We start from the raw sequence: 57,671 nt of genomic DNA on the forward strand, positions 1-57,671 counted from the left end.
TTTTGCGTTCCGTTGTCGCTGGAAGTGGGGCGCATTATAAGGGGATCTGAAACCCCGTCAACCTTTAATTTCAAGAAACAGGAATATAGGAGAGTGAGCGTGTAAGAACGGCAAGATATCCAGCCCGCGTTCAGGCGGTCCTCTTGCGTCCTCCCGCAAACCTGGGCACTCGCTTCGCCACCGCTGGAATTCGCAGCACCATCAGCAATACCCCTACCCCTGCATAAATGGCCCACTCCTTCAGATCTGAGCGCACGATCCACAGGAAATGCAGCAACCCCAACCCAAGAATCACATACACCAGCTTGTGCAGCTTCTTCCAACGCGCCCCTAGCCGTCGCTGACTGTAGCGATTGGAAGTGACCGCCAACGCCAGCAATCCAAGGAAACCCAACGCACCGACGATGATGTACGGCCGCTTGCGCAACTCAACCCCCAGCTGCCCCCAATCCAGGCCCAGGATGAAAACCATATAAGAAGTCATGTGCAGCACTATATAAGCAAAGCACCACAACCCCAGCTGCCGGCGCACCACGATCCAGCCCGACCACCCTGTCAATTTCTGCAGCGGCGTCATGCTCAAGGTAATCAATAGAAAGACCAACGCCCCCAGCCCGAGCCGGTCCACCAGGATCTTGCCCGGATCTGGATCAAGCTGCCCCGTCACCGCCTGATACAGCCACCAGACAGGAAACAGACAGCCGAGCACAAAAATCGCCAATCGCAACCAGGGATAACGCATCAATAGTTCTTCCGCAGATCGAGCCCGGCGTACAACGACGCCACCTCATCAGCATAACCATTGAACATCTGCGTCTCCCGCACATTGGGGCTGAACAGCCCGCTGGGCAAACGCCGCTCGCGGGCCTGGGTCCAGCGTGGGTGATCGACCGTCGGGTTGACGTTGGCATAGAAACCATATTCATCCGGCGCCAGCCCTTGCCAGGTGGTCTGCGGTTGCTCCGCCACCAGGCTGATGCGCACGATCGACTTGATGCTCTTGAAGCCATACTTCCAGGGCACCACCAGACGCAGTGGCGCACCGTTCTGGTTAGCCAACTCCCGGCCATACATGCCCACCGCCAGGATCGCCAACGGGTTCATCGCTTCATCCAGGCGCAGCCCTTCTACATAAGGCCAGTGGATCAGGGCAAAACCGGAGCGCTGCCCAGGCATGCTCTTGGGGTCCTGCAGCGTTTCGAAACGGACATAGCGCGCCCTGGAAGTAGGCTCGACCTGCTTGAGCACTTGCGCAAGCGGAAAGCCCAACCACGGAATGACCATCGACCAGGCCTCTACGCAACGCAGCCGATAAATGCGTTCCTCGAGCTGATAGGGCTTCACGAAGTCTTCCAGCGCATAGCGCCCAGGCTTTGCCACCTCACCATCGACCACCAGGCTCCAGGGCTCAGTCTTCAGGCTGCCCGCATTGGCCGCAGGGTCGCCCTTGTCAGGCCCGAACTCATAGAAGTTGTTGTAGTGAGTGGCGTCCTTGAACGGTGTGATGGCCTCATCCTTCACGGTGACGGCCTGCCAGCGCGTGGCACCCAGCTTTTCGGTGAACCACGCAGGCGCCGCTCCGGCTGCGGCATCGGCATAACGCGATGGCTCTGCGGCCACCCCCAGACGCGGCAAAGCGCCCAGGGCCATGCCTGCCAAGGCGCCACCCAGCATGCTGCGACGGGAAAGGTAGATGTGTTCAGGGGTGATCTGTGCCGACGTGCAGTCGGATGATCGGGGGAGTTTGATGAGCATGACGGCTCCACAGTACGGGCAACTGATGTACCCGTAAGACTATGGAGCCGGCAGGTTATTCCACGATTAAATCTTCATGAGGTTTTACGACGACCGCGCAGCAGGTACTGCAGCGGGCCGGAAACCGCATAGGCGAGGAAGATCAGCAGCAGGATGCGGGGCGGGTCGCTGAACACCACAGCGAACACCAACACCACAGCCAGGATCGCAACAAAGGGCACACGACCCTTGAGATCCAGCTCCTTGAAGCTGTTGTACTTGATGTTGCTGACCATCAGCATGCCGGCAGCAGCCACCAGCAATGCCACCAGGAACGACAGCTTGGAACCCTGGATACCGAAATCGCTGAACGCCCACACAGTGCCGGCCACAACGCCAGCCGCGGCCGGGCTGGCCAAGCCGATGAAGTAGCGCTTGTCGGCGGTACCAACCTGGGTGTTGAAGCGTGCCAGGCGCAGTGCAGCACCGGCCACATAGATGAAGGCGACCATCCAGCCGACCTTGCCCATGTCACCCAGTGCCCAGCCGAAGGCCAACAAGGCCGGCGCCACACCAAAGGCGACCATGTCCGACAGCGAGTCGTACTCGGCACCGAAGGCGCTCTGGGTATTGGTCATACGCGCCACACGGCCATCGAGGCCGTCGAGCACCATGGCGACGAAGATCGCGATGGCGGCGAAGGCGAAATACTTGCTCGCTTCGCGCGGATCACCAGCACTCAGGGCGCTCTGCGCGCTCATCGAACTGATGATGGAATAGAAACCGGCAAACAGGTTGGCGGTGGTGAACAGGTTGGGCAGCAGGTAGATGCCGCGGTGACGGACCTTGCGGCCTTCGGCGTCATGCCCTTCTTCGACATGCTCATCGATCGGTAGCAGGCTTTCGGCGTCGGAGGGCTTGTTCGGCTCTTCGGGACGTTCGCTCATGAAAAGTACCTTGCAACTGGGGTGGAATATGTTCGACACGGGCTCGCGAAATGGGTTCTGACGGCGAGCCACTGGTCGCTTTATACCAGAAGCCGGCCGCGCAAACGAAAAAACGCGGCCGAAGCCGCGTTTTTCATTTAGCCAAGCAAGACTTAGTTCTTGCTCTTGTCGACGATCTTGTTGGCCGAGATCCACGGCATCATCGAACGCAGTTGCTCGCCGATGATTTCGATGCCGTGGGCGGCGTTGTTACGGCGCTTGGCGGTCATCGATGGGTAGTTGGTGGCACCTTCGCTGATGAACATCTTCGCGTATTCGCCGTCCTGGATGCGCTTCAGAGCGTTGCGCATGGCCTTGCGGGATTCTTCGTTGATGACTTCAGGGCCGGTGACGTACTCACCGTACTCGGCGTTGTTGGAGATCGAGTAGTTCATGTTGGCGATGCCGCCTTCGTACATGAGGTCAACGATCAGCTTCAGCTCGTGCAAGCACTCGAAGTAGGCCATTTCCGGGGCGTAGCCCGCTTCGACCAGGGTTTCGAAACCGGCTTTGACCAGCTCGACGGTACCGCCGCACAGAACAGCCTGCTCGCCGAACAGGTCGGTTTCAGTCTCGTCCTTGAAGGTGGTTTCGATGATGCCGGTACGGCCGCCACCGACGCCAGCGGCGTAGGACAGGGCGACGTTCTTGGCATTGCCCGAAGCGTCCTGGTAGATAGCGATCAGGTCAGGGATGCCGCCGCCTTTGACGAACTCGGAGCGCACGGTGTGGCCCGGGGCCTTCGGCGCGATCATGATCACGTCGAGGTCGGCACGCGGAACGACCTGGTTGTAGTGGATCGAGAAGCCGTGGGAGAAGGCCAGGGTGGCGCCTTTCTTGATGTTCGGCTCGATCTCGTTCTTGTACAGCTGGCCCTGGAACTCGTCCGGGGTGAGGATCATGACCAGGTCGGCTGCAGCGACGGCGGTGGCCACGTCGGCTACTTTCAGGCCGTGGGCTTCTGCCTTGGCAACGGTGGCCGAGCCTTTACGCAGACCGACGGTGACGTCTACACCGGAGTCCTTCAGGTTGCACGCCTGAGCGTGGCCCTGGGAGCCGTAACCGATGATGGCGACTTTCTTGCCCTGGATGATGGAAAGGTCGCAGTCTTTATCGTAGAAAACTTTCATGAAATACCCCTGGTTATATCTCGGCCCCTGCGGAGCCATCGCTAATTTTTGAAGTTAGATGCTGAGCACTTTGTCGCCACGGGCAATGCCGGTGACGCCACTGCGCACGGTTTCGAGAATCGATGCGGTGCCGATGGCCTGGATGAAGCTGTCCAGTTTGTCGCTGGTGCCGCTCAGCTGCACGGTGTACACGCTGGCGGTCACATCGACGATCTGGCCACGGAAGATATCCGTGGTGCGCTTGATCTCGGCACGCTGGGCACCGGTGGCCTTGACCTTGACCAACATCAGTTCGCGCTCGATGTGAGCGCTTTCCGACAGGTCGACCAGCTTGACCACTTCGACCAGCTTGTTCAGGTTCTTGGTGATCTGTTCGATCACTTCATCATGACCGACGGTGGTCAACGTCAGACGCGACAGGGTCGGGTCTTCGGTCGGCGCCACGGTCAGGCTTTCGATGTTGTAGTTGCGCTGGGAGAACAGGCCGACCACGCGAGACAAGGCACCGGGTTCGTTTTCCAGCAGCAGGGAAATGATGTGCCGCATATCAGGTACGCTCCGTCTTGCTCAGCCACATGTCACGCATCGAGCCATCCTTGATCTGCATCGGATAGACGTGCTCGGTACGGTCGATCGCGATGTCGATGAAGACCAGGCGGTCTTTCATGGCAAACGCTTCTTCCAGCTTCGGCTTGAGGTCCTTCAGGCTGGTGATGCGGATACCCACATGACCATAGGCCTCGGCCAGCTTGACGAAATCAGGCAGCGACTCGACATAGGAGTGCGAGTGGCGGCCGTTGTAGGCCATGTCCTGCCACTGGCGGACCATGCCCAACACACCGTTGTTCATGTTGACGATCTTCACCGGCAGGCCGTACTGCATGCAGGTGGACAGCTCCTGGATGTTCATCTGGATGCTGCCTTCACCAGTGACGCAGGCCACGTCATGGTCCGGGAAGTTGAGCTTGATGCCCATGGCCGCCGGGAAACCGAAGCCCATGGTGCCCAGGCCACCGGAGTTGATCCAGCGGTTGGGTTTGTTGAAGCGGTAGTACTGCGCCGCGAACATCTGGTGCTGGCCCACGTCGGAGGTGACGAAGGCATCGCCCTTGGTCACTTCGCACAGCGTCTCGATGACCTGTTGCGGCTTGATGACGTTGCCGTCGCCCTTGTCGTAAGGGAACAGGCCACCGTCGCCACGCCATTCGTCGATCTGCTTCCACCAGGCATCCAGCGCCGCCTTGTCAGGCTGCTCGCCGATTTCCTTGAGGATGCCGAGCATTTCGTTGAGCACGCTTTCGACCGGACCGACGATCGGCACGTCGGCCTTGATCATCTTCGAGATCGACGCCGGGTCGATGTCGATGTGGATGATCTTGGCGTTCGGGCAGAACTTGGCCGGGCCGTTGACCACACGGTCGTCGAAACGCACGCCGACAGCGAAGATCACATCGGCATTGTGCATCGCCAGGTTGGCGGTGTAGCTGCCGTGCATGCCGAGCATGCCGACGAACTGGCGGTCGGTACCCGGGAAGCCACCGAGGCCCATGAGGGTGTTGGTGACCGGCAGGTTCAGCGACTTGGCGATTTCGGTGAGGGCTTCGGAGCCGCCGCCGAGGATGACGCCGCCGCCGGAGTAGACGATCGGGCGCTTGGCCGCCAGGAGCATTTCGGCTGCCTTGCGGATCTGGCCGGAGTGACCACGTACAGCCGGGCTATACGAACGCAGCTTGACCTTTTTCGGGTAGATGTACTCGAACTTCTCAGCCGGGTTGGTCATATCTTTTGGAATGTCGACCACGACCGGGCCGGGACGGCCGGATTGCGCAAGATAGAAAGCTTTTTTCAGGACTTCCGGGATTTCCGAAGCATGCTTGACCATGAAGCTGTGCTTCACGATCGGCCGGGAAATACCGATCATGTCGGTTTCCTGGAAGGCATCGGTGCCGACCATGGTGCTGGGCACCTGGCCAGACAGGATGACCATCGGAATGGAATCCATGTAGGCGGTGGCAATGCCGGTGATGGCATTGGTCGCGCCTGGGCCGGAAGTCACCAGTACCACGCCGGCCTTGCCGGTGGCACGGGCGTAACCGTCCGCCATATGGGTGGCAGCCTGTTCGTGACGGACCAGGATGTGCTGGACTTCCGGTTCCTTGAACAGAGCATCGTAAACATGAAGGAGAGCACCGCCAGGGTACCCGTAGATGTGCTTAACGCCCTCGTCACGCAAGAAGCGGACGACCATCTCAGCGCCAGATAAAAGCTCCACGTTGTTCACCTCTAAAACGCCAGAATACCGTCCTCACTGGACGGGTCTTAATAGGTTTACTGCCAAGCAGAGCATGAGCGAACGTCAGCACTGACTGAGCAAGTATTGGGAATGCCCTGGTGTGTTGCGGGCTTTCCCACCCAGCGCGAGGTAACGCGTTGCGGGGTGTTACAAGTCGGCGCGGGTGTGCGCCTCATGATCTGCTTAGCGGGTCTGCTTCTGGCAGTCCCTCTACAGCGGAATCTGGATTCTTGTGATTTGGCGCCAACAAGTCAAGAAAAATTATTGCCAATTTTTCCGCAAGATGAATCGCCAGCACCACTAAAAAGGCGAGCAGCAGCAGAACAATAAAGATTTCCATAAAAAAGGGCCACAATCTGCGGCCCTTAAAGGAAAAAGAGAAGAAATCAGGCGGAAGGCGCGATCAATTGATCGAATTCTGCCAACAGGCGCCGTAGCGTGCGGCTTTGTTCTGGGCGATCGACAAACACCGTCTCGGCCATCACCAGGATGCCCGAGGCATTCGGCAACGCGAGCCCATGCTCCAGGATCAGCTTCATGCGTGGCAGGAAGATCCACTGCAGCCACTGCTCGAAGCTCATGCTGTCCACCGCGAACGGCACCGTGCTGGCCAGCATCTCTTCGCTCGGCGTATCAGCGCTCCACCAGCCCTGGACCTTGAGCTCTTGCTCGATCAGCAGCAGATGGTCGGCGATATCGAGAATGCGCTGCTCCATCACAGGTTGACCCGCGCCTTCTGCCGCGCCAGTGCGGCACCGGCGCTGTCGCCTTGCTTCTCGCGGGCCTGGGCGATGGTGTTCCACAGCTGGGCCTGAAGGTCCGGACGGCCGTTGGCGTAGGTCAGCGCGCGACGAGCCAATTGCTCGGACTGCGCCGCATCACCTTGCGACAGGCGCACCTGAGCCAGGCGGAACAGCACCTGCGGCTCGCGCGGGGCGATGCGCTGGGCACGCTCCAGGCTCGAAGCGGCGCCGTTGAAGTCACCGCTGCCCTGCTGCTGCTGGGCGGTGGTCAGCAGCGCCAGCACCGGACCATCGAGTTGCTCGTCGGCAGACAGGCCACCGCTGTTGGCGCGCGGGATGCCGGTCGGCGCTTGAGTGGCCACCGAGGGGTTGCTCATCGAGGCGATGTCGAACGGCTCATCGGCCACCGGGTTAGGGTTGGTGGTGATGGGGCCGGTGCTGACCGGGCCCGGGGTGATCGGGCCACTGCTGACCGGGCCCGGCGTAATAGGCCCGGTGCTGATCGGCGCGCCGCCGGTCCCTTGCGGGATCATCACGGTGACGCCGCCTTCTTCGGGCAACGACTGCGCCTGGCTGCTGCCGCCACTGGTCGGGTAGGCCGAATTGCGCGTGGCCTGGACCCGCTCACTGTTGGAAACCCGGGTGCTCGAATCCACCACCGGGATGTTGCCACGCTGGACGCTTGAGCAGCCTTGCAGCACGGCTACCGAGGTCAAGGCAGGAATCCACCACTTCTTCACTTCACACCCTCTTCAAAAGCTCGTGCTCAATTCATCCACCCCTTGACCCAGTCCATGACCTGCTCGGCCGGGTTCTGTTCGCCACCACAGGTGGCGCCAGCGGGCGGTTCGCTGCCGCGAATATACGGCATCTGCACCGCTCCCGGACAGCTACCGTCGGAACCCTGGCCGCTGTAAGGGTCGATCCAGGCCTGCACCACGTTATCCGGTTGCGGCATGTCCAGCGGCAGCGGGTCGGCCTTCTTCATGAAGCTGGTCCACACCTGCAGCGCGCCGGTGGCGCCGGTGAACGGCGTCTTGCCGTTGTCGTCGCGGCCCAGCCAGACCACGGCCAGCAGGTCCTGGCTGAAGCCCGAGAACCAACTGTCGCGCGAGTCGTTACTGGTGCCGGTCTTGCCCGCCAGCGTCAGCGAACTGGGCAGCACGCTATACACCGAACGCCCGGTACCTTCACGCATTACCCGCTGCATGGCGTTCTGCACCAGATAAATGGAACCGGGGTCGAAGGTTTGCTGGATCTGGAACGGGTAGCGCTTGAGCGGCTCGCCTTCGGCGGTGAGCACGCTGCGAATGCCGCGCATCGGTGTATTGAAGCCACCGTTGGCGATGGTCTGGTACATGGTCGCCACCTGCATCGGCGACATGCCGCCAGCGCCCAGCAGCATCGACGGGAACGCCGGCCAGTCGACCTGCACCCCCAGGCGGCCGATGGTCTTGATCACGTTCGGCACGCCCACTTCCAGGCCAAGCTTGGCGGTCGACAGGTTGTAGGAGTTGGCCAGGCCCTGGTACAGGTAGATGGTGCCATGCGGACGGCGATCGTAGTTCTGCGGGCGCCACACCTGGCCGTCGGCGCCTTTGACCGAGAACGGCTCGTCCTGTACCCGGGTGGTCAGGCTGTACTTGCTCGGCTGCTCAAGGGCGGTGAGGTAGACCGCCGGCTTGACCAGCGAGCCGATCGGCCGCACCGCGTCGATGGCACGGTTGAAGCCGGCAAAGCCCGACTGACGGCTGCCGATCAGCGCCTGCACCTCGCCGGTTTCAGGGTTGGTGACGACCATCGCCGACTCCACGTCGTCGGCGCCCTTGCGCCCGGCCAAGCGCTTGAACGTCTCGCTCATGGCGGTTTCGGCCTTCATCTGCAGGATCGGGTCGAAACTGGTGAAGATGCGCAGGCCTTCTTCGGTCAAGTCTTCGTCGCGGTAGTCCTGGCGCAACTGGCGCTTGACCAGGTCGAGGAACGCCGGGAACGAGCTGTCGGCCAGGCTGCCGCGCTTGGTCACGCCCAGCGGCATCTTCTTCGCCGCATCGATCACGTCCTGGCTGGCCACGCCCTGCTCGGCCAGCAGGTCGAGCACCAGGTTGCGGCGCTGCAGGGCGCGCTCGGGGTAACGGCGCGGGTTGTAGTAGGACGGCCCCTTGACCATGCCCACCAGCAAGGCGATCTGGTGCAGCTTGAGCTCCTGCAGCGGCTGGCTGAAGAAGAACTGGCTGGCCAGACCGAAACCATGCACCGCGCGCTGGCCGTCCTGGCCGATGAACACTTCGTTCAGGTACGCCTCGAGGATCTCGCGCTTGTCGTAGTGCATCTCCAGCAGCACGGCCATCATGGCCTCGGTCAGCTTGCGGCTGAGGCTGCGCTCGTTGGTGAGGAAGAAGTTCTTCACCAACTGCTGGGTCAGGGTACTGCCGCCCTGACGCATGGCGCCCGCGGAGGTGTTGACCCAGATGGCCCGGGCGATGGACTTGGGCGATACGCCGAAGTGGCTGTAGAAATCGCGGTCTTCCGTGGCGATCAGGGTCTCCACCAGGTACGGCGGTAGCTGGTCGATCTTGATCAGGATGCGGTCTTCAAGGTTCTTCGGGTAGATGCCGCCGATCATCAGCGGCTCCAGGCGCACCACGTCGAGCTTGCCGCCGTTGGCACCGCTGAGCCCCGCAACGTAGTCACCGGAGAAACGCACACGCACGAACTGCGCCGGTTCCATGCCTTCATAGAACTGGAAGCCGCGGGTATTGAGGTCGACGTTGTTGCCATTTACCGACGCCGCGCCGGGGCCATTGGCTGCACTCTCGCGACGGTAGCCCAGGGCATCGAGCTCGGTGAGGAAGTCGTTCTTGCTCAGCTTCTGGCCGACGAACAGCTCCAGCGGCCGAGCGTACACCTTGGCCGGGATGGTCCAGCGCTTGCCGGAAAACTTCTCCTGCACAGTCGCATCGAAGTAGACCGCAAAGCCGGCGATCAGGACAAGGCCGACCAGGCTGAGCTTGAGTGCCCAGCCCAACCAGGTGCGCGCACGGCTGGTCGGTGGTTTTTTAGGGGGGCGGGAATTTCGGGTACGTGTCATGGCGGCGGAGTATACGCACTTTCAGAAAGGGAGGCAGGCGCCCACAGGCGGTTTGCAGGGACGTCACCATTGACCATAATGGCGCCTTCGAATTCCCTTACCCCGAAAGGATCACTTGTGAGCCAAGCCCTGATCAGCGCGCTGCAGAACCCTGCACTTTATCCGCACCCCGTCGAGGGCTTCCAGCTCATTGAAACGCACATTTCCTGGGTCCTGCTCACCGGTGAATTCGCCTACAAGATCAAGAAGCCCATGAACTTCGGCTTCCTCGACTTCACCGGCCTGGATCAGCGTGGGCATTTCTGCAACGAAGAACTGCGCCTGAACCAGCGCCTGACCGACGGCCTGTACCTGGAAGTGCTACCGATTACCGGCAGCGCCGAAGCCCCGCAACTGGGCGGCGCAGGCACGCCGATCGAGTACGCGCTGAAAATGCGCCAGTTCCCCCAGGGCCAGATGCTCAGCACCCTGCAGGCCAACGGTGAGCTGAACGCCGGCCACATCGACCAGATGGCCCGGCAGATTGCCGAGTTCCACCTGCAGGCCCCGAAAGTCGCCGTCGAGCACCCGCTGGGTACGCCTGAAGCCGTCATGGCCCCGGTGGAGCAGAATTTCGAGCAGATTCGCCCGTTCCTCAGCGACAAGGCCGACCTGCAGCAGCTCGACAACCTGCAAGCCTGGGCCCAGGACAGCTTCAAACGCCTGCACGGCCTGCTCGAGGCGCGCAAGGCCGACGGTTTCATCCGCGAATGCCACGGTGACATCCACCTGGGCAACGCCACCCTGATCGACGGCAAGGTGGTGATCTTCGACTGCATCGAGTTCAACGAGCCGTTCCGCCTGACCGATGTCTACGCCGATGTCGGCTTCCTCGCCATGGACCTCGAAGACCGCGGTCTCAAGTGCCTGTCGCGGCGCTTCATCAGCCAGTACCTGGAACTGACCGGTGACTACCAGGGCCTGGAGCTGCTGAACTTCTACAAGGCCTACCGTGCCCTGGTACGGGCCAAGGTCGCGCTGTTCAGCATGCCGGCCGACGCCGATGGCGTGCAGCGCGCCACCACACTGCGCACCTACCGCAACTACGCCAACCTGGCGGAAAGCTACAGCGCCATCCCGTCGCGCCTGCTGGCGATCACCCACGGTGTTTCGGCGGTAGGCAAAAGCCATGTGGCCATGCGTCTGGTCGAAGCGCTGGGCGCGGTGCGCGTGCGCTCCGATGTCGAACGCAAGCGCCTGTTCGGCGAGCAGCAGCAGGCGCAAGCCGGCCAGTTGCAGGCAGGGATCTATGACCAGCAGTCCAGCGCCGCGACCTACCAGCGCCTGCATACGCTCGCAGAAATCATCCTGCGTGCCGGCTTCCCGGTAGTGCTGGACGCCACTTACCTCAAGCACGACCAGCGCAAGGCCGCGGCACAGGTCGCCAGCGAGACCGGCGCTCCCTTCCTGATTCTCGACTGCCAGGCCCCCGAGGCCGTCATCGAGAGCTGGCTGGCGCAACGCCAGGCCGATAACCTGGACCCTTCGGATGCCACCCTCGAAGTCGTCAAGGCGCAGCAAGCCAGCCGCGAACCGCTCGATACCGAAGAACAGAAGCACAGCAAGCGCGTCGACACCCAGGAAAGCGCCAGCATGGACCAGCTGATCGAGCAGATCCGCCAGCACCTGCCAGGCCTTTGACCCTCCAGGCGTGAAGCAGTCGACAGTTCACGCCTGAAGTCCGGCGCCTCCTCAGTGATGTCATTACAATATCATCACACCCCACGAGGAGGCGCCGCCATGAACCAACCCCGGCAGCTGGACAATGTCCTGTACGCCCTGGTCCGCGACGAGAAGATCGCGACCTTCAACCGCGAAAAGCCAACGGACGCCCCCATCGATTTTCGCGGCGGCGATTTTCGTGGCCTGGACCTGCGCAACCTCGACGTACGCGGCATCGACTTCACCGATGCTTACTTTCGCGCCGCCGACCTGCGCGGACTGGACCTGCGGGAAACCGGCCTCGAAGGCGCAAGCATCGCCCATGCGCAGATCTCCGGCACTTACTTCCCCAGCGAACTGAGCGCTGACGAGATCCTCATGTCGCTCAAATTCGGTACGCGCCTGCGCTATCGAACCGCGCGCTGAGCCTCGGCCAGGCGCCGCCCCGCCCCCCGGGGCGGCAACCGGTCGGGCCCCGATGGCAAAAGGCCGCGCATTTTCCAACCCCCGCTACACTCCTCTCTGACCTGCTCGCGATTTATCCCCAAGACCCGTTCAGCCATCGCAAGGAGGCTCGATGAACGATGAATTGCAGCACCTGAAAAATCTTGGCAAGACCTCCGCGCAATGGCTGCACGCCGTCGGTATCCACAGTGCATCGGACCTCCGTCGCCTGGGCGCGGTGGGTGCCTATCAAGCCGTAAGAACGCGAGGTTTCCGGGCTTCCAAGGTGTTGTTGTACGCCATAGAAGGCGCCTTGTTGGACATGCACTGGAACGATCTGCCGGTTGAACGCAAAGAGGCGCTCAACCAGCAGCTCGACGCGAAGAGCCCGGCACAGAAGATGGAAAAATAATTTGCTGAAAGCCATTGACTAGGTAATGAGAATCGTTATGATTATCACAACTGGTCGCGAGACTGGTTGGGTAACCTGAAAGCCCCTGGTTCGGACTCTCAGATTATCTCCTCATCAGGCTAATCACGGTTATTGACCCGGCACTTTGCCGGGTCTTTTTTTGCCTGCGATTTACTGCCCTTTGCGCAGCTGGGCGCAATAATCCTGCTCGGGCAGCGCCGCGGTGTACCAGACGAAATCCGCCATGCCCGGCTCGACCGTCTCCCCCACCTGCGCCAGCAGCAACACCTTGCTGTCGCCTTTGGCCCCCAGGTCGGCCAGGTGCAGGGGCACGCCCAGGTCCTTGCGTGCGTGATAGCTGCCGGCGAACAACAGCGCAGGTTGCGGCGCGCTCAGCAGGCGTTCGGCAATGCGCCGGTCGCGCTGCTGCTGGACGGCGAGCATTGCCGGCAGCTGGCTATCCGGCAGCAGGTTGCAATGCCCGGCACGGACCTGTTCGCGCAATGCCTGCAACACATTCGCCGCATTGCTGCGCGCGCCCGGCGGGCTTGCTGGCTGGCGATAAGCCTGGCGAATCTCGCCGGGGGACAAATTGGCGGACAGCAGCGGATAAGGTTGCGCCAGGGCTTCCCTCACGATCGGTCCGTAAAACGTCCAGTCCCAGCCATCCGGCCAGGCCAGGACCTTGGGCAGGTCCTCAGGCAGTGGCCCGCCGTGCTGCAAGGCATCGACCAGCGGCTGCTGTTCGGGCTGGAGCATTTCCAGCAGCAGGCTGCCTTGCGGGCGGCGGCTCTGCAGGGCGCGCAGCAACCAAAGCTGCAGCGCATGGTGGTCGGGGTTGTCGTGCTGCTCGCCGACCAGCACCCGAGGTGCATTGGCGAGTTGCTCGACCAGTTGGTCCGGGCTGATCAACCGGCCGCTGGCCAGATCGCGGATCTGGCCCAGCTGCGCGCTGTCACGGCCCTCGCTGCTTTGCCAGGCCGGCAGTGGTGGCAGGCTGGCCTGGCACCCCGCCAATGCCATTACCAGGCAGACCGACAAGAGGTGACGCATGGCTGAAGCTCCTAGCGAGTGATGATCAACGGATGGCCCCGCTCCGGATGCGCCTGCACCAGCACATCGATGCCGAACACCGCCTTGAGCGCCACTGGGGTCAGTACCGCCTCTGGTGTATCCAGCGCGTGGCAACGCCCCTGCTCCAGCAGCAGGATATGGTCACAGTAGCGGGCCGCCAGGTTCAGGTCATGCAGGATCACCAGCACCGCTGCACCACGGTCGGCAAAACGGCGTACCGCCTGCAGCGTGGTGTGCTGGTGCAGCGGGTCGAGCATGGACGTGGGCTCGTCGAGCAGCAGCGTGGTGCCGGCCTCGCCCGGCCACAGCTGGGCCAGCACCCGGGCCAGGTGCACGCGCTGGCGCTCCCCCCCGGAGAGCGCCAGGTAGCTGCGCTCGCCCAGGTGCCCGGCATCCGCCGCCTGCAATGCCGCGTCGACGATCTCCCGATCGCGCTGCCGACCACTGGCGTGGGGCAGGCGGCCCAGGCCGACCACCTCTTCGACACTGAAGCCGAAGCCCAAGCTGGACACCTGCGGCAACACCGCCAGCCGCCGTGCCCGCTCCTGCCCGGGCCAGTCCTCAAGCCCCCGCCCGTCCAGGCGTACCCGCCCGGCACTGGGCGCCAGCTCACCGCACAAGGCGCCAAGCAGGCTGCTCTTGCCGGCACCGTTGGGGCCCAGCACGCCGAGGATCTGCCCCGGCTGCAATTGCAGATGGATATCGTGCAGCACCTCGCTGCTGCCGCGCTTGAGCGACAGGCCTTCGACATCGAGCATCAGTTGCGCCCCTTGACCAGCAAGAACAGGAAGAACGGTGCCCCGATGAAGGCCGTGACGATGCCGATCGGCAGCTCTGCCGGCGCCAGCGCCAGGCGCGCGATCAGGTCGGCGAACAGCAGCAGGGTGCCACCGGCCAGCAGCGACGCCGGCAACAACACACGGTGATCCGGCCCCGCCAGCAGGCGCACCAGGTGCGGCACCACCAGGCCGATGAAACCGATCAGGCCGGCCGCCGCCACCGCCGCGCCGACACCCAGCGCGGTGCAGAACACCAACTCACGTTTCAGCGCTTCCACTTCGACACCGAGGTGGCGGGCCTCCGACTCGCCCAGCAGCAAGGCATTGAGCGCCTGTGCCCGCCGCGGCAACCACAGCGCCACGGCCACCGCCACCAGCAGCAGCGGCCACAGGCGCTCATAGCTGGCGCCGTTGAGGCTGCCGAGGTTCCAGAACGTCAGGGTGCGCAAGGTCGCGTCATCGGCCAGATAGGTGAACAGCCCGACCGCCGAGCCGCCCAGGGCGGTCATGGCGATACCGGCCAGCAGCATGGTCGCCACGTTGGTCTGGCCGTCACGCCGGCCAAGGCGATAGACCATCGCCGTCACCCCCAGGCCACCGATGAAGGCGCACAACGACAGCAGATACGGCGCGAACCACTCGGCTATGCCGCCCAGCCAGCTGCCGCCCACGATCGCTACCGCCGCCCCCAGGGCGGCACCGCTGGCGACCCCCACCAGCCCAGGATCGGCCAGCGGGTTGCGGAACAGCCCCTGCATGGCCACCCCCGACAGCGCCAGCACGCCACCCACCGCCAGCCCCAGCAAGGTGCGCGGCAGGCGGATCTGACCGAGGATCATCTCGGCCTGCTCGAGCCCTTCACCGCTGATGGGCACGCCGATCAGGCGCAAGCCTGCGCGCAGGGTATCGAACAGCGGCAGGCTGACTGGCCCCAGCGCCAGCGACAGCCAGACCGCCAGCAGGCACATCAGCGCAAGGCCAGTGAACAGCGTGCGTGGCTGGACCCGCTGCCTCATGGGGTGAAGCTGGCCTTGACGGCCGGGTAGAAGCTGGCGGCCAGCTCACGCAGGGTAGCGGGCAGGCGCGGGCCGAGGCCACCGACCAGCAGCGTCGGGTCGAGCGACAGCAGGCGCTTGTCGCGCACCGCACGCGAGCCGGCCAGGGCCGGGTTTTCCTTGATCAGCGCCTGCAGGGCGGCCTCGCCTGCCAGAGCGCGATCGGAGAACACCACCACGTCCGGGTCCAGTGCGGCCAGGGCCTCCACCGAGAAATTCTTGTAGCCCTGATGGTCGGCCAGGTTGCGCGCCCCAGCCTGACGCAGCAGCCAGTCGCCGGAAGTACCCAGCCCCGCAATCAGCGGCTTGGCCCCGGCGTGCCCGACCAGCAGCAGCACGCCCGGTGCTTTCTGGCTGGCCTGGGCCTGCTTGATCTTGTCTTGCAGCCCTTGCAACTGGCGGTGGTAGTCACCGGCCAGCGTTGCCGCCTGCTGCTCGCTGCCCAGCAATGCGCCGAGGTGCTTGAGGTTCTCGTCCACCGCGGCCAGCTCGGCCTTGCTGGAGAACAGCTCGACCCGCACGCCGGCCTTGCGGATCTGCGCCAGCACCGGCGGCGGGCCCATTTCCTCGGTCCCCACCAGCACATCCGGGCGCAGGCTCAGGATGCCTTCGGCCGATAGCTGGCGCTGATAGCCGATGCTGGGCAATGCCTTGAGCGACTCGGGGTGCTGGCTGGTGGTGTCCACGCCGACCAGCCGCTGCTCCCCTCCCAGCGCGCTGATCCATTCGCTCAGCGCGCCACCGGCACTGACCCAGCGCTGCGGCAGTTCGCCCGCCAGCGTCGAGGTAGATAAAAGCAGACCGGCACACAGGGCGATCAGGGCAGCGGGACGGCGCATCATCGAATTCCTTTGCTTGAAGGCGGGCCGCGCGCCTTGTGGCGGGCGGTGGAACTGCGCACCATAGGCAGCCTGGCGCGGCGAATGCAGGCAATTTGATAATTATTCGCATTGAAGCGTCAAGCCATCCCTTGTCACACGGCTTAACTGAAAACACACCCCATCATGCATTTTCTCTGCGCCTCCACCGACCTCTGCGAAGGCCAAAGCCGCGCCTTCAGCGTAGCCGGCGTGCCACTTCTAGGCGTACGTCGCCATGGCCAGGTGTTCATCTACCGCAACCGCTGCCCCCATCGCGGCATTACCCTCAACTGGACGCCAGACAGCTTCCTCGACGACAGCGCCAGCCTGATCCAGTGCGCCCATCATGGCGCACAGTTTTTGATCGAGAGTGGCGAATGCGTGGCCGGCCCGTGCGCGGGCGAGTGGTTGGAAGCCCTGGACTGCCTGGAAGACAGCCAGGGCATCTGGCTTACCGAGTGAACAGCACCGGCAACGGCCGGTCGACCACGATCTGCTGTGCATCCAGCCGGGTGCCGTAGGCCAGCACTTCTACCCCATCCGCCACCGCCGCGCGCAGAGCCTGGGCGTAGGCGGCGTCGATTTCCTCTGCCGGGCGCACGGCCTCGATGCCGGTGAGGTTCACACAATACAACTGCACCGCGCGAACACCCTGGCGCGCCAACCCCGCCAGTTCGCGCAGGTGCTTGGCACCGCGCTGGGTCACGGCATCGGGGAAGGCCGCCACCGGGGTGTCCGGGTAACCGAGGGTCACGCTCTTGACCTCGACGTAGGCCTTGCTGCCGTCGGCATACTCCAGATAGAAGTCGATGCGGCTGCGTTCCTCACCATAGGCCACCTCGCGCTTGAGCACGGTGAAACCGGCCAGTTCAGTGATGGTGCCTGCACGCAGCGCTTCTTCGACCAGCGCGTTGGCCCGCCCGGTGTTGACGCAGGCCAGCCGGCCCTGGGGCGTTTCGCTGATTTCCCAGGTGCCGGGCAGCTTGCGCTTCGGGTCGTTGGAGCGGCTGAACCAGACCCGCCCGCCTTCACTCATGCAATTGAGCATCGAGCCGGTGTTGGGGCAGTGGATGGTCATCTGCTCGCCACTGGCCAGCTCGATATCGGCCAGGAAGCGCTTGTAGCGGCGCAGCAGGCGCGCCTCTTCCAGTTCGGGGAAAAGCGCCATCAGCCTTGCCAGCTCCGCAGGCCCCGGGCAATGCGCTGCACCGCCTCTTCCAGGCGCGGCAGGCTCTGGGTGTAAGCGAAGCGCACATGGTGGCCAGCTTGGTGGCGACCAAAGTCCAGGCCCGGCGTGAAGGCCAGGTGTTCGGTTTCGAGGAAGTGCCGGCAGAAGGCGAAGGCATCGCCACCGAAGGCACTGATGTCGGCATACAGATAGAAGGCGCCCTGGGGCTCGACGGCAATACCGAAGCCCAGCTCGCGCAGCGCCGGCAATAGGTAGTCACGACGGCGCGCGAACTCGGCGCGGCGCTCCTCGAGAATCGCCAGTGTCTGCGGCTCGAAGCACGCCAATGCGGCATGCTGGGCCATGCTCGGGGCGCTGATATAGAGGTTCTGTGCCAGCTTTTCCAGGTCAGCCACCGCCGACGGCGGTGCCACCAGCCAGCCAAGACGCCAGCCGGTCATGCCGAAATATTTGGAAAAGCTGTTCAGGACGAAGGCCTCATCGTCCACTTCCAGCACGCTCGGCGCATCCATGCCATAGGTGAGGCCGTGATAGATCTCGTCCACCACCAGGTGGCCGTGGCGCTCGCGGGTCGCCCTGGACAGGCTGGCCAACTGGTCACGGTCGAGCACCGTGCCGGTCGGGTTGGCCGGCGAAGCCACCAGCGCACCGACGGTGTCCTTGTCCCAGTAGCGCTCGACCAGGTCGGCGGTCAGTTGGTAGTTCACCTCCGGGCCGACCGGCACCAACTGCGCGCCGCCTTCGACCAGACGCAGGAAGTGGCGGTTGCACGGGTAACCGGGGTCGGCCAGCAGCCAGTGCTTGCCAGGGTCCACCAGCAGGCTGCTGGCCAGCAGCAAGGCGCCCGAGCCACCCGGGGTGATGAGTACGCGTTCGGGGTCAAGGTCTACGCCGTAGCGCTGGCCATAGAAGCCGGCAATCGCCTCGCGCAACTGCGGCAGGCCACGGGCGGCGGTGTAGCGGGTATGCCCTGCGGCCAAGGCCGCCTGGCCGGCGGCTACGATCGGCGCGGCGGTGGTGAAGTCCGGCTCGCCGATTTCCAGATGGATCACGTCGTGGCCGGCGGCTTGCAGTTCGTTGGCACGGGCCAGCAAGGCCATGACGTGGAAGGGTTCGATGGCGCGACTGCGCGCACTGTGTGGCTGAGCCATGGGCCTTCTCTCAATTGGGTCTAAACTGGTGATTCCACCTGTACATACCAGCGAACGTGCCGCCCGCGCCGCTGTCAATAGCAGGCATAGGGCGGGGTAGCGCACCCCGTATCTATCTGGTAAGTTCGGCGGCTCGCAGTCGCAGGGCCGGCGGTCGCCGGAGATGGAAGTATCCTGCGCATTGGATCAGATGAGTGAGAGGCGGTCTATTCATGTCCACCCTAGAAAAGCAAAAAGCCAGTCAAACGCTCTATGGCGTCGAGCCGTACAAGGAAACCAAGGGTGAAGAGTACATGGGCGCTCCGATGCGGGCCCACTTCACCAAGCTCCTGAACGGCTGGAAGCAGGAGCTCATGGCCAGTGTCGACAAAACCATGGACCACATGAAGGACGAGGCAGCCAACTTCCCCGATCCAGCCGACCGCGCCAGCCAGGAAGAAGAGTTCGCCCTGGAACTGCGCAACCGCGATCGCGAGCGCAAGCTGATCAAGAAAATCGACAAGACCTTGCAGCTGATCGTCGACGAAGACTACGGCTGGTGCGAATCCTGCGGTATTGAAATCGGCCTGCGTCGCCTGGAAGCCCGTCCGACTGCGGACCTGTGCTTCGACTGCAAGGAAATCGCCGAGAAAAAGGAAAAGACGGTCGGCAAAGGCTGATCCGAATCCCTAAAAGACGGGGCGTATTGGTTGTGGGAGCGGGCTTGCCCCTTCCCACATCAGATACGCCCCGTTTTCATTTATATAGCCCGCACAGCCCATGACCCCAGCCCCCTACATCGGACGCTTCGCCCCCACGCCCAGCGGTTACCTGCACTTCGGCTCGCTGGTCGCCGCCCTCGCCTCCTGGCTCGACGCCCGCGCCGTCAACGGCCGCTGGCTGCTGCGCATGGAGGATACCGACCCGCCACGCGAGATGCCCGGCGCCCGTGATGCCATCCTGCAGACCCTTGAACGTTACGGGCTGGAGTGGGATGGCGAGGTGGTTTGCCAGAGCCAGCGCCACGACGCCTATGCTGCCGTCGTCGACCGGTTGTTCAACATGGGCCTGGCCTATGCCTGCACCTGCTCGCGCAAGCAATTGGAGGGGCATCACGGCATCTACCCAGGCTTTTGCCGCAATGCCGGGCATGCCCGCGAAGGCGCGGCGATACGCCTGCGGGTGCCGGAGCTGATCTACCGCTTCGATGACCGGGTTCAAGGCCGGTTCGAGCAGCACCTGGGGCGCGAAGTGGGCGATTTCGTCATCCAGCGCCGCGACGGGCTCTACGCCTACCAGTTGGCCGTGGTGCTGGACGATGCCTGGCAGGGGGTGACCGATGTCGTGCGCGGCGCCGACCTGCTGGACAACACACCGCGCCAGCTCTACCTGCAGGAGCTGCTGGGCTTCTCGCAGCCGCGCTACCTGCATATCCCGCTGATCGTCCAGCCCGACGGGCACAAGCTGGGCAAGTCGTACCGCTCGCCGCCGCTGGAGCCGGACCAGGCTACACCACTGCTGCTGCGAGCATTGCGCGCGCTGGGCCAGCAGACCGACCCGGCGCTGGTGAGCGCCAGCCCGGCCGAAGTGCTGGCGGTGGCGCGGCAGCAGTGGCGGCCGGAGAATATTGCGCGGCAGATGACGGTGCCCGAAGCCGATATACGGTGAGGCCATCGCGGGGCAAGCCCGCTCCCACGGTAGCAATGCGGTCTGCGTGGGAGCGGGCTTGCCCCGCGACAGGGCCAGAACAAGCGAAACCAAGTTCAAAAGCCCAGCAAATTCAAACCCTTGGCTAACCCCACCGATACCCGCTAGCATCGCCTGCGCCATTTGCACCAATAATAAGTCCAAACCCGCAGCGCCCAACCTTCGAGGCCAGCATGTACATCTATCGTTTGGTCCTGCTTCTGGTCGTGGGGATCTACCTGTTCTCCCCGGCCATCATGGACTGGTGGATCGAGCCGACCGGAGCCTGGTACCGCCCCTACCTGCTCTGGCTGATCCTCATCGTCGTCACATTCATCCTGCAGAGCCAACGAGATGCCGATGAGCTTTAGCCTGACCCAGATGATCCTGATCAGCGCCGCCTACCTGCTGGTGCTGTTCGGCGTGGCCTGGATCAGCGAACGCGGGCTGATCCCGCGCTCGGTCATTCGCCACCCGCTGACCTACACCCTGTCGCTGGGCGTCTACGCCAGCGCCTGGGCCTTCTATGGCTCGGTGGGGCTGGCCTACCAGTATGGCTATGGGTTCCTCGCCTGTTACCTGGGGGTGTCCGGCGCGTTCCTGCTGGCACCGGTGCTGCTCTACCCGATCCTCAAGATCACCCGCACCTACCAGCTCTCGTCGCTGGCCGACCTGCTGGCGTTCCGCTTCCGCAGCACCTGGGCCGGCGCGCTGACCACCATCTTCATGCTGATCGGCGTGCTGCCCTTGCTGGCCCTGCAGATACAGGCGGTGGCCGACTCCATCAGCATCCTCACCGGCGAGCCGGTCAAGGCGCGGGTGGCATTCGCCTTCTGTGCGCTGATCACCCTCTTCACCATTTTCTTCGGCTCGCGCCATATCGCCACCCGCGAGAAGCACGAGGGCCTGGTGTTCGCCATCGCCTTCGAGTCGGTGATCAAGCTGCTGGCCCTGGGCGGCATCGGCCTTTACGCGCTGTACGGCGTGTTCGGTGGCCCGCACGGGCTGGAAGTGTGGCTGCTGCAGAACCAGACCGCCCTCGCCGCCCTGCACACACCACTGCAGGAGGGCCCGTGGCGCACCCTGCTGCTGGTGTTCTTCGCCTCGGCGATCGTCATGCCGCACATGTACCACATGGCCTTCACCGAAAACCTCAGCCCACGCTCGCTGGTCAGCGCCAGCTGGGGCCTGCCGCTGTTCCTGCTGCTGATGAGCCTGGCCGTGCCGCTGGTGCTGTGGGCCGGCCTGCGCCTGGGCGCCAGCACCAACCCGGAGTACTTCACACTGGGGCTGGGCATCGCCGCCAACAACCAGGCCCTGGCCTTGCTGGCCTACGTCGGCGGGCTGTCGGCCGCCAGCGGGCTGATCATCGTCACCACCCTGGCACTGTCGGGCATGGCTCTGAACCACCTGGTGCTGCCGCTGTACCAGCCACCGGCCGAAGGCAACATCTACCGCTGGCTGAAGTGGACCCGCCGGGCGCTGATCGTCGCCATCATCACCGCCGGCTTCGTCTTCTACCTGACCCAGAACAACCACCAGAGCCTGGCCAACCTCGGCATCGTCGCCTTCGTCGCCACCCTGCAGTTCCTGCCCGGCGTGCTGTCGGTGCTGTACTGGCCGACCGCCAACCGCCGCGGCTTCATCGCGGGCCTTTTGGCCGGCATGCTGGTGTGGATGGTGACCATGCTGCTGCCGCTGCTGGGCAACCTGCAGGGCTTCTACATTCCGCTGCTGGACATGATCTACGTGCTGGACGACACCAGCTGGCACATGGCGGCCATTGCTTCGCTGGCGGCCAACGTCCTGCTGTTCACCCTGATTTCGCTGTTCACCAATGCCAGCAGCGAAGAAGTCAGTGCCGCCGAAGCCTGCGCGGTGGACAACGTGCGTCGCCCGCAACGCCGCGAGCTGCACGCCGCCTCGCCCCAGGAGTTCGCCACCCAACTGGCCAAGCCACTGGGCGCCAAGGCCGCGCAGAAGGAAGTCGAGCAGGCCCTGCGTGACCTCTACCTGCCGTTCGACGAGCGCCGCCCCTACGCCTTGCGCCGGTTGCGCGACCGCATCGAAGCCAACCTCTCCGGCCTGATGGGCCCGAGCGTGGCGCAGGACATGGTCGAGACCTTCCTGCCGTACAAGTCCGGCAACGAAAACTACGTCACCGAAGACATCCACTTCATCGAGAGCCGCCTCGAGGACTACCACTCGCGCCTGACCGGCCTCGCCGCCGAGCTCGACGCCCTGCGCCGCTACCACCGCCAGACCTTGCAGGAGCTGCCCATGGGCGTCTGCTCGCTGGCCAAGGACCAGGAAATCCTGATGTGGAACAAGGCGATGGAAGAGCTGACCGGCATCGCCGCCAAGCACGTGGTCGGCTCGCGCCTGGTGACCATCGCCGAGCCTTGGCGCGGCCTGCTGCAGGGCTTCATCAACGTACCCGACGAGCACCTGCACAAGCAGCGCCTGGCCCTCGATGGCCAGCCACGCTGGCTCAACCTGCACAAGGCGGCCATCGACGAGCCGCTGGCACCGGGCAACAGCGGCCTGGTGCTGCTGGTCGAGGACCTCACCGAAACCCAGGCGCTGGAAGACAAGCTGGTGCACTCCGAGCGCCTGGCCAGCATCGGCCGCCTGGCCGCAGGCGTAGCCCACGAGATCGGCAACCCGATCACCGGCATCGCCTGCCTTGCGCAGAACCTGCGTGAAGAACGCGAGGGCGATGGCGAGATCATCGAGCTGTCGAGCCAGATTCTCGAACAGACCAAGCGCGTGTCGCGCATCGTCCAGTCACTGATGAGCTTCGCCCATGCCGGCGGCAGCCAGCAGAACAGCGAGGAGCCGGTGTGCCTCGCCGAAGTGGCGCAGGACGCCATTGGTCTGCTGGCGCTGAACCGGCGCAATTTCGAAGTACAGTTCTTCAACCTCTGCGACCCCGACCACTGGGCCGAGGGCGACCCGCAGCGCCTGGCCCAGGTGCTGATCAACCTGCTGTCCAACGCCCGCGACGCCTCCCCGGCCGGCAGCGCCGTGCGCGTGCGCAGCGAAGTCAGCGATCACACCGTCGACCTGATCGTCGAGGACGAGGGCAGCGGCATCCCGAAAAGCATCATGGACCGCCTGTTCGAACCCTTCTTCACCACCAAGGACCCAGGCGAGGGAACCGGACTGGGGCTCGCTCTGGTCTATTCCATCGTGGAAGAGCATTATGGGCAAATCACCATCGACAGCCCGGCCGACATCGAGCGCCAACGTGGTACCCGGATCCGCGTGACCCTGCCCCGGCATGTCGTAGCGACGTCCCCTGTAATTCGAGACCGTCGAGAGAATTGAATCAATGCCGCACATTCTGATCGTCGAAGACGAAACCATCATCCGTTCGGCCCTGCGCCGCCTGCTCGAACGCAACCAGTACCAGGTCAGCGAAGCCGGCTCGGTGCAGGAAGCCCAGGAACGCTTCAGCATCGCCACCTTTGACCTGATCGTCAGCGACCTGCGCCTGCCCGGCGCCCCGGGCACCGAGCTGATCAAGCTTGGCCAGGGCACGCCGGTGCTGATCATGACCAGCTACGCCAGCCTGCGCTCGGCGGTGGACTCGATGAAAATGGGCGCGGTGGACTACATCGCCAAGCCCTTCGACCACGACGAAATGCTGCAAGCCGTCGCGCGCATCCTGCGTGACCGGCAGAACGCGCCGGCCGCAACAGCAATCGCCGAACCGCGCACCACCAATGGCAAGGCCGGCGCGGACAAGTCCAGCCCCGCAGCCGCCAATGGCGAAATCGGCATCATCGGTTCCTGCGCGCCCATGCAGGACCTGTTCGTCAAGATCCGCAAGGTCGCGCCCACCGACTCCAACGTGCTGATCCAGGGCGAGTCGGGCACCGGCAAGGAGCTGGTCGCCCGCGCCCTGCACAATCTTTCGCGCCGGGCCAAGGCACCGATGATCTCGGTGAACTGCGCGGCGATCCCGGAAACCCTGATCGAATCCGAACTGTTCGGCCACGAAAAAGGCGCGTTCACCGGTGCCAGTGCCGGCCGTGCCGGCCTGGTCGAAGCGGCCGATGGCGGCACCCTGTTCCTCGACGAGATCGGCGAGCTGCCGCTTGAGGCACAAGCCCGCCTGTTGCGTGTGCTGCAGGAAGGCGAGATCCGCCGGGTCGGCTCGGTACAGTCGCAAAAGGTCGATGTGCGCCTGATCGCCGCGACCCACCGCGACCTGAAGAACCTGGCCAAGGCCGGCCAGTTCCGTGAAGACCTGTATTACCGCCTGCACGTGATTGCGCTCAAGCTGCCGGCCCTGCGCGAGCGCGGCAGCGACGTCAACGAAATCGCCGACACCTTCCTCGCCCGCCAGAGCGCGCGCATCGGCCGCGACGACCTGCACTTCTCCCACGAAGCCGAACAGGCCATTCGTCACTACAGCTGGCCGGGCAACGTGCGCGAGCTGGAGAACGCCGTGGAGCGCGCGGTGATCCTGAGCGAGAGCGCGGAGATTTCGGCCGACCTGCTGGGCATAGACATCGAGCTCAGCGACCTCGAAGAGGTCGATGGCCTGGCCCACCTGCCCGCCCTGGTCAGCAACGGTGCCGGCAACGCCAGCCACGAGCCCACCGAAGACCTGTCGCTGGAGGACTACTTCCAGCACTTCGTCCTGGAGCACCAGGACCACATGACCGAGACGGAACTGGCGCGCAAGCTGGGCGTGAGCCGCAAGTGCCTGTGGGAGCGTCGCCAGCGCCTGGGCATTCCGCGGCGCAAGAGCAACGCCACCAGCGACAACTGATTCAACGAAACCTATCGCGGGGCAAGCCCGCTCCCACGCCAGCTGCTCCAGATGGGGCACCAAACGTGGGAGCGGGCTTGCCCCGCGATGCTTTTGGGGAACACGCGGTAACAGATCAGTTCCCGCAAAAATCTGTTACCTCGGCTTTCAGGCGTAACAGCCACCGAGGCTTAAGGTAACGAAATTTCCACATTCGCCCGCCTGCAAAGCCTGCCAGAAACGACGAACCCCCCGGATTCATTGGCTTTTCAAAAGTTGGCACGGCATCTGCTATATGTCTGGTACAAGAACAATAACAAGCACTGCAACTCAGAATAAGAACAAGACGAAACGGCTCACGCACAATAAAAACAAGACGGCGGAGGCGCAGCTAACTGATTCTTTTGGAGAGGAGCTGTGTTTGGGGCTTGCCCCACGATCAGACAGAGAACAACAAAAACTGCACTCAAAAGCAGCACCTGCACTGATTGGATCGAAAGATCAGCATCATCTCGGCGACCAAAGCAATCCGTTTGCTCTTCACCCCTGGTTTAGGGGTCGTTCACAAGCTTCGAGATTTGTGAACAGGGCACTCAACAAAAACAAGAAGCCCAGCAGAAAAACAATAAGAGCACACAACGACTTGGTGGGGAGCTTCGGCTCCCCATTGTCGTTTCTGGGCGTCTGCCACGCCCCTTGGCACGCCGCCTACACCATTCCCCCAGTAAATGCTAGAATCCCCGCCCATCATGCGGCCATTCTCCTATCCTTGGCCGAACATTCCTTCAAACAGTGCATCCCATGCTGAAGAAGCTGTTCCAGTCGTTCCGCCCGCCGGTCCCCGGCCAGCACCACAGGCGCACCACGCCTGAAGTGATCAACAAGAGCCAGCACTCGCTGCAGCGCAGCCAGTTCAGCCGCCATGCCGTGGGCATCGTCGAGCGCCTGCAGGCGGCCGGCTACCAGGCCTACCTGGTCGGTGGCTGCGTGCGCGACCTGATGCTGGGCATCACGCCCAAGGACTTCGACGTCGCCACGAGCGCCACCCCCGAACAGGTGCGCGCCGAGTTCCGCAACGCCCGCATCATTGGCCGGCGCTTCAAGCTGGTCCACGTGCATTTCGGTCGCGAGATCATCGAAGTCGCCACCTTCCGTGCCCCGCACTCGGACGAGGACCAGGCCGACAGCCACCGCTCCTCGCACAATGCCAGCGGCCGCATCCTGCGTGACAACGTGTACGGCACCCTCGAGGAAGACGCGCAGCGCCGCGACTTCACCATCAACGCCCTGTACTACGACCCGGTCAACGAGCGCGTGCTCGACTACGCCAACGGCGTGCACGATGTGCGCAACCGCCTGCTGCGCCTGATCGGCGACCCGACGCACCGCTACCAGGAAGACCCGGTGCGCATGCTGCGCGCCGTGCGCTTCGCCGCCAAGCTGAACTTCGGCATCGAAAAGCACACCGTGCAACCGATCCGCCAGCTGGCCAAGCTGCTGCGCGAGATCCCGCCGGCACGGCTGTTCGAAGAAACCCTCAAGCTGTTCCTCAACGGCCAGGGCGCGTTGGCCTTCGAAATGCTGGTCGACCTGGAGCTGTTCGACCCGCTGTTCCCTGCCAGTGCCCATGCCCTGGAAGAGCGCCCGACCTACACCCACACGCTGATCAGCCAGGCCCTGGCCAACACCGACCTGCGCGTCAAGCAGGGCAAGCCGGTCACGCCTGCGTTCCTCTTCGCCGCCCTGCTCTGGCCCGCCCTGCCAGGCCGCGCGCTGCACCTGCAGAGCCAAGGCGTACCGCCGATCCCGGCCATGAATGGCGCGGCCCACGACCTGATCGCCGAGCAGTGCCAACGCATTGCCATTCCCAAGCGCTTCACCCTGCCGATCCGCGAGATCTGGGACATGCAGGAGCGTCTGCCGCGCCGCAGCGGCAAGCGTGCCGACATGTTGCTCGACAACCCGCGTTTCCGCGCCGGCTACGACTTCCTGCTGCTGCGTGAAAGCGCTGGCGAGGAAACCGATGGCCTGGGCCAATGGTGGACCGACTACCAGGACGCCAATGACAGCCAGCGCCGCGACATGATCCGCGAACTGGGCAACCGCGACGACGGTGCCAGCACCGGCGCCGGCCCGCGCAAACGCAAGCGCAGCCCCGGCAAACGCAAGCGTGACGACGAACAGGCGTGGGACTGAGCATGACCACCCGCGCCTACATCGGCCTGGGCAGCAACCTCGATGCGCCTGCCGAGCAGCTGCGCAGCGCCCTGCAGGCGCTGGATGCAGTGGCCGATACGCGCCTGGCGGCTGCTTCGGCGCTTTACACCAGCGACTCGCTGCTGCCCGGCCAGCCGCGCTACACCAATGCCGTGGCGGCCATCGATACCCGGCTGACGCCGCTTGACCTGCTCGACGCCCTGCAAGCCATCGAGAACGACCAGGGCCGGGTCCGCAAGGAGCGCTGGGGCCCGCGTACCCTCGACCTGGACATGCTGCTGTTCGGCGACCAGCTCATCGACGTACCGCGCCTGAAAGTACCGCACTACCACATGCACGCCCGCCCCTTCGTGCTCTACCCGCTCGCCGAGCTGGTCGACGCCGACTTCCGCCTCGCCGATGGCCGCAGCCTGCAGCAATTGCTTCAGGACTGCCCGTTCGTCGGCCTGGAACGCCTGTAAACCGGGCGTTTCAGACGGCGGTAACGCCAGTAACACCCACCGCGTAACAATGCGGTAACACGGGTCATTGACTTCCCCCACCTCGCTCACGACTATAGGCGTCCCGCGGCGCCACTATGCCGCAATCACCCATTTAGGCCCGGACGGACCTGTGCCCGAACATCACAGCCGATGATGTGCCGCTCCGCTTGATGAATACACGCGTTGTACGCAGTTGTTTTTCACAGCGCCTGAACGAGGATGCCCCTACATGCCTGAAGTAACCCTGACCACCCTGCATGGCCTGAAGGCCAAGGGTGAAAAAATCACCATGCTGACCTGCTATGACGCCACCTTCGCCAAGGCCGCAAGCCAAGCCGGCGTGGAAGTCCTGTTGGTGGGCGATTCCCTGGGAATGGTCCTGCAAGGGCATGACAGCACCCTGCCCGTCAGCAACGACGACATGGCCTACCACACCGCCTGCGTCAAACGCGGCAACGACGGCGCGCTGATCCTGACCGACCTGCCCTTCATGGCCCACGCCACCCCGGAACTGGCCTTTGCCAATGCCGCGCAGCTGATGCGCGCCGGCGCCCATATGGTCAAGATCGAAGGCGCCGCCTGGCTGGCCGAGACCATCCGCCTGCTGGCCGAGCGTGGCGTGCCGGTGTGCGCGCACATGGGCCTCACGCCGCAGACCGTCAACGTGCTCGGCGGCTACAAGGTCCAAGGCCGCCAGGAAGCCCAGGCACGGCAGATGCGCGCCGATGCCATCGCCCTGGAGCAAGCGGGCGCCGCCATGCTGCTGCTCGAGTGCGTGCCCAGCGAGCTGGCCGCAGAGATCTCCCAGGCGGTGGCCATTCCGGTGATCGGTATCGGTGCCGGTAGCGCCACCGATGGCCAGGTACTGGTACTGCACGACATGCTGGGCTTGTCCCTCAGCGGCCGCGTGCCGAAGTTCGTGAAGAACTTCATGGCCGGTCAGCCGGACATCGACAGCGCGCTCAAAGCCTATGTGCAAGCCGTGAAAGACGTCAGCTTCCCCGCCAGTGAACATGGGTTCAGCGCATGAATACCGTCAAGACCGTCCTTGAACTGCGTGCCGCCGTGGCCCGCGCCCGTGGCGAGGGCAAGCGCATCGCTTTCGTGCCGACCATGGGCAACTTGCACAGCGGCCACGCCGCGCTGGTGACCAAGGCCACCCAGCGTGCCGACTTCGTGGTTGCCAGCATCTTCGTCAACCCGCTGCAGTTCGGTGCCGGCGAAGACCTGGACAAATACCCCCGCACCCTCGTCGCCGACCAGGAAAAACTCCTCGAGGCGGGCTGCCACCTGCTGTTCACCCCCACCGTCGAGGAGATGTACCCCGATGGCATGGCCGTGCAGACCCGGGTCAGCGTGCCGCAGTTGTCCGAAGGCCTGTGCGGTGCCAGCCGCCCCGGGCACTTCGAAGGCGTGGCGACCGTGGTCAGCAAGCTGTTCAACATGGTCCAGCCTGACCTTGCCGTGTTCGGTGAGAAGGACTTCCAGCAACTGGCGGTGATCCGCGCCATGGTGCGCGACCTGAACATGCCGATCCAGATCATCGGCGAGCCGACCGTGCGCGCCGAAGACGGCCTGGCGCTGTCGTCGCGCAACGGTTACCTCAGCGCCGAGCAGCGCGCGGCGGCGCCTGCGCTGTACCGCGTGCTCAGCGCCATGGCCGAGGCGATCCGCCGTGGCCAGCGTGATTTCGCGGCGTTGATCGGTGACGGGCAGGCGCAACTTGAAGCCGCGGGGTTCCGCAAGGACTACCTGGAGGTACGCCATGCACTGACCCTGCGCCCGGCACAGGTCGACGACCGTGACCTGGTGGTGATTGCGGCGGCGTACATGGGTAACACTCGGTTGATCGACAACCTGTACCTACACCTGGAAGAGCCGTCCGCCTGATCCAGCGCTCTTAACCAGATGATTTGTAGAGGCTCCGTGGGAGCGGGCTTGCCCCGCGATGGATGGCACCGGCTACGCCGGTATCGCGGGGCAAGCCCGCTCCCACGCACAAACCTGTACCTGCAATATTTCATGCCCCGCCCCCCATTCCCGCTTCGCGACCAATGCCTATAATGAGCAGCTTGCAACTGGCAAAGATCGCCAGTGTCATAGCCTGACCATGCACCAAGGAAACCATCCGCAATGGCGTATTACCGTACTCCCCACGATGTGACGGCGCTGCCCGCCTGGCAGGCGCTCCAGCAACACCGCGACGCCATGCAGGGCTTCAGCATGCGCGATGCCTTCGCCGCCGACGGCAAGCGCTTCGAACAGTTTTCCCTGAGCTGCTGCGGGCTGTTCCTCGACTACTCGAAGAACCTCATCGACGAAAAAGCCCGCGAACTGCTGGTCAACCTGGCCAACGAAGTCGAGCTGGGCGACGCCATCAAGTCGATGTTCAGCGGCGAAATCATCAATGGCTCGGAAGGCCGCCCGGTGCTGCACACCGCACTGCGCCGCCCGGTCGGCGACAAGCTCAGCGTCAACGGCGCCAACGTGATGCCGGAAGTGCACAAGGTGCTGAACCAGATCACCGAGCTGGTCGGCCGCATCCACGACGGCCTGTGGCGCGGCTACAGCGAAAAGCCGATCACCGACGTGGTCAACATCGGCATCGGCGGCTCGTTCCTCGGCCCGGAGCTGGTCTCCGAGGCGCTGCTGCCCTATGCCCAGCGCGGTGTGCGTTGCCACTACCTGGCCAACATCGACGGCAGCGAATTCCATGAACTGTCGGCCAACCTGCGCGCCGAGACCACCCTGTTCATCGTCTCGTCGAAATCGTTCAACACCCTCGAAACCCTGAAGAACGCCATGGCCGCCCGTACCTGGTACCTGGCCCAGGGTGGTTCGGAAGCCGAGCTGTACCGCCACTTCATCGCCGTGTCGAGCAACAAGGCCGCCGCCGTGGCCTTCGGCATCCGCGAAGAAAACATCTTCCCGATGTGGGACTGGGTCGGCGGGCGTTACTCGCTGTGGTCGGCCATCGGCCTGCCGATCGCCCTGGCCATCGGCACCGCCAACTTCAAGGAGCTGCTGTCCGGCGCCTACACCATGGACCAGCACTTCCAGACCGCGCCGTTCGACAAGAACATGCCGGTACTGCTGGCCCTGCTGGGCGTGTGGTACGGCAACTTCTGGGGCGCCAAGAGCCACGCGATCCTGCCGTACGACCACTACCTGCGCAACATCACCAAGCACCTGCAGCAACTGGACATGGAGTCCAACGGCAAGAGCGTGCTGACCGACGGCACCCCGGTGAAAACCGATACCGGCCCGGTGATCTGGGGCGGCGTGGGCTGCAATGGCCAGCACGCCTACCACCAGTTGCTGCACCAGGGCACCCAGATGATCCCGGCCGACTTCATCGTGCCGGTGGTGAGCTTCAACCCGGTGGCCGACCATCACCAGTGGCTGTATGCCAACTGCCTGTCGCAGAGCCAGGCGCTTATGCTCGGCAAGACCCGCGAGGAAGCCGAAGCCGAACTGCGCGCCAAGGGCCTCAACGAAGCCGACATCGCCAAGCTCGCCCCGCACAAGGTGATCCCGGGCAACCGCCCGAGCAACACCCTGGTGGTCGAGCGCATCAGCCCGCGCCGGTTGGGCGCGCTGGTGGCCATGTACGAGCACAAGGTCTTCGTGCAGAGCGTGATCTGGGGTATCAACGCCTTCGACCAGTGGGGCGTGGAGCTGGGCAAGGAGCTGGGCAAGGGCGTGTACCAGCGCCTGGTCGGCAGCCTGGAAGACAGCGCCGAGGACGGCTCGACCCAGGGCCTGATCAACTACTTCCGCGGCCGTCACCGCGGTTGATTCACCGGTAACACCCAAATCGCGGGGCAAGCCCGCTCCCACGACAAATGGAAGATCATCGTGGGAGCGGGCTTGCCCCGCGATGCTTTTCAGCTCGGGGAACACCCCCACCTTCTACACTGTCCATCGAATAGCCGCCGCAGTCCCACTCCCCTACAAGAGCAGGACCACCCGCCATGTTCGATATCCGCAATTACCCCCAGGCCCTGGCCGTCTGCCAGGCCGCCGAATTGACCGACGACGAGTACCGCCGCCTTTACCGCCAGTCGGTGGACGACCCCGACACGTTCTGGGCCGAACAGGCCAAACGCCTGGCCTGGATCAAGCCCTGGGCCAGCGTGCAGCAATGCGACCTCAAAACCGGCACGGCGCGCTGGTTCGACGGCGGCCAGCTCAACGTTTCCTATAACTGCATCGACCGCCACCTGGCCCAGCGCGGCGAGCAGACGGCGTTGCTGTGGGAAGGCGACGACCCGAACGACAGCAAGGCCATCAGCTACCGCGAACTGCACCGCCAGGTCTGCCGCCTGGCCAATGCGCTCAAAGCGCGCGGGGTGAAGAAAGGCGACCGGGTCTGCCTGTACATGCCGATGATCCCCGAAGCCGCCTACGCCATGCTCGCCTGCACACGCATCGGCGCCATCCACTCGGTGGTGTTCGGCGGGTTCTCGCCCGACGCCCTGCGTGACCGCATCCTCGACGCCGACTGCCGCACCGTGATCACTGCCGACGAAGGGGTGCGTGGCGGCAAGCGCATACCGCTCAAACAGAACGTCGACAAAGCCCTGGCCAGTTGCCCCAATGTCAGCAGCGTGCTGGTGGTGCGACGCACCGGCGGCGATGTGGCCTGGAGCGATGGCCGCGACCTCTGGTACCACGAGGCCACCGAAAAGGCCGGCGATGACTGCCCGCCCGAACCCATGGCCGCCGAAGACCCGCTGTTCATCCTCTACACATCCGGCAGCACCGGCAAACCCAAGGGCGTGCTGCACACCACCGCCGGCTACCTGCTGCAGGCCACGCTGACCTTCAAGGTGGTGTTCGACTACCGCGACGGCGAGGTGTTCTGGTGCACCGCCGATGTCGGTTGGGTCACCGGCCACAGCTACATCGTCTACGGCCCGCTGGCCAACGGAGCGATCTCGCTGATGTTCGAGGGCGTGCCCAACTACCCCGACACCTCGCGCTTCTGGCAGGTGGTGGACAAGCACCGGGTGAATATCTTCTATACCGCGCCCACCGCCCTGCGCGCCTTGATGCGCGAAGGCCCGGGCCCCTTGCAAGGCACCTCACGCGCGAGCCTGCGCCTGCTCGGCAGCGTCGGCGAGCCGATCAACCCCGAAGCCTGGGAGTGGTATTTCGAGGCGGTCGGGCAGAAGCGCTGCCCCATCGTCGACACCTGGTGGCAGACCGAGACCGGCGGCATCATGCTCACCCCGCTCCCCGGCACCCCGCGCCTCAAGCCCGGCTGCGCCACCCAGCCCATGTTCGGCGTGCAGCCGGTATTGCTGGACGAAAAGGGCAAGCTCATCGAAGGCCCCGGCGCCGGGCTGCTGGCGATCAAGGCCAGTTGGCCGGGACAGATCCGCAGCGTCTATGGCGATCATCAGCGCATGGTCGACACCTACTTCAAACCCCTGCCCGGCTACTACTTCACCGGCGACGGTGCCCGCCGCGACGCCGACGGCGACTACTGGATCACCGGGCGCATCGACGATGTGATCAATGTCTCGGGCCATCGCATCGGCACCGCCGAGGTGGAGAGCGCGCTGGTGCTGCACGACAGTGTCGCCGAGGCCGCAGTGGTGGGTTACCCGCACGACCTCAAAGGCCAGGGCGTGTATGCCTTCGTCACCCCCATGAATGGTGTCACCCCGAACGATGCACTCAAGGCCGAGCTGCTGGCGCTGGTCAGCAAGGAGATCGGCAGTTTCGCCAAGCCAGAGCTGATCCAGTGGGCCCCGGCCCTGCCCAAGACCCGCTCAGGCAAGATCATGCGGCGTATACTGCGCAAGATCGCCTGCAACGAACTGGACAACCTGGGAGATACCTCCACCCTCGCCGACCCGAGCGTGGTCCAGGGCCTGATCGACAAGCGCCTCAACCAGTAACCCGCGGCCCGGGCAGGGCTGCCCTGCCCGCAAGGTCGCCATGGAAGCCCTACGCCGCCGCATCGAAACCCAGGTCATGAGCCTTACCGGGCTGGCCCTCGGCCAGCTCGACCTGGAAACGCCCAAGGGCGACCCTGGGCTGTTCGGCCCACAAAGCATCAGCTGGCAGGTGCACGGCGACTTCCCGAGCATGCTGGTGGGCGGCATCAGTGCCTTGATGTTGCAGCTGCTGCACCCATTGGCACTGGCTGGTGTGTGGGACCATTCGAACTTTCGCGAAGACCTGCTCGGCCGCCTGCGCCGTACCAGCCAGTTCATCTCCGGCACCACGTTCGGCTCGACCCGCGACGCCGAGTGGCTCATCGACAAGGTACGCACCATCCATCTCAAGGTGGTCGGCACCGCCGCGGACGGACGCCCTTATGCCGCCAGCGACCCCGACCTGCTGACCTGGGTGCACGTGGCCGAAGTGAGCAGCTTTCTCGCCGCCCACCTGCGCTACCGCAACCCCGGCCTGCCCCGCGCCGATCAGGATGCCTACTACAACGAGATCGCGCTGATCGCCGAGCGCCTGGGCGCCCGCGACGTGCCACGCTCCTGCCGCCAGATCGAGGACTACCTGCAACACATGCGCCCACAACTGCTCTGCGATGCCCGCAGCCTGGAAGTTATCGACATCCTGTTCAAGGCCCCGGCGCCCAGCCGCCTGGCCGAGCCGGTGGGCAAACTGATGCTCAAGGCCGGAGCGGACCTGCTGCCAGGCTGGGCCCAGCAGATGCTTGGCCTGCAGCAAAGCCTGCTGGCCAGGCGCCTGATCCGCCTGGGCCTGGCCAATACCGCCCCGGTGCTGCGCTGGGCCATGCGCGACGGTTCGGCGCACCGCGCAAGGCGGCGCATGGGGATTGAATGAGGTGTTTTCCGACACCGGCGGAACCTGTTGGACGTGCCATACTCCAAGCACTCCAGCCTGCTACAGACGAAGCGACACATGCACAAAGGATTGACTCGCGCCTTCGGCGCCTTGCTGGCCCTGGTGGCCCTGTACAGCCTGCTTGGCTTCCTGATTCTCCCCGGCATCGCACTGCGCATTGCCAACCAGCAGCTGGCGCAGCACGCCACCGTGCCGGCACACCTGCAGCGCATCGAACTCAACCCGTTCAGCCTCGAGCTGACGCTGTGGGGCCTGCAGATCGGCGAGCCCGGCAAGGAGCAGATCGGTTTCGAGCGGCTGTACGCCAACCTGGCACTCGACAGCCTGTGGACCAAGGCCCTGCACCTGGAAGCCGTCGAGCTGGACAAGTCGCGCACCGAGCTGCTGTTCGCCAAGGATGGCAGCCTCAACCTGACCCAGCTGTTCAAGCTGCCACCCAGCGAGCCGAAAGCCGAAGAGCCGCCCAGCGAGCCATTCCCGCTACGCATCGGCAGCATCAAGCTCAGCGAAGGCTACCTGCACTTCGAGGACCAGCGCCCCAGCGAGCCGATCGAGTTCATCTACGACTCGATGAACCTGGAGCTCAAGAACCTCAGCACCCTGCCTGACGACAACGCCGACATGACCCTGGTGGCCAACGGCCCCAACGGCGGGCGCATCGATTGGAGCGGCACCCTGAGCCTCGCGCCGATCGCCTCCGAAGGCACGCTGAAAGTCACCGACGGCAAGATGAAAGCCTTCTGGCCCTACGTACGCGACGCCGTGCCGCTGGTGCTGGAAGATGGCGTCATCAGCCTCGACACCCATTACAAGCTCAGCCTGGCCAAAGAGACCGAGCTGTTGCTGGACCAGACCTCCGTGCGCATTGCGCCGTTCGCCATCAAGGCCCCCGATGGCCGACCGCTGGCGCGCCTGGCCAGCCTGGAGGTCAGCGAAACGTCCATCGACCTGGCCAAGCAGTTGGTGACCGTCGGCAAGATCCGCAGCGAAAAACTCGAAACCTGGGCGGCACTGGAGAAGGATGGCCAGCTCGACTGGCAAAAGCTGTTCGCCAGCCAGCCGGCCAAGGCCACCCCCAAGGAAAAGGCCGAGCCTGCCGCCGCCGAACCCACTGACAAGGAAAAAGCTGCCAAAGAGCCGAGCAAACCCTGGCAGGTGCTGCTCAAGGACGTACAGGCACGCAACTACATGATCCATCTGGCCGACCGCAGCCAGAAGGAGCCTGTGGCGCTGGACGTCGGTCCGCTCAACCTCGACCTGCAGAACTTCGACAGCCTCAACCAGTCGCCCTTCACCCTCAAGCTCGATACCGGCGTGGGCAAGCAGGGCAAGCTGCAGGCCGCAGGCGAAGTGAACCTGGCGCCGATCACCGCCAAACTCGATGTGGCCACTCGCGACATCGACCTGCGTGTGGCCCAGGCCTACATCAACCCGTTCATTCGCCTGGAACTGCGCAGCGGCATGCTGTCCAGCGACCTCAAGGTGAACCTGAAGAGCACCGAGCCGCTGGCATTCGACATCGGCGGCAAGGCCCAGGTCAACCAGCTGCACACCCTGGACACCATCAAGAACCGCGACTTCGTCAAATGGCAGCAGGTCAATGTCGATGGCCTTTCCTATGTGCATGGCGATGCCCTGTCGATCGACAAGGTGACCCTGCTGCAACCCTATGCACGTTTCATCATCAACGAAGACCGCACCACCAACGTCGATGACCTGCTGATCCCGCAGCCCGCCGGGGCGCCTGCGGCCGCCCAGAGCAAGCCTGCCACTGCCGGCAGCAGCAAGCCGCTGGGCATCCGCATCGGCCAGATCAGCATCAACGATGGCTCGGCCAACTTCGCCGACCTGACCCTGACCCCCAACTTCGCCACCGCCGTGCAACAGCTCAACGGCCAGATCGGCACCCTCGACAACCGCAAGCCGCAACCGGCCAAGGTGGACATCAAGGGCAAGGTCGACCGTTATGCGCCGGTGACCATCAAGGGCGCGCTCAACCCGTTCAACCCGCTGGCCAGCCTGGACATCGCCACCAGCTTCAAGCGCGTCGAACTGACCACCCTGACCCCTTACTCGGGCAAGTTCGCCGGCTTCCGTATCCGCAAGGGGCGCCTGAACCTCGACCTGCATTACCTGATCACCAACGGCCAGCTCAAAGCCGAGAACAAGCTGGTGGTCGAGCAACTGCAGTTGGGCGAGAAGGTCGACAGCCCGGACGCGGTGGACCTGCCGATCCGCCTGGCAGTGGCACTGCTCAAGGATACCGAGGGCAAGATCTCCATCGAACTGCCGATCTCCGGCGACCTCAACAACCCGCAGTTCAGCGTGATGCCGATCGTCTGGCAGACCCTGCGCAACCTGGTGCTGCGCGCCGCCCAGGCGCCGTTCAAGTTCATCGGCGGGTTGGTCACTGGCGGTGGTGCGGAAGATCTCGGCAATGTTTCGTTTGCCGCAGGTTCAAGCGAGCTCAGCACCGACGCCCAGGCCTCGCTGGACAAACTGGCCTCGGCACTCAAGGCACGCCCCGAGCTGCGCCTGGAGATCGAAGGCACCGCCGCCCAGGGCAGCGATGGCCCGCTGATCGCCCAGCAGCGCCTGGAGCGCGAATACCAGGCCACCTGGTACAAGGTACTGCAACGCCGTGGCGACAAGGTGCCGGCCAACCCGTCACTGTTGGTGGTGGATGACAGCGACAAGCCGCCCATGCTCGAAGGTATCTACCGCACCCGGCTGAAGCAGCAACCGCCCGCCGAGTGGGAAAAGCTCGGGCGTGACGAGCGCAGCGCCAAGCTGCGCGAAGCGGTGATCAAGTCCTGGGCTGAGAGCGCCCCGCTGCTGCGTACACTCGGCCAGGAGCGGGCCAGCAGCATCAAGGACTACCTGGTGGACAAAGGGCAGCTCGAAGACGACCGGGTGTACTTCATCGACGCATCCCTCGGCCAGGCCGAGAGCGATGGCCGGGTGGTGACGCAGCTGCATCTGGATGCCGAGTAGCTTGGCATAGGCCCATGCCGGCTGGTGATGCCTTCGCTGGCCTCATCGCCGGCAAGCCGGCACCCACACAATGAACTTGCACGTCCGCTCGCCTTTCAAACAGCTGCGAGATCCCTGTGGGAGCGGGTTCACCCGCGAACACGGGCATAGCCCGTGCCAGGCATCGAGGTGTCATTTTCGCGGGTAAACCCGCTCCCACAGGTGGGTGGGCTTGTCGCGCCCACCGGTGCAGGAGCAGCCACACCGGCGATTACTGTAAATCAAACACTCAAACCAGCCGCTGCCCCGACACCGACGGGTGATACAGCGGCTGCACCTTGTTCCCCGCCGGGTCCAGCAAATGGAAGCTGCGCGCCCCATCGCCGTGGTTGAACGGTCGGTCGAGCAAGGTCACGCCATGGGCCTTGAAGTACTGGTACCAGGCCTCCAGCTCCTCCACGCTGTCGACGATGAAGCCATAGTGATCCAGGGTTTGCAGACCATTGGCCGCACCTGCGCCGCGCCCCAACGAGAGGTTGTCGTTACCGCAGGTGAGATAGACCAGGTCCTCGTTGGCGCGGTTGAGCACTTCCATGCCCAGCACATCGACGTAGAAGCGCTCGCACTCCTCCAGATTGGGCACCAGCAGGGCAATGTGGCGCAGGCCGTTGAGTCGGCCCGGGCGGGCAGGTAGATCGGTCATGGTCGGGACTCCATTTTTGTATACAATTCGAGTGCGAATTTAAAACAAAAGGAAGCGCCTGTGTATAGCCTGTTTATCAAGACGCGCGTGAAGCCCGGTACCGCCGAAGCCTTTCTCAGCGCCATCAAAGCCAATGCGGCTGCCTCGGTCGCTACCGAGCCGGGCTGCCTGGTGTTCGATGTGTCCGTGGACCGCGAAGACCCGCAGGTGATCTACCTGTACGAGATCTACCGCGACGACGCGGCCTACGAGGCCCATACCCAGACCGCGCACTTTCGCGACAGCCGGCCATTGGTGGAGCCGTTGATCCTCGAGCAGGAGTGTTTCGAGAGTGATGTGATCGCCCGCAATCCCGGGGTCTGATGCATAGCAAAAGCCCCGGCAGGTGCCGGGGCTTTTGCTTGAATGGTGGCCAATTCCCTTTGGCCGACGGGACATCCCTTATTCGGACTTCAGGCCATCAGCCGAGACAGCCTGTACACCCTTGATTTTCTTGGCGATGGCGACGGCCATCTCTTTCTGCGCATCGGTAATCGCCACTTCGGACGACAACGACACAACGCCCTTGTTGGTTTCGACCTTGATGTCGCTGCCCGGCACGCCTTTCTCGGTCATCAGGTCAGCCTTCACCTTGGTGGTGATCCAGGTATCGGAGGTAGCTTCCTTGGCTTTGGTCACCTCACCGGCCGCAAGCGTCATCGGGGCCTGGGTGGACTGGGCAGCAAACGCCGCGTTAGCCATGGTCAGGGTCAGCGCGGTAGCAGTAGCGGCAGCAATGGCGAACTTCTTCATGAGGGTCACTCCTGTTTTTCGAAAGGTCTGCGCCGTGATTCCTGGCGTCAGGTAGGAGTGATGTTGCAGGGGCTGTGCCAGGTTTTTGCCTTTTGATTAATCCTTATAAATCAATTACTTATAAAAATCGCATGACACAAGGGATCGTGCAATTTGCAAGTATGCGGAGATTGTTGAGTGCAAGTTGCAAGCTCGCCCGCAGGGGGCTGTGCCTGCATCAAGATGTTCTACGGGCATGATCGACGCCCATAAAAAAAGGACCCCGAAGGGTCCTTCTTTCCAGCATCGAAATGCTTAGACGCCCGATGCCTTGGCAGCGGCAACGTCTTTGATCGACAGCTTGATACGGCCGCGGTTGTCCACGTCCAGTACCAGAACTTCGACTTCCTGGCCTTCCTTCAGGATGTCGGTGACCTTCTCTACACGCGCATCGCTGAGCATGGAGATGTGCACCAGGCCGTCCTTGCCCGGCAGGATGTTGACGAAGGCGCCGAAGTCGACGATACGCTCGACCTTGCCGACGTAGATCTTGCCGATCTCGGCTTCTGCGGTGATGCCCAGGATGCGCTGCTTGGCCGCTTCGGCCGCTTCCTTGGTTTCGCCGAAGATCTTGATCGAACCGTCGTCTTCGATGTCGATCGAAGCCTTGGTTTCTTCACAGATACCGCGGATGGTGGCGCCGCCTTTACCGATGACGTCACGGATCTTGTCGGTGTCGATCTTCATCGCGATCATGGTCGGTGCGTTGGCCGACAGCTCGGTACGCGACTGGCCAATGATCTGGTTCATCTGGCCGAGGATGTTCAGGCGCGCTTCCAGGGCCTGGCCCAGGGCGATTTCCATGATCTCTTCGGTGATGCCGTTGATCTTGATGTCCATCTGCAGCGCGGTAACACCTTTGGCGGTACCGGCGACCTTGAAGTCCATGTCGCCCAGGTGGTCTTCGTCACCCAGGATGTCGGTCAGAATGGCGAACTTCTCACCTTCCTTGACCAGGCCCATGGCGATACCGGCCACCGGTGCCTTCATCGGCACACCAGCGTCCATCAGGGCCAGGGAAGCGCCACAGACCGAAGCCATGGAGCTGGAGCCGTTGGACTCGGTGATTTCCGATACCACGCGGATGGTGTACGGGAACACGTCGGCGGCCGGCAGCATGGCCTGGACCGAACGACGGGCCAGACGGCCGTGACCGATTTCGCGACGGCCAGCACCGCCCATGCGGCCACACTCGCCTACCGAGAACGGTGGGAAGTTGTAGTGCAGCATGAAGGGGTCTTTCTTCTCGCCTTCGAGGGTGTCCAGCAGCTGGGCGTCGCGAGCGGTGCCGAGGGTGGCAACCACCAGGGCCTGGGTTTCGCCACGGGTGAACAGGGCCGAACCGTGGGTCTTCGGCAGAACGCCGACTTCGATGTTCAGCGGGCGCACGGTCTTGGTGTCGCGGCCGTCGATACGTGGCTTGCCGTTGACGATGTTTTCGCGAACGGTGCGGTATTCGATCTCGCCGAAGATCTCTTTGACTTCACCGGCCGATGGCTGGCCTTCTTCACCGGAGAACTTGGCAACCGCCTGGTCGCGCAGCTCGCCCAGGCGCGCGTAACGGTCGGCCTTGACGGTGATGGTGTAGCCCTGGGAGACCGCCTCGCCGAACTCGGCGCGGATGGCGTTGAACAGCTCGGTGTTGGCAACGGCCGGTTTCCAGTCCCAGGTCGGCTTGGCGGCTTCGGCAGCCAGCTCTTTGACAGCCTTGATCACGGCCTGGAATTCGTCGTGGGCGAACAGCACGGCGCCCAGCATCTGGTCTTCGGTCAGCTCTTTGGCTTCCGATTCAACCATCAGTACGGCATCGGCGGTACCGGCTACGACCATGTCCAGGCTCGAAGCGGCCTGCTGCTCGTAGGTCGGGTTCAGCAGGTAGCCGGTGCTTTCGTGGAAGGCAACGCGGGCGGCGCCGATCGGGCCTTCGAACGGAATGCCCGAAATGGCCAGGGCAGCCGAGGTACCGATCATCGCAGCGATGTCCGGATCGGTCTTCTTGCTGGTGGAAACCACGGTGCAGACAACCTGCACTTCGTTCATGAAACCTTCTGGGAACAGCGGGCGGATCGGGCGGTCGATCAGGCGCGAAGTCAGGGTTTCTTTTTCGGATGGGCGGCCTTCACGCTTGAAGAAACCACCTGGGATCTTGCCAGCGGCGTAGGTCTTTTCCTGGTAGTGCACGGACAGCGGGAAGAAGCCCTTGCTCGGATCTGCCTGCTTGGCACCGACCACGGTCACCAGCACGGTGACATCGTTGTCGACGGTGACCAGCACAGCGCCGGTGGCCTGACGGGCAATGCGGCCCGTTTCGAGGGTAACGGTCGATTGACCGAACTGGAATTGCTTGATTACCGGGTTCACGGTTTCCTACCTTTTTCAGTGGCTCTGGGGGAACTGGTTTCTTGCGAATTCTTGGGCAGAACAGGGAATCGGCCCCGTTGACCGTCCAGATACAACACGAGGCTGGGAGCCTGGCGCCGAGCGGAAATCCCGCTCGGCATTGCCAGGCTGCCAACCTCGAAGATACGCATGACGTGCCCAACGGGAACGCTGCCAGGCAGCGTAGCCGATGAATGCGCCATGCACACCACTGACCAGGCCGCTATTAGCGACGCAGGCCCAGGCGACCGATCAGGGCGCTGTAACGAGTGGTGTCTTTGCCCTTCAGGTAGTCCAGCAGCTTACGACGCTGGTTGACCATACGGATCAGGCCACGACGCGAGTGGTGGTCTTTGCCGTTGGCCTTGAAGTGGCCTTGCAGCTTGTTGATGTTCGCGGTCAGCAGAGCAACCTGAACTTCCGGGCTACCAGTATCGCCAGCAGCTTGCTGGTAGTCGGCAACGATTTGAGCTTTTTCTTCAACGCTGAGGGCCATGTGGCTTCTCCTGATAAACGGATCCCGCAAGCGGGGTCCAATAGGCCAGGGACTTGATCCCTGTATTAATAAAAAAGGTGTGACCGTGCCTACTGACAGCCACCCTTGTATCCGCACGCTTCAGCCGAAGCCTGGGCCTGCGGTTTCGGTCATTCCGACCGAATCAGTCGACGTGGCGCCACGCGCCCGTCTTCGCTCACTTCACCGATACCGATGAAGCGACCGTTGTGATCCTGTACGCGGACCATGCCGAACTGCGGCGCATCCGGGGCACGTACGGCCTGGCCATGCAGCCAGTAGAACGCACTGTGCTCGGAGAGGCTCAACAGCGGCCAGTCCTGCAGCCCGCTGTCGGACGGCATGAGGAAACGATCGAGCGCTTCGTTGCCACCTTCGGCGTGGGCCTGTTCGAGCTCCTCGAGGGTCACGGTCTGTGCCAGTGCGAAGGGCCCGGCCTGGGTCCTGCGCAGCTCGGCGACATAGGCGCCGCAGCCAAGTGCCTCGCCGATATCCTCCACCAGGGTGCGGATATAGGTGCCTTTGCTGCATCCTACGCTCAGCCGTGCACGGGTGCCTTCGCACTCGAGCAACTCCAAGCGGCCAATAGTAACAGAACGCGCCTCGCGCTCCACTACCTCTCCTGCACGTGCCAGCTTGTAAAGCGGCTGGCCGTCACGCTTGAGCGCCGAGTACATCGGCGGTATCTGGCTGATCGGGCCGCGAAAACGCGGCAGCAGTGCCTCGATGTCGGCGCGACCGACGGTCACCTCACGGGTCTGCAGGACTTCGCCTTCGGCATCACCGGTGTTGGTAGTCTGCCCCATCTGCATGACCGTTTCGTAGCCCTTGTCGGACTCGAGCAGGTATTGCGAGAACTTGGTCGCTTCACCGAAGCACAGCGGCAACACGCCGCTGGCCAGCGGGTCGAGGCTGCCGGTGTGGCCGGCCTTCTCGGCATTGAGCAACCAGCGGACCTTCTGCAACGCGGCGTTGGAGGTGAACCCCAACGGCTTGTCGAGCAGGATGATGCCGCTGACGTTGCGGCGGATACGTTTGACCTGGGCCACCGCTTACTCCTTGGCGCCCGGCTCGTCGGCATCCTTGTGCAGACGGTCTTCGGCGACCGCCCGCTCGATCAGTGCCGACAAGTGCACGCCACGGCTGACGCTTTCATCGAAGTGGAAGTGCAGTTGCGGCACGCTGCGCAGCTGCATCGAGCGGCCCAGGTGCAGGCGCAGGAAGCTGGCGGCACTGTTGAGGGCCTTGAGCGACTGCTGCACGGCGTCCGGGGTTTCTTCACCCATGACGGTGATGAAGACCTTGGCGTGGCCCACGTCACGGCTGACGTCGACGGCGGTGATGGTCACCAGGCCCACGCGTGGGTCTTTGACTTCGCGGCGGATCAGCTCGGCCAGCTCACGCTGCATCTGATCGCCGATACGTTGGGTACGGCTGTATTCTTTTGCCATTTTTGCTACCTGTATCTAAAGCGGCAAACGCCCGGTTCAGACTGAGGCCTGACCGGGCGCTACCTGCAGAGGCGCTGCCAACCGCCGTACGACGGGGGTTGGCAGCGGGCTCGCCCTTAAAGGGTACGAGCCACCTGGACTTTCTCGAAGACTTCGATCTTGTCGCCGACCTTGACGTCGTTGTAGCTCTTGACGCCAATACCGCACTCCATGCCGTTACGCACTTCGGAAGCATCGTCCTTGAAGCGACGCAGCGATTCCAGCTCGCCTTCGAAGATCACAACGTCGTCGCGCAGTACGCGGATCGGACGGTTGCGGAACACGGTACCCTCGATGACCATACAGCCAGCGATGGCGCCGAATTTCGGCGAACGGAACACGTCACGCACTTCGGCGACGCCCAGGATGTTCTCGCGAACATCGCTGCCGAGCATGCCGGTCAGGGCTTTCTTGACGTCTTCGATGATGTCGTAGATCACGTTGTAGTAACGCATATCCAGACCTTCCTGCTCGACGATCCGGCGCGCACCGGCATCGGCACGCACGTTGAAGCCGAACAGCACCGCGTTCGAGGCCAGTGCCAGGTTGGCGTCGCTCTCGGTGATACCACCGACGCCGCCACCGATCACACGTACCTGAACTTCGTCGTTGCCCAGGCCGCCGAGCGAGCCCTGCAGCGCTTCCAGGGAGCCACGCACATCGGTCTTGAGGACGATGTTGAGGGTCTTCTTCTCTTCCTGACCCATGGTCTCGAAGATGTTTTCCAGCTTGCCGGCGTGAGCACGGGCCAGCTTGACCTCACGGAACTTGCCTTGACGGAACAGGGCAACTTCACGGGCTTTCTTCTCGTCGGCCACCACGGACATTTCGTCACCGGCGTCCGGGGTGCCATCCAGGCCGAGGATCTCGACCGGGATCGACGGGCCGGCTTCCTTCACAGGCTTGCCGTTCTCGTCGAGCATGGCGCGCACGCGGCCATAGTTGGAGCCGACCAGGACCATGTCGCCCTGACGCAGGGTGCCGTCCTGAACCAGGATGGTGGCAACCGGGCCACGGCCTTTGTCCAGACGCGATTCAACCACGACACCGCGACCTGGAGCAGTCGGGGTGGCGGTCAGTTCGAGAATCTCGGCCTGCAGCAGAACGGCTTCGAGCAGCTCGTCGACACCGGTACCCATCTTCGCCGACACCTTGACGAACGGCGTGTCACCACCCCAGTCCTCGGAGGTGACGCCTTCGACGGCCAGCTCGTTGCGGATGCGATCGAGGTCGGCACCCGGCTTGTCGATCTTGTTCACCGCAACCACCAGCGGCACGCCAGCAGCCTTGGCGTGCTGAACGGCTTCGCGGGTCTGCGGCATCACGCCGTCGTCCGCCGCCACCACCAGGATGACGATGTCGGTGGCCTTGGCACCACGGGCACGCATCTGGGTGAACGCAGCGTGGCCTGGGGTGTCGAGGAAGGTGACCATGCCACGGTCGGTTTCGACGTGGTAGGCACCGATGTGCTGGGTGATACCACCGGCTTCGCCAGCGGCAACCTTGGCACGACGGATGTAGTCGAGCAGCGAGGTCTTACCGTGGTCAACGTGACCCATGACGGTAACGACTGGCGCACGCGATTCGACTTCACCTTCGAATTTCAGCGATTCGGCCAGGGAGTCTTCCAGGGCGGTATCGCTGACCAGGGTGACCTTGTGACCCAGCTCTTCTGCTACCAGCTGAGCGGTTTCCTGGTCGAGCACCTGGTTGATGGTGACCGGAGTACCCATCTTGAACATGAACTTGACGACTTCGGCGCCTTTGACCGACATGCGCTGGGCCAGGTCCGAAACGGTGATGGTCTCACCGATGGTCACGTCACGAATGACCGGACCGGACGGGCTCTGGAAGCCATGCTGGTTGCGCTTCTTGCCTTTGCTCTTGCCACCGCGGCCACGACGGAAACCATCGCTTTCTTCTTCGGTGGTACGTGGCGCGGCGCGTGGAGTCGGAGCCTTTTCCTTCTCCTTGACCTTGACCTTGACCGACATGCGCGGCGCTTCGCCACGGCCGGCAGCAGCCGCGCCACCACCACGACGATCGTCGTCACGGCTGCGGCTTTCGTTGCGGCGGGTCTCGTCTTTCTTGCGCTCGGCAGCACGTGCGGCGGCGTCTTCGGACACCGGCGCGTTGGCCACTACCGGGGCAGCAACAGCGACAGGCTCGGCCTTGGCGACTGGGGCAGCGGCCGGGGCTTCGGCGGCCTGACGGCGTGCCTGCTCCTCGTTGCGCTGGCGCACTTCGGCTTCGACCTTCTCGCGTGCGGCGTTTTCGGCCGCGCGGCGCTCTTCCTGCTCGCGCTTCTGCTCAGCCTGGATCTCTTCCGGGCTGCGCTGCACGAATACTTTCTTCTTGCGTACTTCTACGCTGATGCTCTTGCTACCGGCGACACGCAGCGTGCTGGTGGTCTTGCGCTGCAAGGTAATCTTGCGCGGCTCTTCCGCCTTGCTCTTGTGGCTGCTCTTCAAATGGGTCAGCAGGGTCTGCTTCTCATTATCGGTCACTACCTGACCGGCGTCGGTGTGCGGCAGACCTGCCTCACGCATCTGCTGCAGCAGGCGCTCTACCGGTGCCTCGACCTCTTGGGCCAGTTCTTTCACCGTGACTTGCGTCATGCACTTCTCTCCTCAGGCCGCGCCTAATTACTCGAACCAGTGGGCTCGGGCGGCCATGATCAACTTGCCGGCACGCTCTTCGTCGATGCCGTCGATGTCGAGCAGATCGTCGATCGACTGCTCGGCCAGGTCTTCGCGGTTAACCACGCCGCGCACCGCCAGTTCGGCCGCCAGGTCCTTGTCCATGCCCTCGAGGGAGAGCAGGTCTTCGGCCGGATGGGCGTCTGCCAGTTTTTCTTCGGTAGCGATGGCCTTGGTCAACAAACGGTCCTTGGCTCGAGCGCGGAGCTCATTGACGATTTCTTCGTCAAAGCCATCGATGTTGAGCATTTCTTCCAACGGTACGTAGGCAATTTCTTCGAGGTTGGTGAAGCCTTCGTCGACCAGCACTTGTGCCAGTTCTTCGTCGACTTCCAGTTCCTCGACAAAATTACGCAGGATGTCGCCGGTTTCAGCCTGTTGCTTGGCCTGGATGTCCGATTCGGTCATCACGTTCAGGGTCCAGCCGGTCAGCTGGCTGGCCAGACGAACGTTCTGACCGCCACGACCAATGGCCTGAGCCAGGTTGTCGGCACCAACGGCGATGTCCATCGCATGGGCGTCTTCGTCAACGATGATCGCGGCAACCTCTGCCGGCGACATGGCGTTGATGACGAACTGCGCCGGGTTCTCGTCCCACAGGACGATATCCACACGCTCGCCACCCAGCTCGCCGGATACGGCTTGGACGCGCGAACCACGCATGCCGATACAGGCACCTTGTGGGTCAATGCGCTTGTCCTTGGAGCGGACGGCGATCTTGGCACGCGATCCCGGATCACGGGAGGCGGCCATGACTTCGATGAGGCCTTCGGCGATTTCCGGCACTTCGATGGTGAACAGCTCGATCAGCATCTGCGGCGCAGTGCGCGACAGGATCAGCTGCGGGCCACGGTTCTCGGTGCGGATTTCCTTGAGCAGTGCACGCAGGCGCACACCGACCCGGAAGGTCTCACGGGGGATGATGTCTTCACGGGCCAGCAGCGCTTCGGCGTTGTTGCCCAGGTCGACGATGACGTTATCGCGGGTGACCTTCTTCACGGTACCGGAGATGATCTCGCCAACGCGTTCGCGGTAGGCGTCGACCACCTGGGCGCGCTCAGCTTCGCGAACCTTCTGCACGATGACTTGCTTGGCGGTTTGCGCAGCAATGCGACCGAACTCGATCGATTCGATCTTCTCTTCGATCACGTCGCCAACTTTGGCTTCAGGATGACTTTCCTGAATCTTTGCTGGCCAGACTTCGATTGCCGGATCGTCCAGATCCGCTTCCTCGACGACCGTCCAGCGACGGAAGGTTTCGTAGCTACCGGTGTGGCGGTTGATTTCCACACGCAGGTCGACTTCGTCTTCAAAACGCTTTTTGGTTGCAGTGGCCAGTGCCACTTCCAGCGCCTCGAAAATAACGCCGGGCGGTACACCCTTTTCGTTGGATACCGATTCAACAACCAGCAGTACTTCTTTGCTCATCGTACGCCTCGCCTTGCGCAAGCCATTGGGCCCGTAAATTCCGCCGGGCCCGGCACGTCTCAGTCAAAACTGGGAATAATATTGGCCTTGTCGATCGAGTCGATCGGCAGCAGGAACTCATGGTTATCCACCTGGACCACCACATCCTGCTCCTCCACACCGCGGAGAAGGCCCTGGAAGTTACGACGACCTTCGAAGGGCGTACGCAGCTTGATCTTCACTTGCTCGCCGGCATGCGAGGCAAACTGTTCCAGAGTGAACAGCGGGCGATCCATGCCTGGAGAGGAAACCTCGAGGGTATATTCACTGCTGATCGGGTCTTCCACATCCAGGATGGCACTGGCCTGACGGCTGACCGCTTCGCAGTCCTCCACCAGAATGCCGCCTTCCTTGTCGATGTAGATACGCAGTACCGAATGCTTACCTTGGGAGACGTATTCGATCCCCCAGCACTGATAGCCCAGCCCCTCGACCACTGGGGCCAACAAGGCCTGCAACTGTTCTAGCTTGCTCGACACCTGAACCCCCTCGTGCATGCTGTGCAAATAAAAAATGGGCGAAGCGCCCATCCCTGAAAGCGCCGTTGGACAACGACGCCGAAAACTGTTGGCTAGCAAAAAGCCCCTGAAAAGGGGCTCCGCTGAAGCTGGTTGCGGGGGCTGGATTTGAACCAACGACCTTCGGGTTATGAGCCCGACGAGCTACCAAGCTGCTCCACCCCGCGACAAAGCTGGGGCGAAAGTATAAGACCGAACCCCCTTGAGGGTCAATCCAACCTCCACCTACAAGAAAGCCCGCTAAAGCGGGCTCTCTTGCTTCAATTGGTACCGAGAAGGGGACTCGAACCCCTACACCCTATGGGCACAACCACCTCAAGGTTGCGTGTCTACCAATTCCACCACCTCGGCAATACTACATTTGAAACCCGTTACTGCTGCTCTTTGGCCGGAGGAGGTACATCACCAGAGTTGGTGGTTTCGCTCTTCTGCTGCTGGAGCACCGGTACATCATCATTGACTGCCGGCTTTTGCTCTTTGACTTCCAGCACTGCTGGATCTGGCAGACCAGCTTGAGTCAGCTGGTGAGCCTGCTGCTTGGCGAAGTATCCTAACCCAAGTGCAGTCAAAAAGAAAGTGGCGGCAAGTATAGCAGTAACTTTACTCAAAAAGGTAGCGGAACCTTGGCTTCCGAACACAGTATTTGAAGCACCTGCGCCGAAAGATGCACCTGCTTCCGCACCTTTACCCTGTTGCAGCAGCACCATTACTACCAGTGCCAATGCCGCCAACAGATGAAAAACAACTACGACTGTTTCCAGCATTGTTCAGTTTCCTGCGGCGCGACAAATTGCACCGAATTCGTCTGCATTCAGGGACGCTCCACCAATGAGCCCCCCATCGATATCCGGCATGCCGAACAGTTCGGCCGCATTGGCCGCCTTCACGCTGCCGCCGTAGAGAAGCTGCACCTTAGCTGCAACTTCGGCGTCCTTCGCCGCCAACTGCTTGCGGATGGCTGCATGCACATCCTGAGCTTGTTGTGGCGAGGCCGTCAAACCAGTACCGATGGCCCATACAGGCTCATAGGCAATTACTGCATTGGCAAAAGCGGCAATACCGAACGCATCGATAACACTGCTTAGTTGACGCCCTACAACTTCAAGCGTCTTGCCTGCCTCGCGCTCTTCGAGAGTTTCCCCTATACAGAGCACTGGCGTCAAACCACTTTTCTGAGCAGCTGCAAACTTTTGATTCAGCACTTCGTCAGTTTCACCAATAATCTGGCGACGTTCGGAATGCCCGATCAGAACATATTTGCAACCAACTTCAGCCAACTGACTCGGTGCAACTTCGCCGGTCAGCGCGCCTTGTTCAGGCTGTACCGCAGAATTCTGTGCGCCGACGGTGATTCCCTTTCCTTCCAGGCCTTTGATCACTTGATCAATGAACAGGGTTGGCGGAAACACCGCGACTTCCACACCGCTTGGCAGGGACATATTGCCCAAGCCCTGAGTCAGCTCAGCGACGCTGGCGCGGGTACCGTGCATCTTCCAGTTACCAGCTACCATGGGGCGACGCATGCTTTACCTCGTCGGTCAAAGTGGGCGCAGATCTTACCCAACCCGATCTGCGCTGGCAAGCCTCTTCAGGCACAAACTTCAGCGACCAGCTTGGCCAGGGCTTCGGCATGGCCGCGCACCTGGTTTTCGTCGTCGCCTTCGACCATCACGCGCACCAATGGCTCGGTGCCGGACTTGCGCAACAGCACACGCCCGCGACCCGCCATGTCTTCGGTCGCCTTGTCGCTTGCCGCTTGCACCAGCGGGTTCTTCAACGGGTCGCTCTTGCCTGCCTCGAAGCGCACATTGATCAACACCTGAGGGCACTTGCGCACGCCCTGGCGCGCCTGGGCAAGGGTTTCGCCGCGACGCTTGAGGGCCATCAGCACCTGCAGCGCGGCGATGATTGCATCACCGGTGGTGGTGTGGTTGCAGCACACGACATGCCCGGAGTTTTCACCGCCCAGCAGCCACTCGCGCTCAAGCAGTTCGGCCATGACATAGCGGTCGCCGACCTTCGCCCGCACGAACGGGATGTCCAGCTCCTTGAACGCCAGCTCCAGGCCGAGGTTGCTCATCAAGGTACCCACCACGCCGCCTTGCAGCTTGCCGCGCTCGTGCAGGTCACGGCCGATGATGTACAGCAGCTCGTCACCGTCGACGATGGCACCGGTGTGATCGACCATCAGCACCCGGTCGCCATCGCCGTCGAAGGCGATACCCAAGTCGGCATGCCCAACCAGCACCGCAGCCTGCAACGACTCGATGTGCGTCGAACCGCAAGCCTCGTTGATGTTCAGGCCATCCGGCGCGGCATGCAGCACCGTCACATCGGCGCCCAGCTCACGGAACACGCTGGGGGCAACCTTGTAGGTGGCACCATGGGCGCAATCCACGACGACCTTGAGGCCTTCGAAACTGGTGCTGGTAGGCACGCTGCTCTTGCAGAACTCGATGTAGCGGCCCGCCGCATCGTTGATGCGCGAGACCTTGCCCAGCTTGCCCGACTCGACGACGGTCATCGGTTGGTCGAGCAACTCCTCGATCATCAACTCGACTTCGTCCGGCAGTTTGGTGCCATTGCCCGAGAAGAATTTGATGCCATTGTCGTCGTGCGGGTTGTGCGACGCACTGATGACGATGCCGGCTTCGGCGTGGAAGGTGCGGGTGAGGTAGGCGATCGCCGGGGTCGGCATCGGCCCGAGCAGCATCACGTCGGCACCGGCGGCAGAAAGGCCGGCCTCGAGCGCCGACTCGAACATGTAGCCAGAGATACGGGTGTCCTTGCCGACCAGTACACGGCAGTGGCCCTGCTTGCGGAAAGCCATGCCCGCGGCCCAGCCGAGCTTCAGCATGAAGTCCGGGGTGATGGGGAACTGGCCAACGCGACCACGGATACCATCGGTACCAAAGTATTTTCTGCTCATAGGGACTCCAGTTTTCTTATTCGGCGCTCTGCACGGCGGCGATCATGCGCACTACATCGACCGTTTCGGCGACATCATGAACGCGCAGGATGCTCGCGCCCTTGGTCATGGCCAGTGCCGCCAGCGCCAGGCTGCCGTAGAGCCGCTCACCTACCGGGCGATTCAGCGTGAGGCCAATCATGCTCTTGCGCGAGACGCCCACCAACAGCGGCCGCCCAAGGCGGTAAAGCGCTTCCATGTGTTTGAACAGGCTCAGGTTGTGCTCAAGGGTCTTGGCAAACCCGAACCCGGGATCGAGGACGATACGCTCGGCGTCGATGCCGACCGCCGCGCAGGCCGCCATGCGCTGCTCAAGATAGCGCGCGACATCGGCGGTCACATTCTCGTAATGCGGATTGTCCTGCATGTTGCCCGGCTCGCCGCGCATGTGCATCAGGCACACCGGCAACCCTGTGGCGGCAGCCGCATCAAGCGCACCGTCGCGCTCCAGGGCGCGCACGTCGTTGATCAGGCCGGCACCGACGCGGGCCGACTCGCGGATGACTGCGGGTGTCGAGGTATCCACCGAGATGATCACATCAAGGCGGCTGCTGATCGCCTCGACGATGGGCGCCACGCGCTCCAGCTCTTCGAGCGGTGAAACGGCCCGGGCACCGGGACGCGTGGACTCGCCGCCGACATCGACCAGGGTCGCGCCGGCGGCCACCATCGCCTCGGCGTGACGCAGCGCTGCGTCGCGCTGGCTGAAGCGCCCGCCGTCGGAGAAGGAATCGGGGGTGATATTGAGGATACCCATGACATGGGTACGGGACAAATCAAGAACCCGGTTGCCGCAAGGCAACCGGGTCGGGTACTGCTGTGAACTCATGGCTACCCTTAGTGTTGAGCCGCTGGGCCGCCGATCGGCGACTCCGGACGATCACCCTGGGAGGCCTGGTTGCCGGAAGTGCCGGCATCGTTGTCCCAGTCACGTGGTTCACGCGGGGTGCGGCCTGCCATGATGTCGTCGATCTGGTCGGCATCGATGGTTTCGTACTTCATCAATGCTTCGGCCATGGCGTCGAGCTTGTCACGGTTGTCGGTGAGGATCTGCTTCGCGGTGGCGTAGCACTGATCAATGATCGCGCGCACTTCCGAGTCGATCATCTTGGCGGTCTCACCCGACACGCTGGCGTGCTGGCTGCCGGCGCTGCGGCCGAGGAACACTTCGCCCTCTTCTTCCGCGTACATCAGCGGGCCGAGCTTCTCGGACAGGCCCCACTTGGTGACCATGTTCCGGGCGATCTGGCTGGCACGCATGATGTCGTTGGAGGCACCGGTGGTGACGCCATCGAAGCCCAGGGTCATTTCTTCGGCGATACGTCCACCGTACAGCGAGCAGATCTGGCTGATCAGCGCGCGCTTGGACAGGCTGTAGCGGTCTTCTTCCGGCAGGAACATGGTCACACCCAGTGCGCGACCACGCGGGATGATCGACACCTTGTAGACAGGATCATGCTCAGGCACCACGCGACCAACGATGGCGTGGCCGGCTTCGTGATAAGCGGTGTTCTGCTTCTCTTTCTCGGACATGACCATGGTCTTGCGCTCGGCGCCCATCATGATCTTGTCCTTGGCCAGCTCGAACTCCTTCATCTCGACCACGCGCTTGCTGGCGCGGGCGGCGAACAGCGACGCCTCGTTGACCAGGTTGGCCAGGTCAGCACCGGAGAAACCAGGGGTACCGCGAGCAATGACCGCCGGGTTGACGTTCTCGCCAATCGGGACCTTGCGCATGTGCACTTTGAGGATCTGCTCGCGCCCACGGATATCCGGCAGGCCGACCACCACCTGGCGGTCGAAGCGGCCCGGGCGCAGCAGCGCCGGGTCGAGTACGTCCGGACGGTTGGTGGCGGCGATGACGATGATGCCATCGTTCATCTCGAAGCCATCCATCTCGACCAGCAACTGGTTGAGGGTCTGCTCACGCTCGTCGTGACCGCCGCCCATGCCGGCGCCACGGTGGCGACCGACGGCGTCGATTTCGTCGATGAAGATGATGCAGGGGGCGTGCTTCTTCGCCTGCTCGAACATGTCGCGCACACGGCTGGCACCGACACCGACGAACATTTCAACGAAGTCGGAACCCGAGATGGTGAAGAACGGCACCTTGGCTTCGCCGGCGATGGCCTTGGCCAGCAGGGTCTTACCGGTACCAGGCGGGCCCACCATCAGCACGCCACGCGGGATACGGCCACCCAGGCGCTGGAACTTGCCCGGGTCGCGCAGGAACTCGACCAGCTCGCCAACCTCTTCCTTGGCCTCATCGCAACCGGCGACGTCAGCCAGCGTGGTCTTGACCTGATCTTCTGAGAGCAGGCGCGCCTTGCTCTTGCCAAAGCTCATCGGCCCGCCTTTACCACCGGCACCGCCTTGCATCTGGCGCATGAAGAACATGAACACGGCGATGATCACCAGGATCGGGAAGCTCGCCACCAGCAACTGAGTCCAGATGCTCTGCTGCTCGGGCTGCTTGCCTTCGACGGTCACATGGTTGTCGACCAGGTCGCCGATCAGGCCGTTGTCGGTGATGGCCGGGCGCACGGTCTTGAAGTTGTCGCCGTCGGTGCGCTTGCCGGTAATGATGTAGCCGTCGACGGTCACGCGCTCGACCTTGCCATCCTTGACCTGCTGGATGAAGTCGGAATAGTTGAGGGTCTGCGGCTCGTTAGGGCTGGAGAAGTTGTTCATCACCGTCACCAGGACGGCGGCGATGATCAACCACAGGATCAGATTCTTTGCCATGTCGTTCAATTCGCTACCCTCTGAGGCCGGCGCACGACGCAGCCGTGCCTCGCATGATATTCATCGCCCTAACTTACTACATTACCTACGCAACCGCAGGCACCGTCTGTAACCCTTTGTGAAAGCTAGACTACACGAAGTTCGGACGATCCAGACGGGGTAGCTGATTGGAATTAACTATCGGCCACCCCGCAGCACGCCTTTCATGCCCCTTTGAAACCCTTGCCCAACAGGTACTGTTCGCGGGAGCGATCCCGCGAGGACGATGGCTTGCGCATCTGCACCTTGTCGAACTTGCTGCGCACGTCCTTCAGGTACATGTCGAAACCTTCGCCCTGGAAGATCTTGATCAGGAAATCCCCACCCGGCTTGAGCACGCGGGTTGCCAGATCCAGGGCCAGCTCACAGAGGAACATGGCGCGCGGCATGTCCACCGCGGGCGTACCACTCATATTGGGGGCCATATCGGAAATCACAAGGTCTACGTGCGAATCGCCGACTGCTTCCAGGATTTGCTGCAACACTTCGTCCTGGGTGAAGTCGCCCTGGATGAAGGTCACGTCCGGGATCGAGTCCATCTCCAGGATGTCCGAGGCGATCAAACGACCTTGGCCACCAATCAGACGACTGGTCACCTGCGACCAGCCACCCGGGGCTGCGCCGAGGTCGATCACGCTCATGCCGGGACGGATCAGGCGGTCTTTTTCCTGGATCTCCAGCAGTTTGTAGCTCGCACGGGAGCGGTAGCCATCCTTCTGTGCCTGTTTCACAAAAGGATCGTTGAAATGCTCGCGCAGCCAGTTTGCGCTGCTTTTGGAACGTTGTACCACGGGGCACCTCGATGATATGCGTCGTGTTTGACTGGGCGGAGCCAGGGGCCCTCGGGTAAAATGCCCGTCAATTTTACAGAATCAGACGAAAAGGGTCAGATTATGCCGCTCAATAACGAGCAGAAGAAGCAATACAAGTCCATTGGTCATGACCTGAAGCCGGTCCTGATCGTTGCTGGCAACGGTGTTAACGAAGGCGTCGCCGCCGAACTGGAGCGCGCCCTGGTCGATCACGAGCTGATCAAGGTCGAAATCCGTTCGGAAGACCGTGAAGAGCGCGCCGCCGCGATCGCCGAACTGTGCAAGATCGGCCGCGCCGAGCTGGTGCAGACCATCGGCAAGAAAGCGCTGATCTACCGCAAGAACCCACAGCCGAACAAGCAGCTGTCGAATATCCACCGTTTCAAGTGATCGAATCCGCGGGACGTGGGAGCGGGCTTGCCCCGCGAACACCGGCGTAGCCGGTGCCATACACCGCATCGCGGGGCAAGCCCGCTCCCACGATCCCGGTCAGCGGCGAGCCCTGACCGGGACCGGCTGGGCCACCAGGACGATGCCTGAGAAGCCCAGCACCAGGAAGCAGAACATCTGCCAACGCTCACCTACGGAAATCCCGTAGCGCAGCGTGTAGTAGCCGATGCAGGCAGCAAAGCCAAGCAACAGCATCTGCCCACGGAACTGCCGCCACCAGGCCGCCAGGCCGTCCACCCTCGCCAATACCGCCAACTGGGTCAACAGCCCGAGCATCGCCACGCCGATCAACCAACGGTCGATCTGCCCGGCCACATCATGCACCAACAACGGCGCAAGGCCACTGACCTTGAGCGCCGGCACCAGCCCCACATGGAACACCCACAGGCCACCGACCCAGAATACCTGGGCCAGTTGCCATAGGATCCCCTCGAGGGATGGCGCCCGCAGGCGCCGGTCAGATGTGCTGGACTTCGACAATCTCGTACTCGACAGTGCCGCTTGGCGTCTTGATGACGACTACGTCGCCTTCTTCCTTGCCGATGATGGCCTTGGCGATAGGCGCACCACTCGAGAGCTTGCCTTGCTTCACGTCAGCTTCATCTTCACCGACGATCTGGTATTTCACTCGCTCGTCGGTCTCGGTGTTGGCCAGCTCCACGGTGGTACCGAAGATGACCTTGCCAGTGTGGGCAATAGTGGTCACGTCGATTACCACCGAGTTTTGCAGGCGGCCTTCGATATCACGGATACGCGCCTCGACCATGCCCTGCTCTTCGCGGGCGGCGTGGTATTCGGCGTTTTCCTTGAGGTCACCCAGCTCACGGGCCTCACCGATCGCCTGGCTCAGGCGCGGGCGCTCGGTCTTGCTCAGGAACAGGTGCTCCTCTTCCAGGGCGCGAGCGCCCTGGACGGTCATCGGGTACTTGGTAATGCTCATGCTTTGAGTCCTGCATGCAGATCCTGCAAGCGACGAACGGTCTTTTCCGGACCGAATTTCAGCGCTTCGCAGATGGCTTCACCGGCCGCAATGGTAGTGGTGCAGTAAATCTTGTGCTGCAGCGCATTGCGACGAATCGAGTACGAGTCGGCGATCGACTGACGGCCTTCGGTGGTGTTGATGATCAGCGACACTTCGTCGTTCTTGATCATGTCGACCACGTGCGGACGACCTTCGGTCACCTTGTTGACGCGACGCACCTTCAGGCCAGCAGCTTCGATGATCTTCGCGGTGCCAGCAGTGGCGACCACTTCGAAGCCCAGGGCGATCAGGTCGCGGGCAACGCCAGCCACTTGTGGCTTGTCGTCGTCACGCACGCTGATGAAGGCGGTACCGCCGGTCGGCAGCACTTCGCTGGCGCCCATCTGGGCTTTGGCGAAGGCTTCACCGAAGCTATCACCGACACCCATCACTTCACCAGTGGACTTCATCTCTGGGCCGAGGATCGGGTCGACGCCTGGGAACTTGGCGAACGGGAATACCGCTTCCTTGACGCTGTAGAAGTTCGGGATGATTTCCTGGGTGAAGCCCAGCTCTTTCAGGGTTTTACCGGCCATGACACGGGCGGCGATCATCGCCAGCGAGGTGCCGATGCACTTGGACACGAACGGCACGGTACGCGAAGCGCGCGGGTTGACTTCGATCACGTAGATCTTGTCGCCCTGCAGGGCCAGCTGCACGTTCATCAGGCCGACCACGCCCAGTTCCAGGGCCATCTTCTTGACCTGGTCGCGAACCTGGTCCTGCACGTCCTGGCTCAGCGAGTACGGTGGCAGCGAGCACGCCGAGTCACCGGAGTGAACGCCGGCCTGCTCGATGTGCTGCATGATGGCGCCGATAACCACGTCGGTGCCGTCGCACACCGCATCCACGTCCATCTCGATGGCGCAGTTGAGGAAGTGGTCGAGCAGCACCGGGCTGTCGTTCGACACTTGAACCGCTTCACGCAGGTAGCGCTTCAGCTCGTCCAGCTCGTAGACGATTTCCATGGCACGGCCGCCCAGTACGTAGGACGGGCGCACGACCAGTGGGTAACCGATACCGCCGGCCGCCTTGATGGCTTCGTCTTCGCTGCGCACGGTGGCGTTTGGCGGCTGCAGCAGGTTCAGGCGCTGAACCATCTGCTGGAAGCGCTCACGGTCTTCGGCGCGGTCGATGGCGTCAGGGCTGGTACCGATGATCGGTACGCCAGCTTCTTCCAGGGCGCGAGCCAGTTTCAGCGGGGTCTGGCCGCCGTAGTGAACGATCACGCCTTTCGGCTTCTCGACGCGGCAGACTTCCAGCACGTCTTCCAGTGTCAGCGGCTCGAAGTACAGACGGTCGGAAGTGTCGTAGTCGGTGGAGACGGTTTCCGGGTTGCAGTTGACCATGATGGTCTCGTAACCGTCTTCACGCAGGGCCAGTGCCGCGTGTACGCAGCAATAGTCGAACTCGATGCCCTGGCCGATACGGTTAGGGCCACCGCCGAGGATCATGAT

Annotated in this window: 53 protein-coding genes and 2 tRNA genes (1 of these 55 running past the window's edge); 19 read left to right on the top strand and 36 right to left on the bottom strand. The window is 63.0% G+C overall.

Going from position 1 to position 57,671, the window contains the following annotated elements:
- Window positions 1–130: 130 nt before the first annotated feature.
- The 10 genes from msrQ to mrcB all read right to left on the bottom strand — a co-directional run bounded on the left by msrQ (window position 131) and on the right by mrcB (window position 9,974).
- A complete protein-coding gene (gene msrQ / locus F6X61_RS00500) occupies window positions 131–742 on the bottom strand; it encodes a protein-methionine-sulfoxide reductase heme-binding subunit MsrQ (protein WP_153784915.1) in 612 nt (203 codons plus the stop codon).
- The gene (gene msrP, locus F6X61_RS00505) at window positions 742–1,755 is read right to left on the bottom strand and encodes a protein-methionine-sulfoxide reductase catalytic subunit MsrP (RefSeq protein WP_153784916.1); all 1,014 of its coding nucleotides are present in this window, start codon (window positions 1,753–1,755) and stop codon (window positions 742–744) included. The genes msrQ and msrP overlap by 1 nt, the downstream gene beginning before the upstream one ends.
- A gap of 74 nt (window positions 1,756–1,829) precedes the next feature.
- Window positions 1,830–2,681, bottom strand: coding sequence for a CDP-diacylglycerol--serine O-phosphatidyltransferase (pssA, locus tag F6X61_RS00510; RefSeq protein ID WP_110995968.1), 852 nt, complete (start codon window positions 2,679–2,681; stop codon window positions 1,830–1,832).
- Window positions 2,682–2,833: 152 nt separating this feature from the next.
- Window positions 2,834–3,850 (bottom strand): ketol-acid reductoisomerase, encoded by a 1,017-nt coding sequence (gene ilvC / locus F6X61_RS00515; RefSeq protein ID WP_125462571.1) that lies wholly within the window; start codon window positions 3,848–3,850, stop codon window positions 2,834–2,836.
- A 54-nt stretch (window positions 3,851–3,904) separates the two neighbouring features.
- On the bottom strand, window positions 3,905–4,396 hold the full coding sequence (gene ilvN, locus F6X61_RS00520; RefSeq protein WP_003250040.1) for an acetolactate synthase small subunit: 492 nt from the start codon (window positions 4,394–4,396) through the stop codon (window positions 3,905–3,907).
- A gap of 1 nt (window position 4,397) precedes the next feature.
- A complete protein-coding gene (locus tag F6X61_RS00525; protein WP_153784917.1) occupies window positions 4,398–6,122 on the bottom strand; it encodes an acetolactate synthase 3 large subunit in 1,725 nt (574 codons plus the stop codon).
- A 193-nt stretch (window positions 6,123–6,315) separates the two neighbouring features.
- Window positions 6,316–6,483 carry a hypothetical protein gene (locus tag F6X61_RS00530; RefSeq protein ID WP_153784918.1) on the bottom strand — a complete coding sequence of 56 codons (168 nt, stop codon included), beginning with the start codon at window positions 6,481–6,483 and terminating at the stop codon, window positions 6,316–6,318.
- Window positions 6,484–6,529: 46 nt separating this feature from the next.
- Window positions 6,530–6,862, bottom strand: coding sequence for a YqcC family protein (locus tag F6X61_RS00535; RefSeq protein WP_153784919.1), 333 nt, complete (start codon window positions 6,860–6,862; stop codon window positions 6,530–6,532).
- Window positions 6,859–7,626, bottom strand: a complete 768-nt coding sequence (locus F6X61_RS00540; protein WP_153784920.1) for a M48 family metallopeptidase — start codon at window positions 7,624–7,626, stop codon at window positions 6,859–6,861. Before F6X61_RS00540 ends, F6X61_RS00535 begins: the two co-directional genes overlap by 4 nt.
- 26 nt (window positions 7,627–7,652) lie before the next feature.
- Entirely contained in the window at window positions 7,653–9,974 is a 2,322-nt protein-coding gene (mrcB, locus tag F6X61_RS00545; protein WP_153784921.1) for a penicillin-binding protein 1B, read from the bottom strand.
- A 117-nt stretch (window positions 9,975–10,091) separates the two neighbouring features.
- On the opposite strand from mrcB, the gene F6X61_RS00550 reads away from it, so the two are divergent.
- The 3 genes from F6X61_RS00550 to F6X61_RS00560 all read left to right on the top strand — a co-directional run bounded on the left by F6X61_RS00550 (window position 10,092) and on the right by F6X61_RS00560 (window position 12,531).
- Entirely contained in the window at window positions 10,092–11,654 is a 1,563-nt protein-coding gene (locus F6X61_RS00550; RefSeq protein ID WP_153784922.1) for a bifunctional aminoglycoside phosphotransferase/ATP-binding protein, read from the top strand.
- 99 nt (window positions 11,655–11,753) lie between these two features.
- The gene (locus tag F6X61_RS00555; RefSeq protein WP_110995974.1) at window positions 11,754–12,101 is read left to right on the top strand and encodes a pentapeptide repeat-containing protein; all 348 of its coding nucleotides are present in this window, start codon (window positions 11,754–11,756) and stop codon (window positions 12,099–12,101) included.
- Between the two features lie 151 nt (window positions 12,102–12,252).
- Entirely contained in the window at window positions 12,253–12,531 is a 279-nt protein-coding gene (locus tag F6X61_RS00560) for a TfoX/Sxy family protein (RefSeq protein ID WP_110995975.1), read from the top strand.
- A gap of 171 nt (window positions 12,532–12,702) precedes the next feature.
- Here F6X61_RS00560 and F6X61_RS00565 read toward each other — a convergent pair whose 3' ends face one another.
- From F6X61_RS00565 to F6X61_RS00580, 4 genes are read right to left on the bottom strand one after another with little or no spacing between them, the layout of a single operon-like run.
- A complete protein-coding gene (locus F6X61_RS00565) occupies window positions 12,703–13,584 on the bottom strand; it encodes a ChaN family lipoprotein (RefSeq protein WP_153784923.1) in 882 nt (293 codons plus the stop codon).
- An 11-nt stretch (window positions 13,585–13,595) separates the two neighbouring features.
- A complete protein-coding gene (locus F6X61_RS00570; protein ID WP_153784924.1) occupies window positions 13,596–14,363 on the bottom strand; it encodes a heme ABC transporter ATP-binding protein in 768 nt (255 codons plus the stop codon).
- Window positions 14,363–15,346: an iron ABC transporter permease gene (locus F6X61_RS00575; RefSeq protein WP_178125731.1), complete on the bottom strand. Its 984-nt coding sequence runs from the start codon at window positions 15,344–15,346 to the stop codon at window positions 14,363–14,365. Before F6X61_RS00575 ends, F6X61_RS00570 begins: the two co-directional genes overlap by 1 nt.
- 50 nt (window positions 15,347–15,396) lie before the next feature.
- Window positions 15,397–16,281: a hemin ABC transporter substrate-binding protein gene (locus tag F6X61_RS00580; protein ID WP_153784926.1), complete on the bottom strand. Its 885-nt coding sequence runs from the start codon at window positions 16,279–16,281 to the stop codon at window positions 15,397–15,399.
- A 162-nt stretch (window positions 16,282–16,443) separates the two neighbouring features.
- Here F6X61_RS00580 and F6X61_RS00585 point away from each other — a divergent pair, with 162 nt between their 5' ends.
- The gene (locus tag F6X61_RS00585; RefSeq protein WP_153784927.1) at window positions 16,444–16,761 is read left to right on the top strand and encodes a Rieske (2Fe-2S) protein; all 318 of its coding nucleotides are present in this window, start codon (window positions 16,444–16,446) and stop codon (window positions 16,759–16,761) included.
- Here the strand turns inward: F6X61_RS00585 and sfsA are convergent.
- Together sfsA and F6X61_RS00595 are read right to left on the bottom strand one after the other, a co-directional pair.
- Window positions 16,751–17,467, bottom strand: coding sequence for a DNA/RNA nuclease SfsA (sfsA, locus tag F6X61_RS00590; RefSeq protein WP_153784928.1), 717 nt, complete (start codon window positions 17,465–17,467; stop codon window positions 16,751–16,753). The two genes, F6X61_RS00585 and sfsA, sit on opposite strands and share 11 nt — an antisense overlap.
- On the bottom strand, window positions 17,467–18,639 hold the full coding sequence (locus F6X61_RS00595; RefSeq protein ID WP_153784929.1) for a pyridoxal phosphate-dependent aminotransferase: 1,173 nt from the start codon (window positions 18,637–18,639) through the stop codon (window positions 17,467–17,469). The genes sfsA and F6X61_RS00595 overlap by 1 nt, the downstream gene beginning before the upstream one ends.
- A gap of 212 nt (window positions 18,640–18,851) precedes the next feature.
- Between F6X61_RS00595 and dksA the strand changes: the two genes are divergently transcribed.
- The 13 genes from dksA (at window position 18,852) to F6X61_RS00660 (ending at window position 37,599) form a co-directional block, all read left to right on the top strand.
- A complete protein-coding gene (gene dksA / locus F6X61_RS00600) occupies window positions 18,852–19,298 on the top strand; it encodes an RNA polymerase-binding protein DksA (protein WP_153784930.1) in 447 nt (148 codons plus the stop codon).
- A 100-nt stretch (window positions 19,299–19,398) separates the two neighbouring features.
- The gene (gene gluQRS / locus F6X61_RS00605) at window positions 19,399–20,286 is read left to right on the top strand and encodes a tRNA glutamyl-Q(34) synthetase GluQRS (RefSeq protein ID WP_153784931.1); all 888 of its coding nucleotides are present in this window, start codon (window positions 19,399–19,401) and stop codon (window positions 20,284–20,286) included.
- Between the two features lie 212 nt (window positions 20,287–20,498).
- Window positions 20,499–20,675 (top strand): hypothetical protein, encoded by a 177-nt coding sequence (locus tag F6X61_RS00610; RefSeq protein WP_003250005.1) that lies wholly within the window; start codon window positions 20,499–20,501, stop codon window positions 20,673–20,675.
- Window positions 20,659–23,634 carry a sensor histidine kinase gene (locus F6X61_RS00615; RefSeq protein WP_167409865.1) on the top strand — a complete coding sequence of 992 codons (2,976 nt, stop codon included), beginning with the start codon at window positions 20,659–20,661 and terminating at the stop codon, window positions 23,632–23,634. Before F6X61_RS00610 ends, F6X61_RS00615 begins: the two co-directional genes overlap by 17 nt.
- Before the next feature lie 4 nt (window positions 23,635–23,638).
- A complete protein-coding gene (locus tag F6X61_RS00620; RefSeq protein ID WP_153784932.1) occupies window positions 23,639–25,087 on the top strand; it encodes a sigma-54 dependent transcriptional regulator in 1,449 nt (482 codons plus the stop codon).
- Window positions 25,088–25,867: 780 nt separating this feature from the next.
- Window positions 25,868–27,262, top strand: a complete 1,395-nt coding sequence (locus F6X61_RS00625) for a polynucleotide adenylyltransferase PcnB (RefSeq protein WP_153784933.1) — start codon at window positions 25,868–25,870, stop codon at window positions 27,260–27,262.
- A gap of 2 nt (window positions 27,263–27,264) precedes the next feature.
- On the top strand, window positions 27,265–27,744 hold the full coding sequence (gene folK / locus F6X61_RS00630; protein WP_153784934.1) for a 2-amino-4-hydroxy-6-hydroxymethyldihydropteridine diphosphokinase: 480 nt from the start codon (window positions 27,265–27,267) through the stop codon (window positions 27,742–27,744).
- A gap of 250 nt (window positions 27,745–27,994) precedes the next feature.
- Window positions 27,995–28,795, top strand: a complete 801-nt coding sequence (gene panB / locus F6X61_RS00635; RefSeq protein WP_153784935.1) for a 3-methyl-2-oxobutanoate hydroxymethyltransferase — start codon at window positions 27,995–27,997, stop codon at window positions 28,793–28,795.
- Window positions 28,792–29,655 (top strand): pantoate--beta-alanine ligase, encoded by an 864-nt coding sequence (panC, locus tag F6X61_RS00640; protein WP_153784936.1) that lies wholly within the window; start codon window positions 28,792–28,794, stop codon window positions 29,653–29,655. The genes panB and panC overlap by 4 nt, the downstream gene beginning before the upstream one ends.
- Before the next feature lie 243 nt (window positions 29,656–29,898).
- Window positions 29,899–31,563 carry a glucose-6-phosphate isomerase gene (pgi, locus tag F6X61_RS00645; protein WP_153784937.1) on the top strand — a complete coding sequence of 555 codons (1,665 nt, stop codon included), beginning with the start codon at window positions 29,899–29,901 and terminating at the stop codon, window positions 31,561–31,563.
- Between the two features lie 176 nt (window positions 31,564–31,739).
- A complete protein-coding gene (gene acs, locus F6X61_RS00650; RefSeq protein ID WP_153784938.1) occupies window positions 31,740–33,674 on the top strand; it encodes an acetate--CoA ligase in 1,935 nt (644 codons plus the stop codon).
- Window positions 33,675–33,714: 40 nt separating this feature from the next.
- Window positions 33,715–34,584 carry an oxygenase MpaB family protein gene (locus F6X61_RS00655; protein ID WP_153784939.1) on the top strand — a complete coding sequence of 290 codons (870 nt, stop codon included), beginning with the start codon at window positions 33,715–33,717 and terminating at the stop codon, window positions 34,582–34,584.
- A gap of 78 nt (window positions 34,585–34,662) precedes the next feature.
- Window positions 34,663–37,599, top strand: coding sequence for a DUF748 domain-containing protein (locus F6X61_RS00660; protein ID WP_153784940.1), 2,937 nt, complete (start codon window positions 34,663–34,665; stop codon window positions 37,597–37,599).
- A 268-nt stretch (window positions 37,600–37,867) separates the two neighbouring features.
- Here the strand turns inward: F6X61_RS00660 and F6X61_RS00665 are convergent, their stop codons facing one another.
- Complete coding sequence (locus tag F6X61_RS00665) at window positions 37,868–38,281, bottom strand: VOC family protein (RefSeq protein WP_125462545.1); 414 nt, start codon at window positions 38,279–38,281, stop codon at window positions 37,868–37,870.
- A gap of 60 nt (window positions 38,282–38,341) precedes the next feature.
- Here F6X61_RS00665 and F6X61_RS00670 point away from each other — a divergent pair, with 60 nt between their 5' ends.
- The gene (locus F6X61_RS00670; protein ID WP_153784941.1) at window positions 38,342–38,644 is read left to right on the top strand and encodes a putative quinol monooxygenase; all 303 of its coding nucleotides are present in this window, start codon (window positions 38,342–38,344) and stop codon (window positions 38,642–38,644) included.
- Window positions 38,645–38,722: 78 nt separating this feature from the next.
- On the opposite strand, the gene F6X61_RS00675 is transcribed toward F6X61_RS00670, so the two are convergent.
- The 16 genes from F6X61_RS00675 to rlmE all read right to left on the bottom strand — a co-directional run bounded on the left by F6X61_RS00675 (window position 38,723) and on the right by rlmE (window position 54,722).
- Complete coding sequence (locus tag F6X61_RS00675) at window positions 38,723–39,073, bottom strand: BON domain-containing protein (RefSeq protein WP_153784942.1); 351 nt, start codon at window positions 39,071–39,073, stop codon at window positions 38,723–38,725.
- Between the two features lie 294 nt (window positions 39,074–39,367).
- A complete protein-coding gene (pnp, locus tag F6X61_RS00680; protein WP_110995212.1) occupies window positions 39,368–41,473 on the bottom strand; it encodes a polyribonucleotide nucleotidyltransferase in 2,106 nt (701 codons plus the stop codon).
- Window positions 41,474–41,717: 244 nt separating this feature from the next.
- On the bottom strand, window positions 41,718–41,987 hold the full coding sequence (rpsO, locus tag F6X61_RS00685; RefSeq protein WP_009404303.1) for a 30S ribosomal protein S15: 270 nt from the start codon (window positions 41,985–41,987) through the stop codon (window positions 41,718–41,720).
- Window positions 41,988–42,136: 149 nt separating this feature from the next.
- Window positions 42,137–43,054, bottom strand: a complete 918-nt coding sequence (gene truB, locus F6X61_RS00690; RefSeq protein ID WP_110995211.1) for a tRNA pseudouridine(55) synthase TruB — start codon at window positions 43,052–43,054, stop codon at window positions 42,137–42,139.
- A gap of 3 nt (window positions 43,055–43,057) precedes the next feature.
- Window positions 43,058–43,456 carry a 30S ribosome-binding factor RbfA gene (gene rbfA, locus F6X61_RS00695; RefSeq protein ID WP_110995210.1) on the bottom strand — a complete coding sequence of 133 codons (399 nt, stop codon included), beginning with the start codon at window positions 43,454–43,456 and terminating at the stop codon, window positions 43,058–43,060.
- Window positions 43,457–43,572: 116 nt separating this feature from the next.
- Window positions 43,573–46,113 (bottom strand): translation initiation factor IF-2, encoded by a 2,541-nt coding sequence (infB, locus tag F6X61_RS00700; protein ID WP_153784943.1) that lies wholly within the window; start codon window positions 46,111–46,113, stop codon window positions 43,573–43,575.
- Between the two features lie 27 nt (window positions 46,114–46,140).
- The gene (gene nusA / locus F6X61_RS00705) at window positions 46,141–47,622 is read right to left on the bottom strand and encodes a transcription termination factor NusA (RefSeq protein WP_110995208.1); all 1,482 of its coding nucleotides are present in this window, start codon (window positions 47,620–47,622) and stop codon (window positions 46,141–46,143) included.
- Between the two features lie 59 nt (window positions 47,623–47,681).
- A complete protein-coding gene (gene rimP, locus F6X61_RS00710) occupies window positions 47,682–48,140 on the bottom strand; it encodes a ribosome maturation factor RimP (RefSeq protein ID WP_016391791.1) in 459 nt (152 codons plus the stop codon).
- 129 nt (window positions 48,141–48,269) lie between these two features.
- A tRNA-Met gene (locus F6X61_RS00715) sits at window positions 48,270–48,346 on the bottom strand.
- Window positions 48,347–48,444: 98 nt separating this feature from the next.
- A tRNA-Leu gene (locus tag F6X61_RS00720) sits at window positions 48,445–48,530 on the bottom strand.
- 20 nt (window positions 48,531–48,550) lie between these two features.
- Entirely contained in the window at window positions 48,551–48,943 is a 393-nt protein-coding gene (secG, locus tag F6X61_RS00725; RefSeq protein ID WP_011532138.1) for a preprotein translocase subunit SecG, read from the bottom strand.
- A 3-nt stretch (window positions 48,944–48,946) separates the two neighbouring features.
- Window positions 48,947–49,702 carry a triose-phosphate isomerase gene (gene tpiA, locus F6X61_RS00730; RefSeq protein ID WP_153784944.1) on the bottom strand — a complete coding sequence of 252 codons (756 nt, stop codon included), beginning with the start codon at window positions 49,700–49,702 and terminating at the stop codon, window positions 48,947–48,949.
- 65 nt (window positions 49,703–49,767) lie between these two features.
- Window positions 49,768–51,108, bottom strand: coding sequence for a phosphoglucosamine mutase (gene glmM, locus F6X61_RS00735; RefSeq protein ID WP_153784945.1), 1,341 nt, complete (start codon window positions 51,106–51,108; stop codon window positions 49,768–49,770).
- A gap of 16 nt (window positions 51,109–51,124) precedes the next feature.
- Window positions 51,125–51,976, bottom strand: coding sequence for a dihydropteroate synthase (gene folP, locus F6X61_RS00740; protein ID WP_153784946.1), 852 nt, complete (start codon window positions 51,974–51,976; stop codon window positions 51,125–51,127).
- 8 nt (window positions 51,977–51,984) lie between these two features.
- Complete coding sequence (ftsH, locus tag F6X61_RS00745; protein WP_110995204.1) at window positions 51,985–53,892, bottom strand: ATP-dependent zinc metalloprotease FtsH; 1,908 nt, start codon at window positions 53,890–53,892, stop codon at window positions 51,985–51,987.
- A 203-nt stretch (window positions 53,893–54,095) separates the two neighbouring features.
- Window positions 54,096–54,722 carry a 23S rRNA (uridine(2552)-2'-O)-methyltransferase RlmE gene (rlmE, locus tag F6X61_RS00750; RefSeq protein WP_153784947.1) on the bottom strand — a complete coding sequence of 209 codons (627 nt, stop codon included), beginning with the start codon at window positions 54,720–54,722 and terminating at the stop codon, window positions 54,096–54,098.
- Window positions 54,723–54,824: 102 nt separating this feature from the next.
- On the opposite strand from rlmE, the gene F6X61_RS00755 reads away from it, so the two are divergent.
- On the top strand, window positions 54,825–55,133 hold the full coding sequence (locus F6X61_RS00755) for a YhbY family RNA-binding protein (protein ID WP_153784948.1): 309 nt from the start codon (window positions 54,825–54,827) through the stop codon (window positions 55,131–55,133).
- A gap of 99 nt (window positions 55,134–55,232) precedes the next feature.
- Here F6X61_RS00755 and F6X61_RS00760 read toward each other — a convergent pair whose 3' ends face one another.
- The 3 genes in view from F6X61_RS00760 to carB are tightly spaced (each overlapping or abutting the next) and all read right to left on the bottom strand, a layout consistent with a single transcriptional unit that may run on beyond the window.
- Complete coding sequence (locus F6X61_RS00760) at window positions 55,233–55,673, bottom strand: MFS transporter (protein WP_153784949.1); 441 nt, start codon at window positions 55,671–55,673, stop codon at window positions 55,233–55,235.
- On the bottom strand, window positions 55,651–56,133 hold the full coding sequence (greA, locus tag F6X61_RS00765; protein WP_178125730.1) for a transcription elongation factor GreA: 483 nt from the start codon (window positions 56,131–56,133) through the stop codon (window positions 55,651–55,653). Before greA ends, F6X61_RS00760 begins: the two co-directional genes overlap by 23 nt.
- On the bottom strand, window positions 56,130–57,671 hold the 3' end of the coding sequence (carB, locus tag F6X61_RS00770; RefSeq protein WP_153784950.1) for a carbamoyl-phosphate synthase large subunit. The gene runs 1,680 nt beyond the window's last position; 1,542 of the gene's 3,222 nt are visible here — the last part of the coding sequence; its start codon lies off the right edge, out of view; its stop codon occupies window positions 56,130–56,132. The genes greA and carB overlap by 4 nt, the downstream gene beginning before the upstream one ends.

It is taken from the genome of Pseudomonas sp. EMN2 (assembly GCF_009650555.1).
GTDB classification, from domain to species: domain Bacteria; phylum Pseudomonadota; class Gammaproteobacteria; order Pseudomonadales; family Pseudomonadaceae; genus Aquipseudomonas; species Aquipseudomonas sichuanensis.

Coding starts and splice junctions, on each gene's coding strand:
- msrQ (WP_153784915.1), bottom strand. CDS start 742: ATGCGTTATCCCTGGTTGCGATTGGCGATTTTTGTGCTCGGCTGTCTG.
- msrP (WP_153784916.1), bottom strand. CDS start 1,755: ATGCTCATCAAACTCCCCCGATCATCCGACTGCACGTCGGCACAGATC.
- pssA (WP_110995968.1), bottom strand. CDS start 2,681: ATGAGCGAACGTCCCGAAGAGCCGAACAAGCCCTCCGACGCCGAAAGC.
- ilvC (WP_125462571.1), bottom strand. CDS start 3,850: ATGAAAGTTTTCTACGATAAAGACTGCGACCTTTCCATCATCCAGGGC.
- ilvN (WP_003250040.1), bottom strand. CDS start 4,396: ATGCGGCACATCATTTCCCTGCTGCTGGAAAACGAACCCGGTGCCTTG.
- F6X61_RS00530 (WP_153784918.1), bottom strand. CDS start 6,483: ATGGAAATCTTTATTGTTCTGCTGCTGCTCGCCTTTTTAGTGGTGCTG.
- mrcB (WP_153784921.1), bottom strand. CDS start 9,974: ATGACACGTACCCGAAATTCCCGCCCCCCTAAAAAACCACCGACCAGC.
- F6X61_RS00555 (WP_110995974.1), top strand. CDS start 11,754: ATGAACCAACCCCGGCAGCTGGACAATGTCCTGTACGCCCTGGTCCGC.
- F6X61_RS00560 (WP_110995975.1), top strand. CDS start 12,253: ATGAACGATGAATTGCAGCACCTGAAAAATCTTGGCAAGACCTCCGCG.
- F6X61_RS00565 (WP_153784923.1), bottom strand. CDS start 13,584: ATGCGTCACCTCTTGTCGGTCTGCCTGGTAATGGCATTGGCGGGGTGC.
- F6X61_RS00570 (WP_153784924.1), bottom strand. CDS start 14,363: ATGCTCGATGTCGAAGGCCTGTCGCTCAAGCGCGGCAGCAGCGAGGTG.
- F6X61_RS00580 (WP_153784926.1), bottom strand. CDS start 16,281: ATGATGCGCCGTCCCGCTGCCCTGATCGCCCTGTGTGCCGGTCTGCTT.
- F6X61_RS00585 (WP_153784927.1), top strand. CDS start 16,444: ATGCATTTTCTCTGCGCCTCCACCGACCTCTGCGAAGGCCAAAGCCGC.
- sfsA (WP_153784928.1), bottom strand. CDS start 17,467: ATGGCGCTTTTCCCCGAACTGGAAGAGGCGCGCCTGCTGCGCCGCTAC.
- F6X61_RS00595 (WP_153784929.1), bottom strand. CDS start 18,639: ATGGCTCAGCCACACAGTGCGCGCAGTCGCGCCATCGAACCCTTCCAC.
- dksA (WP_153784930.1), top strand. CDS start 18,852: ATGTCCACCCTAGAAAAGCAAAAAGCCAGTCAAACGCTCTATGGCGTC.
- gluQRS (WP_153784931.1), top strand. CDS start 19,399: ATGACCCCAGCCCCCTACATCGGACGCTTCGCCCCCACGCCCAGCGGT.
- F6X61_RS00610 (WP_003250005.1), top strand. CDS start 20,499: ATGTACATCTATCGTTTGGTCCTGCTTCTGGTCGTGGGGATCTACCTG.
- F6X61_RS00615 (WP_167409865.1), top strand. CDS start 20,659: ATGCCGATGAGCTTTAGCCTGACCCAGATGATCCTGATCAGCGCCGCC.
- F6X61_RS00620 (WP_153784932.1), top strand. CDS start 23,639: ATGCCGCACATTCTGATCGTCGAAGACGAAACCATCATCCGTTCGGCC.
- F6X61_RS00625 (WP_153784933.1), top strand. CDS start 25,868: ATGCTGAAGAAGCTGTTCCAGTCGTTCCGCCCGCCGGTCCCCGGCCAG.
- folK (WP_153784934.1), top strand. CDS start 27,265: ATGACCACCCGCGCCTACATCGGCCTGGGCAGCAACCTCGATGCGCCT.
- panB (WP_153784935.1), top strand. CDS start 27,995: ATGCCTGAAGTAACCCTGACCACCCTGCATGGCCTGAAGGCCAAGGGT.
- panC (WP_153784936.1), top strand. CDS start 28,792: ATGAATACCGTCAAGACCGTCCTTGAACTGCGTGCCGCCGTGGCCCGC.
- pgi (WP_153784937.1), top strand. CDS start 29,899: ATGGCGTATTACCGTACTCCCCACGATGTGACGGCGCTGCCCGCCTGG.
- acs (WP_153784938.1), top strand. CDS start 31,740: ATGTTCGATATCCGCAATTACCCCCAGGCCCTGGCCGTCTGCCAGGCC.
- F6X61_RS00655 (WP_153784939.1), top strand. CDS start 33,715: ATGGAAGCCCTACGCCGCCGCATCGAAACCCAGGTCATGAGCCTTACC.
- F6X61_RS00660 (WP_153784940.1), top strand. CDS start 34,663: ATGCACAAAGGATTGACTCGCGCCTTCGGCGCCTTGCTGGCCCTGGTG.
- F6X61_RS00665 (WP_125462545.1), bottom strand. CDS start 38,281: ATGACCGATCTACCTGCCCGCCCGGGCCGACTCAACGGCCTGCGCCAC.
- F6X61_RS00675 (WP_153784942.1), bottom strand. CDS start 39,073: ATGAAGAAGTTCGCCATTGCTGCCGCTACTGCTACCGCGCTGACCCTG.
- rpsO (WP_009404303.1), bottom strand. CDS start 41,987: ATGGCCCTCAGCGTTGAAGAAAAAGCTCAAATCGTTGCCGACTACCAG.
- rbfA (WP_110995210.1), bottom strand. CDS start 43,456: ATGGCAAAAGAATACAGCCGTACCCAACGTATCGGCGATCAGATGCAG.
- infB (WP_153784943.1), bottom strand. CDS start 46,113: ATGACGCAAGTCACGGTGAAAGAACTGGCCCAAGAGGTCGAGGCACCG.
- nusA (WP_110995208.1), bottom strand. CDS start 47,622: ATGAGCAAAGAAGTACTGCTGGTTGTTGAATCGGTATCCAACGAAAAG.
- secG (WP_011532138.1), bottom strand. CDS start 48,943: ATGCTGGAAACAGTCGTAGTTGTTTTTCATCTGTTGGCGGCATTGGCA.
- tpiA (WP_153784944.1), bottom strand. CDS start 49,702: ATGCGTCGCCCCATGGTAGCTGGTAACTGGAAGATGCACGGTACCCGC.
- glmM (WP_153784945.1), bottom strand. CDS start 51,108: ATGAGCAGAAAATACTTTGGTACCGATGGTATCCGTGGTCGCGTTGGC.
- folP (WP_153784946.1), bottom strand. CDS start 51,976: ATGAGTTCACAGCAGTACCCGACCCGGTTGCCTTGCGGCAACCGGGTT.
- ftsH (WP_110995204.1), bottom strand. CDS start 53,892: ATGGCAAAGAATCTGATCCTGTGGTTGATCATCGCCGCCGTCCTGGTG.
- F6X61_RS00755 (WP_153784948.1), top strand. CDS start 54,825: ATGCCGCTCAATAACGAGCAGAAGAAGCAATACAAGTCCATTGGTCAT.
- greA (WP_178125730.1), bottom strand. CDS start 56,133: ATGAGCATTACCAAGTACCCGATGACCGTCCAGGGCGCTCGCGCCCTG.